This is a genomic window from Pelatocladus sp. (assembly GCF_059505505.1).
This window is the reverse complement of record NZ_JCACKS010000251.1, coordinates 1-57,671: the sequence shown is the minus strand read 5'-3', so window position 1 is coordinate 57,671 and position 57,671 is coordinate 1. Positions and strand designations below refer to the sequence as shown.

Sequence of the window (57,671 nt, the reverse complement as noted above, 5' to 3'; positions counted from 1 at the left end):
CTGAAAATTTCGATCTTTTTAGATGTCACGCCTTAATAAAGGCAACTGCCAAAGATTACATCAAAGAAACTCATATTCGCCTCATCCTCCAACCATTGATTAATGAACTACTCGCTGTCTTTAGAAGCAAAAGAGGTATTGAAAAACAATTAACTCAAATTTTAGCAAGACTACGAGAAGAATCACCCCAAGAACCAGGCTATAGTGCTGGAAATATCCTCAATTTGTTTAGTCAACTACAGACAGATTTAAATGGCTATGATTTTTCTGATCTCGCTGTTTGGCAAGCTGACCTACGCAGTGTAAGTTTGCACAATGTAAATTTTGCTCACGCTGATTTAGCTAACTGCGTTTTTGCTGAAACCTTTGGTGGTATTCATTCGGTGGCATTTAGCCCTGATGGTCAATTCTTAGCTATGGGAGATACTTATAATCAGGTTCACCTCTATCAAGTTGCAGACGGCAAACAACAGCTTGTTTGTATTGGACACACTGATTGGGTGTGGTCAGTTAGCTTTAGTCCTGATGGAAAAATCCTCGCAAGTGGTGGTAAGGATCAAACAATCAAACTGTGGGATGTGAATACCGGAGAGTGTCTGGCAACTTTACAGGGACATAGTAACGGAATTGCGTCAGTTGCCTTTTCTCCTAAAGGTAATATACTAGCCAGTGCAAGTGAAGACCAAACTGTGAAACTGTGGAATGCTAATACTGGTGAATGTCTGAAAACTTTGTGTGGTCATAATGGCAGAGTCTCATCAGTTGCTTTTAGTCCAAATGGTCAAATTTTAGCTAGTGGTTGTCATGACCAAACGGTGAAATTATGGGATGTCACCACTGACAAATGCCTCAAAACTTTACAAGGACATCATGGTGGAGTCTGGTCAGTTAGCTTCAGTCCAGATGGTCAAACTTTAGCCAGTGGCAGCCATGATCGAACAGTGAGATTGTGGAATGTTGAAACTGGTCTACATACCAATACTTTACAGGGTCATACTGATTGTGTAAATTCATTAGTCTTTAGTTTAGATGGTTATATACTCGCAAGTGGAGCAGATGATCGAACGGTAAAACTGTGGGATGTCAACACTGGTGAATATCTTAGAACTTTACAGGGACATAGCAGTAGGGTATGGTCAATTGCTTTGAGTCCAGATAGTTGCACACTTGTGAGTGGCAGTAGTGACCAAACAGTAAGGTTATGGGATATTAGCACTGGTCAATGCCTCAAAACTTTGCAGGGTTACAGTAGCGGAATCTGGGAAGTGACATTCAGTGCCAATGGTGACATGCTTGTGAGTGGAAGTGGTGATCAAATGGTGAAGTTCTGGGATATTAATACTGGTAAGTGTCTCAAAACTTTGCGAGGACATAAAAATCGGGTGACGTCGGTTACTGTGGGTTCAAATGCCCAGATCGTGGCCAGTGGTAGTGAAGATCAAAGTGTGAAGCTCTGGGATGTCAACACTGGTGAATGTCTTAGAACTTTTAGTGGACATGCAAATTGGCTCACATCGGTTGCTATCAGCCCAAGCTGTCAAATGCTTGCAAGTGGCAGTGATGATCACACAGCAAGGTTGTGGGATGTTAACACTGGTCAATGCATTCATATACTAGAAGGGCATACTGATCGGATATGGTCTGTTGCCTTCAATCCAAATGGTCAAATCGTTGCTACTGGTTCTCACGATAAAACAGTGAAGTTATGGAATGTTACGACGGGGGAATGCATCCGGACACTTTTTGGACATAATAATTGGATCTGGTGGATAACTTACAGTTGTGATGGCCACATACTAGCTAGCAGCAGTACCGACCAAACGATAAAGCTGTGGAATGTCAAAATTGGAGAATGTGTTCAAACTTTGAAGGGTCATACCAGTTCTGTATACTCAGTAGCCTTTAGTCCAGATGGCTTCATGCTAGCGAGTAGTAGTCAAGATCAAACTGTGAAGCTTTGGGATCTCCGCACAAATCAATGTATCAAAACTTTAGAGGGACATACACAATTAGTTTGGTCTGTTACCTTTAGTCCCAATGGTCAAACAGTAGTAAGTGGTAGTCAAGATGACACTATTAAATTTTGGGACGTTAACACCGGGGAGTGCCTCAAAACATTAAGGAATGAGAGACCATATGAAGGTGCGAATATTTCCAATATTATTGGTCTGACAGATGCTCAGAAAGCTTCTTTGAAAGCTTTAGGAGCAATTACATAAATAAACCGACCCGACTACCCTATAGTATTATCGTCCTTTACCTTTTAGTAGAGAAACTATACCTAAAGCACCAAACGTTAACACCCCCAACACAGGAGAAGGTTCAGGAACAGGCACTTTTTCTTTCTTAAGTGTTGAAAATGCTAATTCTCCAATTGTCTTATGAGTAGCAGTCGTTGGATGAAGTTGATCCCAAAACACAAAGGTATCTGGAGTACAGTTAACTGGCTGTGTAGGAGGATTTATCGGTACAACTGATAAGTCTCCTGCAATGCAAGAATCAGTTGCATTGGTAAAACCAAATTCCTGGGGATCTGCAATTATCCGATTAAATAAGGAATTTACATCAAGACCAATAATATTTATATCTGGACTTAATTGCTGATCCCATAAATAGATGCTTGCAGTCAAATTAGAGTTATGTGTACTGATCAAATTGCTAAGTGCATCAGAAGTTTGATTATTCCCGCCTGTAATCGGGAATTTTCCTAAGTCAGGCTGGTTAACCACCATAATATCTTTAGCGCCGACAGCAATTAGTGATTCTACCGCAGTTGATATATTTGTGACTGTCTCGTTTGGATCGGGAACATCACCAAAAAAATACTTTATGTAATCATTCGTACTAGCCCAGACAATGTAAAGAGCATTCGGATCAGCAGACGCATTTGCTGTTGTAAAGCTATTAATTTGTTGCTGTAATCCTGGTAAACCTGCCAAGCCAATGTTATCAAAGCCTGTGGTTGCACCGCCAAAAGCAAAGTTGGTCTGCGGATTAAAATTTATTCCTAAATCAGAGGCGAGATATTCCACCCAAACTGAACCGTTGGAAAAACGCTCATTAACATATGGACTGGGCGGGATAGCTCCACCTGTGGCATTGAATACATTACCTGTATCAGAGAAGCTATCACCAAAGACATAAATTTCATCATAACTCTTTGCTAAGACTTTGAGTGGAAACGCAACAGACAACAGAAAAAGTCCTGCTGCTAAAAATTTTCTTTGCACAGTGGATTTTTAGATATGTTTTCGGTATTATACCGATTATCTAAATAAAAAATACAGATATATTCGTAGTAAGCACTTAAGTGCTTACTACAAACCAAGAGTATTTTTAATCAACAAGATACATACCTACTGTCTTCAGAAACTTTCACTGTTGAGTCTGTTCCCCTAAAAGGATCAGGACTTAGAGCCACATTTCCCCAACGCATTACACTCGCAGAAGCAGCACCTGCTACACCGAATCCATAGATCAGAACCAAGTCATTTTCATGAATTTTACCCAACTGTGCAGCGTGGTACATATTGGCTAATGAGAGTACCGATCCAATATTTGCATATTGCGGATGAATGTTGATTGTCCGTTCTGGTTCAATTCCGAGTACACGTGTGCAAAAGCTCGCAAACCAAGCTGTAGGTGTATTGAAAAGAAAAAAGTCAATTTGCTCTAGGGTTACACCAGCTGCACTGGCAGCAGCTTCACAACAAGTACGAAGAAAATCCGTAACTGTTTCTCGGAATAGCTTGCTTGACTCTTTGCTAAACTGCATACGAACTAGTGGATGACCCTGTTCATCCTCTGAAATAGTAGAGAATAAAGTGTTACACAATACTCTTGTATTAATTGTTTTTGTACCTAGAACTCCCTGATTTTGTTCGAGCGTATCGACAACAAAAGCCCCAGCACCATCACTAATACACCAGAATATAGTATCTTGTTCATCGAAAAAGCGAGAGTATGTACATGAGACAACTACAAGCACTTTTTTATACTCTCCTCCTCGCACCAAAGCACAAGCAGTCTGAAGTGCAACTGGTGTTACTCCACACGCTGCATCTAGATTCCAAGCAGCACCCTGAAAGTCAAGTTGCTGGGCAAGAAAAGCAGCATTGCCAAATCCAATTTGTTCAGGCCAGACTGAAGCAACAAGTATGAGATCTATGTCGTCAACAGAAAGCTTGGCTGCTTCAAGAGCTTTTATTGCCGCATCATATTCTAGTGTCAGGGAAGACTCCCCTGGCCCCAGCAATCGCTGCTCAACTGTTCCACGAAAGGGATCAGACAAATAAGGCATCATCTCTATATCAAACTCATTACTAGGAGTAGAGCCACTTAGTGAAAATAGCTTTGCCAAGCTTTTTTGCTCCGATTGAGCAACTAAATCTGGGTATTTTTCTATGTAATAATCTCTTGTACGTTTGATGCTTGGCAAACTAATAGCGAGCGAACGAATACCTACTGGAGAATACACCATAGTTGAATTGCCTTATTAAACAAATTTAAATAATTGATTTAATAATTTGTAGCACCTTGTGAAATCAGACTTTGATTACGACCTTCAGAAAGTGGTATTTGGGTAGGGTCGATAAGTACATCAACTACAAATGGACCAGCTGCTGCGATCGCTTTCTCTAATGCTGCCTGAACTTCAAATTCCCTTGCAACACGAATACCATCAGCCCCCATCCCTTGGGCAATTTTGACAAAATCTGCTTGTGGAATTGTTGCATCTACGCCCTTAAAACCTAAATACGTCATTCCCTGTTCGCATATGTTGTAGCGCCCATCATTGAGTACAATCCAGATAGCAGGAATTTGATATTTTACAGCCGTACTCACCTCGTTGTTCATGAGCATGGCGCCATCTCCAACAATGGCTATTGCCTTACCTTGACGTGCTAAAGCTGTACCCACGACGCCTGTAACAAAATGTCCCATAGAGGCAAAGCCAGTACTGACACGGAAGCGACCTGGTTTGTCAAATTGCAGCATTGGATTTACCCAAGCCAGGGAGTTAGCAGACTCTGCCATTACTATGATCTCTGTACTATCAACAATTACCCGTTGAATCATATCTATCAGAAACTGCGGTCGCACCAAACCTTCTGCTTGTGGTTCAATTAAATCACGTTTAGGATTAGGCAAAGCGATCGCTAATGAGGAACCAATATTTTCTGGGAAGTATTTCAGCAGTCCTCTTATAAACATTCCAACATCAGACTGGATAGCGAATGTCTCAGCAGATGGATAAGCTGTTCCTGGAACCTCTGCGTTCAGATCAACATGTACAAATCCTCGTGTGGGGATCATCACGGGATTCCAGAAAGAGGTAAGTTCACCAAGGCGTGTTCCGAGTACAAGCGTACGCAAAGGACGCTGTTCTTGCATATAAGTTAAGACTGATCCATGTCCACCAAAGCCTGTAACGCCCACAAATTGAGGATGATTTTCGGGAAAAATACCCTTACTACGGGGTGAACACATGACAGCAGCCCCTGTCATTTCAGCAAGTTGGCGAATTTCCTCTGTTGCACCTCGCGCACCAAAGCCAACCCAGATTGCAAAAGGTCCTTCAGACAGCAATCGCGCACATTCTGCCATTGTTTTCTCACTGGCAGTTGGCAAAGCGTAAGACAGAGGTGCTTTTGGTAACGAGCTTTTGACTGAGCTTGTCTGGATGTTTTTAGGGATACTCAGATGAGCAACAAATCCTTCTGGTCTTGCGAAGCCAAGAGCAAGCCTTCGTGCAACTTCTGAAACTTCATCACTAGATTCGAGAGTAATTGCGTAATGAAATATTGTCCCTGAAGTCAAAAGACCTGTGCTAGGCATGGTATAAGTGCTGGTTTCCTGAAGGGCCCAGCGTCCACGTCGTGTTGACGGTGTTGCACCTGACAGTAGAATAACCTTAGCACCTTCCCAACGGGCAGCTAATAGTCCTGTCAAAGCATTCGTGATTCCTGGTCCTGTGGTAGTGAATATTACTACTGGGCGATCGCTAGCAAAATATGCTTCTGTTGCTGCAAACGCTGCTCCTGCTTCATGCCGAAAGTGGAGTACTTGCAGAGAACTATTATGCAATGCACCCCAAAGTGGTGCGATCGCACCTCCGGAAACACCAAACGCATATACTACTCCTAGATCTTCCAATATCTTAGCCACGGCCTCTGCTACTGACAAAGGTGCAGATGACTCACTATGAGATATATTTTCTAGGGAACTGAACTCTCTAGCCTTGTTAGCTTTCATATCTTTGCTATTTATTTAGCGTCCATCTTAGGCAGACTAAATGCACAATGCACAAAACAGAATTTAATCACGCTAAAACCCTTACAGTGTCTAAATCATATCATAATAACAACTTCATTTGTGCCGCTTATCATCTAGATGTCTTTATGATTACCAGACAGTGTACTTGAAATTGATTAGTGTCAAGACTAATATCTTCTTAGTCCAGATGCGAACGCCTATATATCTTATTAAGAATGAATTATAAGGAAGTGAGAAGGGCGTTTATCTATAAAATTTTACACCTCATTATTGAGAATAATATCAACAAATTATTATTTGACCATTAGCTTTTGAGTAAGGAGATGCGATCGCCAAATTATCTAAAATATTCTTTTATCACTCTGCTGATAATCTGGATATGTGCTTACAGGAAACTTAAGTATAATCATTGTTTCAGCGATCATGAGCTTTGATTGTTGTAATGATTTTAAGATTTAGACAAGCCAAAATCAGGAAGTTAATAAATAATTTAATGAACTATTGTAAATTTTGTTTAAGCTATAGAATTCTTAATCTTACAGCTATTCAAAAAAAGTACACCTGTGGGAACTCATATGACTTTAACTACTTGACAAAATTATAAAATCTAATGTGTTGCTGGTACGTGTATTGAATAATGTATCTTATAATACTTACTAAAATATTTAAAAAACTTTTTCTAACAGGATTTGTACAGATAGTTTTATGTTCAAATTGCTTTCAGTAATTTTTATTTTTCTGGTGATTATTCTTTACAAGGATTAATATATGGGAATCCAATTTGAATCTTGCTAAGTATACTGAAAAACAAAGCTTTGTGTAGCAAGCTTCTAGCCAGCTTGTTTTTTTCAAAAATCAAATAGGAATCCTATAGTAACAATGAAAAAGCTTAAGTTAAACCTCAAAACCTAGATTTTCACTGGTAAAGATGGTTCTGGATTGGCAATACTAAAAAAACTTAGGCAGTTTTAGTATAAAAACAATGAACAAAACCGCAGCAGATGTATTTCCGATTTTTGCAGCATCTGGTAAAGAACCATCAGTGAAACAAATAATCCTTGAATTGACACCAGATGAAGTTAGCAAACTTGAACAACATTGTGACTGGACGGGAAAAGAGGCAATCGATATAATTCGAGAACTCATTCAAGAGTTACCCATAACCTAACTTTTCACGCCAGCTTGTGAAACTCCAGTCTTTGTAAGAATTATGCTACTGTATACGACTTGGGTAATCTGAGTTCAGAAAATATTCAGTAAAATAGCAAGATATTTCCTTAAATGTTATCTAGGAAACATACAATTAATCAGTGTGGAGTAAAATTGCGTTGTAGAGTATCCTTAGTCTATTAGCTGACTAAGGAACCTCTATCCTATTAATTACTGGCTAGTGCGCTTGCAAAAGGCTGAGAGTATTGCTTGACTGGAAAAATAGTTTGCCAAAATTATCATCACTCTCAAGAATAAACCTGGTTCTAATGTTGCTCAGGTCTAGTCATCGGTAACGCTCGAATGAGTTCCCTAATCACATCCGTTGCTGCTCTACCTGTCTGATCACAATATTTTTCAAGCTTACTGGCTTCATTTGATGCCAAGTTTACAGTAATCCGCTTAACAGCCCATTTCTTGTTCATAGTTGAAATCTAGTTGCTTACCACAAATTTGTCAAAGCTACAAAAGTCTGTATTCATTAAATCTGGTTACGAAGCAAATTCAAGTGTTTGCTCAAGAAAGTTGACAAAAAGACATTTTAGGCTTTTTGTAACTTATTGAATTTGTCCCTCGCGAATGGTGTTCATAATTTAATTCTTCTTTCAAAATTCCTTGTGTAGTTTTGAATAAAGTCAAATACCATCCTTAAACTGACCAATTTTTGAATGAACAGGTGATTTTGCTTGCTAATAAGATGATATTTTATCAAGCACCTGCGTTAGTTGCTCAAGCTAACTGCAAATTATCGAGATACTTTTTCCCTAAATAGCTGTATTACTCGTAAAATAGCGAAGACTGCATTTACATTTACGGACTGTAGGTTCAGCATGTTCTGGGGTCGCTCTGTAAATGATCATTGGTTAGTAGAATTTGGTAAATTTTACAACGTTTCTTCCCTAAAAGGTTAATTAACCTGAGTCTAGAATCTCCCCACAAATAGCTTTATTCAGAAAGACTCGTAATTACAAATATTTAGGCTCAATACTATTTTGAAGTTTGTTGGCTAGTCAGGTCAAGACTTAGATAGTATTTTTTTGGTTATTAAACGACAGATAATATCGGGTGCTTTCCTTGTTACTCCTTAAACTCGACATGTATTGTATAACTTTCACATTGTCAAATAATTGATTATGTGCATTCAGTCCAAGCTTGAACTTTAGTTTTGTCAGGATACATGAGTTTTTTTCATCAGCACCTTCTGTTTAAAATATGTATAAAAAATATGGAAATAATAAGGTTTGTTTGAATCTTTTTGAGAAGAATCATTAATTTTCCAGTGCATTCAAGGTATATTATCCTCTATTTGTACAGTATTTGTATAAAAATATTGTATAAATAGCAACAAATAGTATGAGGATAAGCGTATCTTGGTAAATATTCAAGTCTAAATTTGAGGTATTTGGCATCGTGCTACCATTTCTGCTCGTGCGGATACATTGAGCTTACGAAATACTCGCTTCAAAGTTTGCTTGACTGTATTTTGGCTAATCCAAAGTTCGGCAGCAATTTCTGCATTCGTTAAACCTTTTGCAACCAAAGAAGCAATTTGTAATTCTCGTTGAGTTAAACAAGCCACCTGATTTAGCTCTTGTTTTGCTCGCAGAAAAGCTAATTTTGCAGAAATATGAGTGCAAAGCGCACTCAAACGCATCAAATCTTGTGAATTGAAGGCAGATGTTCTATTGGTTCGGGCGAAATGAACTGTGCCAATCAGTTTTCCTTGCCCAACAATAGGTCCCGTCATGATGTGTTCGTGGTCATATATCTTGCCACAGCCACTCTGATATAATTGGCTCTGCTTCCAACTTGTTTCAGTAAAAATAACTTGCTCATGGGCGGGAACGTGATGTTCAATAACATAATCCATAACTGGATCAATCGCCGCACCAACATTTTCGTAGTAGTCGAAAAAGCTATCTGGTAATCCTTTGATATCGATGGTGGCACGTTGTCCTGTAGTGTCATGCAAGTAAATACTCCAATGTTGGCAAACAAATAGTTCCCCTGCTGCATCCATATAATCTAGGCGCAGTTGTAATTCATCACGAGCGATCGCTATTTTTTGAACCAGTGCTTGAAAGCTACCAGACATAGCAAAAATGTACTCAACTGGGTAATTGGCAACCAATATATTCAACTCTAGGATAGCTGTATTCATTGCACAGTTTGAAATTTGCAGTATGAATAATCAGTTTCAAAAGACTATTGGTTTAGTCATTTATCCAGATATGTTTCAGCTAGATATCACTGCTCCACACCAAGTTTTTTCTTTAATGCCTAACACTTCCGTTTTACTGTTGTGGAAGTCACTCGAACCTGTAGTCAGCAATGGTGGGTTAACTATTTTACCAAATACTACCTTTGATGAGTGTCCCCAACTTGATGTGTTGTGTGTACCTGGAGGATCTTTTGGTGCAGTACAAATCATGGAAGATATCGAAGTCTTAGCTTTTTTGCAAAAACATGGAAACACAACCAAGTACATCACTGCTGTTTGTACAGGTTCGCTCATTCTAGCAGCAGCTGGATTGCTGCGAGGATATCAAGCTACTTCCCACTGGGCGTTTCGAGAGCAATTGGAACTGATGGGAGCAAAAGTCAGTACAGAAAGAGTAGTTATAGATCGTAACCGAATCACTGGGGGAGGTGTGACAGCAGGGATTGATTTTGCCTTGACGATTGCAGCAATGCTTTGTGGTGAAGAAACTGCCAAGTTGATTGAATTGATGTTGGAGTACAATCCTTCACCCCCATTTGGAGTGGGTTCACCAGAAAAAGCAGGTGCGGAACTAGTACAAGCTGTTAAAAATTTTGGAATATCGTTGATAGCAGCATCATATGATGCTAGTAGAAAAGCAACTTCTAAAGAAAATTGATTGGCTGATTTAACAATGCCCCAACTTTAATCAGTAAATCATTTATTTTCCCTGCGTCTAAATCCCGACTATGATAACGTCAACACTAATCCCTGATAAAAGTTAACAGTTAACTTATTTTAACTTTTTGCTTAGAAACAACAGTTGATTCAATTGCTGAACCATGGGTAATCATTGTGTAAAACAAAGATTCATAGTGATTTAAAGCTTGGTCAAAAGAATATTGCTCAACAGCAAATTGGCGACTGTTATAGCCGAGAGTTTTAACTTTTTCAGGGTGTTCGTACAAATCCAAAATTGCCTTGGCTAGAGTGTCGGGATCTTCTGGAGGGACGACAACACCACCGCCGCTTTGTCTAATTGATCTTGCAGCAGTACCGTTATCAGGTACAGATGCAACTAATGCTTTACCACTGGCAAGCAAAACTTGAATTTTGGATGGCATGTTGAAGGATATTACATTTTTCTTTTGCACTACCAAACCAACATCAGCAGCAGCCAACATCTCTGGTAACTGTTCACGGGGTTGAAAAGGTAGCAGTAAAACGTTATCTGCACCGCAGTTTTGGCATTCTTGCTGCAATCTTTGTAGACCTTTTGCTTCTCCTACAATCACAAATTTAATATCTGGAATATGTTGCAATATAGAGGCAGCTTTTACTACTGTTTCCAAGCCTTGAGTCAGGGCAATGTTACCAGAATATAAAACTAAAAATTTCTCATTTAGTTGATGCTTGCTGCGGAAAGAGTTATTTTCTTTTGGTAAAGGACGAATAAAATTGACATCAACCCAGTTGGGAATTTGTATAATTTTATTCGCTTTTACATCTTTCTCTATTAAGTTTTCTACAAATCCATCAGCAATGACACTAATTTTAGTTGCAGTGTGGTAGGCAAATTTTTCTAATACTGTGAAGGCTTTAACAAGTAATTGATTTTTGATCAAGCCAACATGAATTGCTGCTTCTGGCAAGATATCTTGAAGGTTTAATACCACAGGGCAATTTTGTAACCATCCCAATAAAGCTGTTGGTATACATACAGGTAAAGATGGCGAAGTCGCAAGAATTACATCTGGACGCCAACCCCTCAATGCTGGTAGAAAACTTGTAACAACAAAGCTTGCATCTAGTAACACCCGATCTAGTAGGTTCGGTTGAGGACGAATCCAAACATAGCTACGTTGAATTTGAACGCCATTTTTATATTCGGTCAGATACAACTTTTTTTTATACGCATCATAGATTCGACGTTCTGGGTAGTTTGGCATAGCAGTTACTACACGTACTTGGTGTCCTCGTTTAACCAGTCCTTCTGCTAATTCAGTCATTAGAGGAGCTATACCTATTGGTTCTGGATAGTAGTTATAAGAGTAAATTAAAATCTGCATAACAAATCAGTCAAAACAACCCTGGTTTTCGTTTAATTCAGCAAATTTTTCCTGAAAATTATTCCAGGTAGAGATTGCACTTCTATCTGAATTTTCTCCTTGGATTGTCTGAATGTCAGTGCTTTGCAAGTAAATATTAAGTAAAGTTTTACACTTACACTCAAGTATCTACTAATATAAATTTTTACACCTCTATAGTAAAAAAAGAAATGTATTTAAGTAGTATTATTTAAGTAAAAACTCTAGGTATACAGTAAAAATTAAAGAAAATAAGGTATGTGAAAATATATTCAGATAAGCCCACAATCATTTGTAGAGACGATTCAAACAGGGCTTCAGACCCAATACTACTCGGATAAAACAAATAAATTGACATTTTAATTCTGTAGAGACGTTGCATCTGCTAGTCTCTACAAGGGTTATGGATGACACATAATTAATTTTCACCAGGTGTCTATTGGGTTATGGTGAGAATGAAATAGTCGTGGTTATTCCTGATAATTATATTCAAAGTTTGCATCAACCTATTACAAGGTGTGAAGAAGTTCAAAACTAGAACCAGATAAAACTTTCGGTCATTAATTTTTTCTCCTTACTCAAAACCTACAGATTGACACAAACTCTGTTAAATCATCTGTTACTTACTAACAAAGAAAAACTTTTCAGCTTAATTGTTAACGGTAACATCATTGGGAATTAAAAGATTCTGATACTGACTAGAATCCAGAAAATCACGGGAATCAGGATTAACAGATGTCCCTAATCCTTGTTGACGTGGTCTGATGTATTCACTAAAAAGATTCTGACTAGAAAGCTTAGATTGATCCGTATTTTGGTTCATATCTATCACGCCATTTGTAGAATTAGAATCTGGAATTATGTTATCCTCTGCTGATATATTTGGATAGATAAATCCATCGCTAACCCTTCCATCTGTCAGTTGATTATAACTATAATCACCAATCAAAATGTCGTTACTGTTATAACCAATCAACTGAGGATTGTTGTTGCTTCCGGTTAATACATCGTTACCTTCAACATCGTTAGTAATGTTGTTTTGGTAATTGCTATTTTGCTGATTTTGTGGTGAAGTTGTGCCACTAAGTAAAGGATCTTCTTGACTAGATTGAGGAGATGCAGTGACAACCATCTCAAATGCTCCAATGTCAGGTTGATTATCTCTGCTGCTCCCTAATTGGTCAGTAGTGGGTACACCGCTTACTGTGACACCACTGTTAATGGCAGGACTACCTGATAAAAGGGGATGTACTAAAACTCCTCCAATATCTTGTAAAGGCCCAAGCAGAGGATCAACAATTTGACTACCTGCGACAACTTGATTACCGATCTCTGGTGCTGGAAATTCAATATTGCCGCCGCCATCCTGTAGTTGATATCCAACCTGTTGTTGTGAGGGATCGCTAGCAGTATTGTAAGCAACAATCGAATTAGTGAGGGTGACTGGCTGTGTCGGACTGTAGATCCAAAATGCCCCATTTGCTCGTCCGGCTTCGTTATAGACAATAGTAGAATTTGTAATGTTGACGGGGACAGATTCGTCAGTGTTAACAAACATCGCTCCGCCAGCATCTTCAATTGCCTTATTTTCAGAAAAGGTGGTGTTGGTGATGTTGACTGGCGAATGACCGTCTAGCCATATAGCTCCGCCTTGCTTTGCAGCTGTATTTTCAGCAAAGGTGACGTTGTTAATTGTGAGTGCGCTGTTAGCTCGCAGTCCACCTCCTCGACCTATACCATTAGCATTAAAGTCTGCTGTATTGCCAATTACGGTGCTGTCTTCGAGAATAATCGTGTCTGGTCCGTAACCATAGAGAAAAAGTGCGCCGCCTTCTCCTTTAGTATGATTGTTTTCAAACTGACAACCATGGATAGCAATTGTACCTCCGACAGTAGAACCGGGACCTACTGGGTTTGCTCCATCGGTAAAAATTGCGCCGCCACCAATATCACCTTCTGAGCTATTGTTAATAAAAACTGAGTTTTCTACAGTTAATTCACCTAATAGGCTATAAATTGCTCCGCCATTTACACCTTTGTTATTTGTGAATTCGCTGTCTTTAACAACTAGCACACCGGAACCATAGGTAGCGATCGCCCCACCGCTAAATCCAGAATTCCCAAGAGTACCATCGTTGCTGTCAAAACTACTGCCAAGTACCGTGGCTTTACTGCCGTAACCAACATAAACAGCTCCACCCTGGTAAGAGCTATTGTTGTTAAAGTTACAGTTTTCTACCTGAAGGGTGCTGTAGTCCCAGGCTGCGATCGCACCACCTCTTCCGTCTGTTCCTGTCACCATACCGTTGGTGAGGGTTAGGTTCTTGACTGTAGCATTGACATAACTGCTTACAGAAAATACCCGTGTAGAATTATTGCCGTTAATCGTTAAATTTTCTGCCCCTGCACCATCAATCGTTACGTCTTTTGTAATGGGAAGTTCCCCACTAGTAAGTGTGATAGTCTGGTTGGCAAGGCTAGGATCAAACTGGATGATGTCTCCCGCTTGAGCAGATTCGAGCGCTACTCGTAAAGAACCTTCTCCATTATCTGCATTGTTGGTAACGTTAATGATAGCCATGCTTTGAATTCCCTTAAAAATGAGTGTTTTGAGATCGACATGTTGAAGAAAATCACAATTTTTGTGATTTAGAAGCGATCGCATCATCGTTTGAAACGATGGGAATCACGAGACAGCACCCTATTTATTACCGTTACGTGGAAGTCAAAAGTCCTGATGATCTGATATTTTTGACCTATTTTTCAAATTTTGTGTCCATTTTCCACGTAATCTACTAGTTTTATTTTTCATATATATTTTTAGTAAACAGGAATGCTTTGTTTAACTAGTGATTAAATACGTGGATATACCGGAAGACATGAAAAATTTAATCCAATTAAATAGTTGGACAAAATTAAATTCATTCGTGGAGATAGGCAATAGGCAATAGGCAATAGGCAATAGAGAAATAATCTGTGTAATTAATTCTGTCTAAGTACTTTTATGAATATTTTTTTCTTTGGAAGTTCTTAATTTTGGGAATAATATTTTGATTTTGGAAAGCACCCTGGAAAAATTGAAATCCTCGAACAATCGAGTTTTTGATATTGACAACGCTTCAGAGAAATAGCACAATTTCGCTATCTCAATCAAGTTTCAGCCTCTGCGGCGGATTTTTGTGAATGTTCTGAACGCATCCAATGTGTAGGAAGCTCCAAGTGATCTGGTAAAACAGTTGTGCGATCGCCTACTGCAAATCTAATTTGGTGTGATTGCAAGTTTTTAGCTCCTGTCAGAGTGGCTCCAGCTAGTTTCACATCACACAAATTTGTGCCAAAGAAATCTACTCCCATCAGATTTGCATCACAGAGATTAGCTTCATGAAACATTGCTTTTTGCAGGTTAGTTCCCATCAAATTAGCTCCATAGAGATTGGCTTCTCTCAGGCTAGCTTCAGAGAAATTTGCAAAAAATATCTCTGTGTGTTCTAGTTTGGCTGCATTCAAATTTGCCTGTTGCAAATTTGTTCCATTCAGGTTTGCGCCTTTGAGGTTTGCACCAATTAATCCTGCTGACTGCAAGTTGGCTTTACCAAGCTTTGCTCCCTGTAAATTAGTCAGAAATAGCTTGGCATGAGAAAGATTTGCCACTTTGAGGTTACAAGATTGCAAATTAGCTTTATACAGATTTGCTTCACAAAAATTGGCTGCACGCAGACTTGCTCCAGACAAGTTTGCTGACCGCAAGTTGGCTCCAGTCAAGTTGGCTCGGTTTAAGTTGGCTCCACAGAGGTTAGCTTCTTCGAGGTTAGATGATTGTAAATCGGCTTCATACAAAACTGTGCCACAAAGTTTTGCACCTTCGAGTTTTGCCTCAAACAAGTTAGCTTTCTGGAGATTGGCTTTTGTCAAGTTTGCTCCCCGTAGATCTAAACGCTGCAAGTTGGCATTCGATAGGTCTACTCGTCTAATATCAGTATTCCTTAAATCAAGTTTCTGATTTTCTTGATCTTGTTTCCAGTTGCGTCTGCCAATTACGGTTAAGGCTGCTTGTAAATCTGTGGATATTTTTGCAACTTTTGCGATCTCTTCTACAGAATTTTCCGGTTCTGGCTTGATGCTGCTATTTTCTCGCACAAATGCACACAGAATTTCCATAATTGTCCAGTATTGTTTTGGTGAATCCTGGGCAACTTTTTCGAGGGCATAAATTGCCCCGATCCGGGTTGCTACGCGTTCATGTCCTAACTGGGTGATTGCTGCTATCAAACGCTCTGCGATCAAGCGTTCTTGAGCTAGTTCTAGATTTTGAATACCAATTTCGTTATTTTGTTCTGCTGCGATCGCACTTTTTTTCAATGCTTCGGTACGTTTGGCTGCATAATAAGCATGAATTATTACTGCTAAACCTACAAATACGCTAGCTGTTGTGTTTAATGCTTGATTTCTGCTGACTATTTTTTGTTCATTTGATAATCCTTCAACTTGTGAAACTGCAAAGAATATTACAGTTGGTGATAAGCTAAACAAAATTGCGATCACTACCAACCAACTTTTAAATCCATCTGTCTTCCTGCCAGACATATGGCTAGTAATCCTCACTACATAGAATTATTACGGACAACATTGAAAAAAAAGAGTATATCATTTGTCAATAAATTTCAATATCTATCATAAGGTGCAATAAAAATATTAATCATTGGTTTGTAATTGTCTATTGATTATTAATTGTTATGTCAATATGTGACAATTTAGCTATACATCTCACTCAATTCCTGCTAGGTATGTTGGCACAAATACAGCTAACTAGTTTTAGCAAGTGTAGGTAGTTCACTATAGAGCCATGATGCCAAGAAGTTAATTTTTGCTTTGTAATAATACTTGGCAAAAGAAAATTTCTTTAACCAAAATATTTAGCCAAATTATACCTACCAATTCTTAAAAACCAACTCTATATATGCAGCAATCTATACAGCCAATTACTAAAGATTTAGTACTAATTGGTGGTGGTCATAGCCATGCAATAGCTCTGTTAATGTTTGGGATGAAACCTTTTGATGGCATCCAATTAACTTTAATCACCGATAGAGTTGATACACCTTACTCTGGAATGCTACCAGGGTATATTGCTGGTTTTTACAGCTATGAAGAATGTCATATTGATTTGCGACAACTTACAAATTTTGCTAAAGCTCAATTATATATTGACCAAGTGATTAATCTTGACTTGGAAAATAAAAAAGTGATTTGTGCCAACCGTCCAGAAGTAGCATTTGATGTACTGTCAATAGATATTGGCAGCACTCCGGCCACGATTTCTGTTCCAGGGGCAGCAGAATATACAATTGGGGCAAAACCAGTGTCAAATTTACTGCAACACTGGCATAGACTACTTGATAAAGTAGCTGCTCATCAGCAAAAGCCGTTGAGTGTTGGAATTGTAGGAGGAGGGGCTGGTGGTGTGGAATTAGCGTTATCGATGCAAGCTCATTTGTATCAGGCGTCCAAAGTGTGTCCCCTCAGATTCTCCTCAAAAAGAGAACTTATCGATAATAATATACTAAAACAGGGAGCTTTAGAAATTCATTTATTCCAGCGTGATGCTCAACTCTTACCCAATCATCATTGGTCTGTACAACATACAGTCAAGCAGCTTGTAACCAAACGTGGGATTCAACTGCATTTAGGCGAAAGTGTATGTAAAGTTGAACCAGGTAAAATTATATGTGAATCTGGGTTGACGGTAGAGTGCGATCGCATTTTTTGGGTGACACAAGCCTCAGCACCACAGTGGTTAAAAGCAACTGGATTAACAACTGATGAGCAAGGCTTTATTTTGGTAAGTGACACATTGCAATCTTTGTCTCATCAGTACGTGTTTGCTACAGGAGATATTGCCACAATGGTAAATCATCCACGTCCGAAAGCAGGAGTATTTGCTGTTCGCCAAGGAAAACCTTTATTTGAGAACTTACAACGATTTTTATTGGACAAACCTCTCAAAAGTTACATCCCACAGAAACAATATTTAAGCTTAATAGGTACGGGTGACGGTAGAGCGATCGCCACACGTGGATGTTTGACTTTACCACCTCATCGATTACTGTGGCAGTGGAAAGATTGGATTGATCGTAGTTTTATGCAACAGTTTAGTAGGGGACAGAACAATTAAAAATTAAAAATGGGGAAGAAGGTGGACAAAGGAGATTACCTATAAACATCTGGAGGTATTTTGCCAAAAGTGTATGGTTCCAATCCAACTGGCTATATTACTTATACTCCTGAGAAGCGGATGATGGTCATCTTCTCCAAATGCGATCGCCTAGCTTTAAGCGGAGATATTAATTCGCCCTTTAGCAAAAAAATCCAATATTTACCATCACAAGAGTGTGTGCAGGCATTTTCTACATTCAATGCTTACGCTGGGATGTATACAATAGATGGCAACACAGTTACGCATCATGTCGAGGTAGCCTCTATCCCCAATCGGGTGGGTACAGACTTGATTCGTACGTTCACATTGAGAGAGAATCAAGTCACACTTAAAACGCCACCAACTAGGATTGATGATGTCGAGAAAGTCTTAGAATTGGTGTGGGAAAAAGTGGAGTCTTAATCAAGTAGGAGTGTCAATTAGATAGAAATTCAACAATTAAAGAAGCGATCGCCCAAATTAGTTAATCTAGACAATACGATTGAATCTACCACAAGTTAGATGCAAGCAACTACTTGGAAGCTTTACCTCCCTGTGGTCAAATGAATAGATTAATAGATTTAGGGAATGTTAGCACTGATGAAACAAACTATTACTCGGACAACAGCATTTTTAGCTTCTTGCACTTTCCTAATCACAGCCTGTAGTGGTAACACTGGTACAAAAACTAGTACAAATAACAATGGCACAAATACCGCTACCACTACCTCATCAACAACGGGTATATCTGGCCCCATACCCATCGGTATTGCCTTTGCCCAGACTAGCAACGTCGCATTACTCGGTCAAGAAGGAGTTGCAGGTGCAAAAATTGCTGAGAAATATTTCAATGACAAAGGAGGGGTTAACGGTACTCCGATTAAATTAGTATTTCAAGATGCGGGTGGTGATGAAGCCGGAGCAATTAACGCTTTTCAAACTTTAATTAATAAAGATAAAGTTGTTGGTATTGTCGGCCCGACTTTATCACAACAAGCTTTTAGTGCTGCTCCGATTGCGGAACGGGCAAAAGTGCCAGCAATTGGTGCATCCACTACAGCAAAAGGTGTTCCCGAAATTGGTGATTATATTGCTCGTGTATCTGCACCAGTTTCTGTTGTCGCACCTAATTCAGTCAAGGCTGCACTGAAGCAAAATCCTAATATTAAAAAAGTAGCAGTTTTTTATGCTCAAAATGATGCTTTTAACAAATCAGAAACTGAAATTTTCCAAAAAACAGTAAAAGAGCAAGGACTAGAATTAGTCACAGTTCAAAAATTTCAAACTACTGATACCGATTTTCAAGCTCAAGCTACCAATGCTCTAAATTTAAAACCAGATTTAATTATTATTTCTGGTTTGGCTGCTGATGGTGGTAACTTAGTCAGACAATTACGAGAATTAGGTTACAAAGGTGCAATTATTGGTGGTAATGGTCTAAATACATCAAATGTACTTTCAGTTTGTAAAGCATTTTGTGATGGTCTCATGATTGCTCAAGCTTACAGTCCTGAACATCCAGGAGAGATTAATGCTGTATTTCGCAAAGCATACTTAGATCAATACAAAAAAGAACCACCTCAATTTAGCGCTCAAGCTTTTGCAGCAGTACAGGTTTATGTAGAGGCTTTAAAAAGTTTAGATCAAAAAACCAAAGTGAACACCATACCTGTAGATAAACTGCGGACAGAATTAAATAAACAAATACTCACAGGTAAATACAATACACCTCTTGGTGAAATTTCATTTAGCCCAGAAGGTGAAATTGTACAAAAAGACTTTTATGTTGCCCAAATTAAGATGGAAAAAGATGGCAGTACTGGTAAATTTGCATTTATCAAATAGTTGCAATTATGGATATATCTCTATTTTTGCAGCAGTTTTTAAATGGGTTATCTATTGGTAGCGTCTACGCTATTTTTGCTTTAGGATATACCCTAGTTTACTCAATTTTGGGCATCATTAATTTAGCTCATGGTGCTATTTTTACCTTGGGTGCATATTTTACCTATGCACTGATTGGTGGGAGATTTGGATTTAATGGTTTATTGGCAAATGTAGCTTTACCTGTGCAATTACCTTTTGCTTTAGCTTTAATTTTGGGGAGTATTTTGGCAGGATTAGTCGGAGTAGCGGTAGAACGAATTGCTTTTTTACCCTTGCGTCAACGGGGTTCCGATCCTTTGCTAACAGTGGTTTCTAGCTTGGGTGTAGCAGTGGTAATTGTCAATTTAATTCAATATTTAGTGGGTGCAGAAAGTTACACTTACCCAGGAAATACTTATGGTAATTTGCCACCTGCAATTAATTTTGGTTCCCAAACCAATCCAATTCCAATCCGCACTGTGCAGGTAGTGATTTTTGTTGTTTCTATGGTATTTGTTGCCATTTTGACTTATTTTATTAGTCACACAAAATACGGTAAGGCGATGCAGGCGATCGCAGAAGATGCAACAACAGCCAGTTTATTAGGAATTAACTGCGATCGCTTTATTATCCTGACGTTTTTTATCAGCAGTTTTTTAGCAGGAGTGGCGGGAACTTTAGTCGCTTCCAGTGTTAGCATTGCTGGGCCTTATTTTGGCATAGGTTTTGGGTTACGGGGTTTAGCAGTAATTGTCTTGGGTGGTTTAGGTAGTATTCCTGGTGCAGTGTTAGGAGGTTTGGTTATTGGATTGGTGGAAGCATTTGTTCCAGGCGAATTCTCTGGCTACAAAGATGCCGTTGCTTTTGGTATTTTGTTTATTATGCTCTTAGTTAGACCACAGGGTTTGCTAGGAAAAAGATTTATTCAAAAGGTTTAAATCTATGACAACAAGCACCAAACAAAAACTTACCTTCGATCAATTTCTAGACAATTATCCAGAAGAAGGTTTTTATGAATTAGTGAATGAGGAAATTATAGAAGTACGTTCAACTAGAAATCATGATGATGTTGCTGACCCAGAATTGTCACTAACAGCAGAGCAGGTGTTAACAGCTTGAATTATCTCATTTTTTTGTTTGTAGTGAGGACTTGAGTCCTCACTACAAACTTAAAGCAATAGTTACTCTTTATGATACTAATGTTCTGTTTTACCAACTAGCTTTTGTTTTACTTCCTTGTAATATATCAGGCTTCTCCAAACTTTTCTTCTTGATGTTTTGAGAAGTCAAAAAGGCAATTACTAAAGTTTTTACTTTTTTAAATACTATTTTTATATTCATTTTATCTCTCCCTTTCAATATTTTCAAAAATTTAACTGGTTCTGTGAAAATAGACAAAGGTATGTTATTAGATATTATAGATTTAATATTATGGACTCCATAGCATAATTTCAATCCTTGATAACCAGTAGTCCATCTAAATATTTGTTCAATCCAAGCATTTTTTTGTTTCTCACCAATTGTCATATCGGTAAAACTAGGAGTTCTGTTTATAGAAACAACATCTAAGAAGATTTTGCCTATAAAGCCTGTGTGTTTAGCTAGAATAGTAAGATGAGAATCTTCACTTCTTGTACCCGGATATCTTTGAGAAATTATCACTAATAAGCTAATAAGCACATCAGTCTTTCCTAGTGTACCTCCTCCTGGCATCCATTGGTAGCCAATGTATCTACCATGAACAGCATCTAAAAAAAATTGCAGAGGAGGAATTTCCTCACTAAAGTTAGGCAAAAGAACTTTCATTCCATCTACTATACTTTTTTGGTAAACAGCAAATTTGTTTCTTGTACCAAGAATATCTATTTCGGGTTCATTCTTAAATTTATTTACCATTAACATCAAACCATTAGATTCTGGATCTATAAATGCATTATTTTGCTCCACTAAAAACTGAGATTCAGCATCAAAAGCAACTAAAATTGCAGGAGAAATCCATCCATTCTCTATACTCCTGAGTAGTAAAGAACCATATATGTCTCCCAAAACTCGGATTTTACCTGCTGTATGTTCTCCTTCTTTTTGATGGACAAAAAATATCCTATGCTGAGAATTTTGGTAATCGATATTACTTAAGTAATAAGGTTCTCCTTCACACTTTATATTATTAAAAATTTTGGCTGGAATATTGTTTCCTAACTTGTCGTCTGTATATAGATGAATGACTTGAACATGGGAAATAAAACTAAAGCGTTCAATAACAGAATGACATTCAAAGCCATTATTCAGACCGATAACTATATCAGCCATCATCCCAATTTCAGAGATTTGTGTAATAAGTTTGGGGATAGTATATGGTAAATAATTTTCGGCTCCTTTGCCCGCAGCGACAACTCCCAGTATTCTTGTGCTGTCAAAAGTATTATTACTTATGGTCTTAATCCATTCTCTGCAAGACAAAACACTCTCTACATCTGCTCTCAATCTTCTATTTTGTTTTTCACGTAATGAAACTTTTTCTTCTAAATGATTAGTTAATAAACTAGATGTAACTACTTGCTTAATATTAGTAAAAATCATTGTTTGATACTCCTTATTAGTTCATCCTCTAACAGGATTTTGGATTTTAGGTTGACCTCAGGATTTATCCGAGGGCTTGAGGATGTGTGGATTTGCTTTACAGATAAATCAGCTTGCTCTGTACCCTGCTCGAAATTATTGGTCAAATATTAAATAACTGAGAATTTTTGTCGTATTTCACTTTGCCGTATTCCAGCTTCACAATCCGATCTGCAATGTGAAAATATCGGTCATCGTGGCTGATAACGAGTACAGTTTTGCCTCTACTTTTTAGTTCTGGTAGAAGTTGTGTGTAGAATATTTCCTTAAAGATAGGATCTTGATCTGAAGCCCATTCATCAAACATATAAATAGGACGATCTTCTAGGTATGTAGTTAGTAGAGCAAGACGCTTACGCTGTCCCTGAGAAAGATTTGTTGTAGAAAAGACGCCATCTTTGACCTTAACTTTATGGTCAAGTTGTAGTTGGATAAGATAGTTTTGAGCTTGAGCATCTAAGTTGCTACTTTCTAAACCTAGTAAACGCTCAAAAAGATAAAAATCAGAAAATATTACAGAGAATTGCTGACGATACCACTCTCTATTGTGATTATCGATGAGCTTCCCATCTAGATAAATTTCTCCAGTTTCAGGAACATAAAGACCAGAAATTAATTTAGCGAGGGTAGACTTACCACTACCATTACCTCCTACGATAAAAATTAATTCTCCTGGATGGAATTTTAAGTTAATGGGACCAAGAATAAAATTTGTTTCCTCTCGCTCCTGGTAATAAGTATGGGTAACATTCATCAGTTCTAGAGACTGCCAAAAATTTTCTGAATTAAGTACTTGTTCAGAAATAGTTTCGTTTGAGCAGTTAGGTAATGAAAGACCCAGAGACTCAACTTTTTTTAATGCCACTAAGACTCTAGTTATATTGGGTAACATACCCATGATGTGTTCCAAAGGTGACATCATATAGATGATAGTTAGGGCATAGGCAAACAGAATTGTGGGATGAATTTTTGTTAGGGAAGGTAGGACGAATAAAAGCAAACCGATAGCGACAAAAAAGAGAATTTGTCCCCAACTACCAGCAGCTGCAAAAACACTCATTCCAACAAGATTATGTTGGCGGGATGATAGAGCAGCATGACGAAGGTCTTCTCTGAGAAATGATAGGCGTCGCTCACGGTGCAGCTTGAGTTCCTTTGTGCCTTGAGTTATCGCACAGAAATGGTTAAATAATTGATATTCCTGTTCGCGAGCCAATTTCAGCAAAGACATCGCTTTGATCATTGGTAGTAAATAGCTGAATATTCCTACGAATAGGAAGCAAAGACCGATAACAAATACAGTAGTAGACAGCCAACCCAAATAAATTAAGCAGGCAATCACAATGGCAATATTGATACAGAAGAAAGGAATAATTAAAACTGCGCCAGAAATTGTTCCGATATCTTCAGTCAGGGTAGCTAAAAGACGATAAGCACCAATTTGTTCTAACTGACGTAAGGGAGAAGCAAGTATACGACGGCTTATCAGCATCCGTAGGTCGAAAATAGCTTTTTCTGAAAGATTAATGAGCAAAACTTGAGAAACTAAATTAGCAATTAGTCGTATTAAACACAGAGCAACAAAGCTCCAAACTAATGTAGTAGTCGATGGTTGATTTTGGCTCAATGTGACATTAATTAGAGCAATCAGACCAGCAGCACAACCACCACTAAGAATACCAGCCAACACAGCAAGGCTGAGGAAAAGAGCGGAAGTACGTAAAAGAAGGCGCAAAAGGTTCATTGCTCATCCTCAATAGTCAAAGGATTTGAATATTTAGAGCAAACGACATTGGGTAATTAAGTTAAAAAAACGAGAAATGCTAGTTTTCAATGATTACTGTTGATGCAAATTTCAAAATCATCAAATCACGCAGATATCAAGAATGATTGCTTAAGTTCTAGGCGATCGCACTGCACAAATATTTTTTGGGGGTTACACCCTAGATTTCGTATTAGGATTAAGCTCTTTAATTAACTTGGCGTAACGAGGCATATCAACCATAAATGAGAGAAAATTAGATAATGAGTTACGCTTTTTGAGTCCCAAAGGTGTGAGTTTCCAGGTTGCAACAGATCCATTAGCCACATGCACATCTCCGGCTAACTTGGCATTTTGTTTAGCTTCTTCACCTGTAATATAAGCTGCGCTCCGGCCACCTGATAAGTGAGTATAGTTATGATTCTGGTGTATAGCTGTAACCACATCTGTGGTATCTACAATGGGAATTTCCAATTTACGTGCATAGTAAGTTATCCAATGATCCCAATGACCCCGCCCTACAGCAAAAGACGGAATTTCGGCATAGAGTGGCTTGGGAAAGACAAAATAATCCATACACACAATTGATGCTAATGTCCCTTGTTTCACAGCAAAGTTGTGAAGCTTAATGTCCCAATCAAGTGCATCAAAGTCTAATGGTTCTGTAATATTCACATCAGTACGCTGTCCAATCATCAAAAAAGAATGGAAAGATGCGACTTGCAATTTATTCACAGCGACTAAGAAATCATTTAACAGAATAATGTCACTATTTACGTAACTCAAAATAGAACCTTTAGCAAGCTCTTGAGCCTGGCGAAATATTCCATCTAACAATGGTGTACCATAATCATTGAATTGAATATTGGGTATGTGGATTACACCAAGGTGATGAGAAATTTCCTCAATACCTTCTTCTTTACCAAATAAGAGGATCTGTGGACGAGGGTTAAGTAATGTCCAACTCTTTATTGCATTCTTTTGAATGAGACCAATATGTCCTTTAAATGCTTTAGGTACAGTAAAAAGCGTAATTTCTTTTTGGTTGAAAATTGCTGTGTTTTTTGCTATTTGTGTCATCACAAATACCTTATACCTTATCTATTTTTTATCTTGAGAAAGTAATTATCAAAAGTAGGCAAAATTGCTATTTCTACCTATTTAATGGTAGTTTTGCATTGGTTCGATTCTTAGATCATTTCTATATGAAGACGCATAGAAAGAACCCCACCGCCTGCGGCACCTCACCTTACTAAGGGGAGGTTGGGAGGGGTCAAATACTGTGCAGCTTCACAGAGAATTGGTATTACTTGGTTGAAATATTAATGTCTTCGATGCACTTCATCATCTAAAACTTGTAGATACTTACGCAGAATAATTAACAAAAATAAAGTTTGTAGGGGTTGTATGAACAAGTTTGTAGGGAAGTTTTGAAAAGAAAGTTTTTATGGTTTCTGAATTATCAGCTAAACCATATGTGTAGTACTCAATTATAACAATTTTAGGCTTATGCTTTTCATAATCTAAAGTTGACCAAACTTCTAATTCAGTTCCCTCAACATCTAAATCTAAAATATCAATGGCGCCAATTTTATGTTTTTCCAAAATAGTTTCAAGTTTGAAAGAAGGTACTCGTACAGTATCTTTGAATTGAATCTGGTTTGGTTCTTTATACTCTTCTTTTGGTACAGTACTAGAATACTCAGGAGAAGAAGCCTGGAAGAATTCTATTTCTCCTTCTATCGGCGAGATAGCAGCCCACTCTACATTTGACCTGTCTTTTTTAAGTAATTCGATTTGATTAATGTCAGCATCAATACAAATTCCATTCCAACCATTTTTTTCAAAAAAATAAGTATTAGAGAGATAACTTGGATGTCCAGCCCCAACATCGACGAATACCCCTTGGCGCGACGAATTTAGTTTTTCAAAAATATATCTGTCTTCTCCAAATTGGGAATGAAATTTAGTGTATTTACATTCGTTGTCTCTTAATCGAAAAACTTCATTTTTCATATATTCTAACTCCATTAAAAAAGGAATCATGAACTTTGAAGAACTGAAAAGTTTATTAATCATTGAATTTTCTCCATTTTAATGATTGACAAAATATTTTGCTCAGACCAACTTTTCTAGATTGGTGAGTTCACTTATTATCGTATTAACACTAGACTGCAAAAGCTTTTTATACAAACTTTTAAAGCTATACATACATAGAAAATGAGGATTTTTCATGCACGTTTATATTGATTATTAGCAAAGTTTTCTGCACGCATTTGGTTAAGCTTAGTTACAGCAATCCATCGATACACAGTATCTACAAATTGTGGAGCAACTTGTCCAATACCAAACATGACTTTGGTCAAAAATTCAGTGCTAAAACTCTCGTTGATAATGACCTCTGCCTTGTTTTTCTGAATAGCTCTAATTACTGCTTTTGCTACTTCTTCAGGTTTAGATTTACCTGCTAACATGGGAATAGGTAAGCCACTATCAACAGTCATTCCGGTTTTAGAAATATATCCTGGACAGATTGCTGAAAACTTTATTCCACTATGAACTAATTCCTGTCGCAGAGAATCAGTCCACATGAGCAAACCAGCTTTACTCGCTGAATAAATACTGTTGTAAGGAACTCCCTTTTTTCCAGCCAGAGAAGAAATATTAACTATGTGACCATTACCTTGTTCTAACATACTTGGTAATAACAGACGAGTTAATTCCATTGCAGCTATTAAATTAGTTGTTAATATTGACTGGAGATCCTTGAGAGAAGAATTGGCAAAAGATTGATAAATTTCCATCCCAGTATTATTAATTAAAATATCAACTGGAGTGACTGTATTCTGAATACGTTGTACTAGCACTGATAAATTTTCCACATTTGCAAGGTCAAAGGTGAAACCAATAAATTTACCACCTATATCTTTGACTTCATCACGTGTTTTATTCAGCCCGGATTTTGAACGAGAAATGCCAATGATGGTTGCCTTCTCTTTTGCTAGAGCATGAGCAATATGTACTCCTAAACCGCGTGATGCTCCAGTCAAAATTACTGTTTTACTCGTAATAGTTGTCATGATAAATAACCTGCTAAAGTTCAAACAAAACGTCAAATTAAATTTGCAAAACAGAATATTAAATACTCCTGTTCTATCTGTTCCATAGGAAACAGATGAATTGTGTCTAAACTATTCAAACGATGCCAAGCTTTTAAGCCAAAAATGAGAATGGCTCATACTACGTTGAAAGGACTAGCTTTATTTTTTAAGTATCGTCCCATCAATTTGGATTAGTACTCATATTATGCTTATGAGATACTCAATTACAACTCATATGCAACACTTTTGCGAAACCTTGAGGTAAGGAAAAACTATTACAATAAAGCAGAAAGCCTTACCATCATCACTAAGAATGATTTGATTGATTCCTTCTGGAGATGTATATATTCATTCTAAATAATGATTTTGAAAACCTAATATTACTCAGCCTGATATATTTTGGGCATATAATAATTACTAAACCAAGTTACTAGTTATTCATTCAGGCGATCGCTTTGTGCAATAAAATCCCCTCTAGCAAAAAATAGAAGGGATAGATGTTAAAAAGTAATTTAAACTGTGTTTAGTGCTGTCACAAGTTTATTCCCAAACTTGATTTTTGACGCTGAACTCTTGACACTTGACAAATGACAAATTTAATTTTGGTTGTCGATGACGACGATTTCGCACGCAAGCAGTTACATAAATTGCTCGCAACAGTAGGCTATGAAGTAGTAGAAGCAAGTTGTGGTGAGGAAGCCTTAGCTGTCTATACTCAACAGCAACCAAAATTAGTGCTGCTAGATGCTTTGATGTCAGGGATGGATGGGTTTAGCTGCTGCGCGCAATTAAAAACACTTCCTGGTGGCGATCGCATACCCATATTAATAGTTACAGGTCTTGCTGATCAAGAATCTATAGAAAAAGCTTTTGCAGCAGGTGCAGCAGATTTTATTACCAAGCCCATTAAATGGCCAATTCTGCATCAACGAGTGCAGCGTCTTTTAGAAGCTAGTCATGCGATGCAGTCACTACGACAACAAACTCAACAGCAGATTCTAGTAGCAGAACTCAGTCAACAGGGACTAGCTGGTATAGACTTAATTTCGCTGATGCAGCAAGCTGTGACCTTTGTTGCCGAATGTCTAGAGGTAGAGTATTGTAAAGTCTTGGAACTGCTACCAAATGGCAATAACTTACTGCTACGGGCGGGAGTCGGTTGGCAATCAGGGCTTGTAGGACAAGCAATGGTCAGCGCAGGTATAAATTCTCAAGCGGGTTACACTCTAGTTTCTAACGATCCAGTCATTGTAGAAGACCTCCGTACAGAAACCCGTTTCACAGGGCCACAACTGCTAATTGACCATCAAGTAATTAGCGGTTTGTCGGTGATTATTCATGGTAAAGACCGTCCTTTCGGTGTTTTAGGCGCACACACAACAAAACATCGCACTTTTAGCAAAGATGATATTTATTTTTTGCAAGCAACTGCTAATGTTCTGGTGACGGCGATCGAACGCCAAAGAGTTGAAGACGCACTCAAGGAAAGTGAACAACGTTGGCATTTAGCTTTACGGGGTAATAATGATGGTATTTGGGATTGGAATGTCAAAACCAATGAAGTTTTCTATTCCACACGCTGGAAACAAATGCTTGGTTACGAAGAACAGGAAATTTCCAACGATTTGGATGAATGGTCAAGCAGAGTACATCCTGATGATATTGGCTGGGTGAGGCAACTTATCCAAGACCACTTGAATCAAAAAACTCCCTTTTACATTAGTGAATATCGTATTCTCTGTAAAGACGGCACTTATAAATGGATTTTGGATCGCGGTCAAGCGCTGTGGGATGAAGAAGGTCATGTTGTCCGGATGGCAGGTTCCCATAGCGATATTACCGAACGTAAGCTAGCAGAAGAAAAATTACGTCAGAGTGAGGAACGCTTTCAATTCCTGGCTCGTGCGACCACAGATGTAGTTTGGGACTGGGATTTACTCACAGACTATGTGTGGTGGAATAACAATGTCCAAACACTATTTGGTTATTTACCAGAGGAAATCGGGAAAAACGCTAATTGGTGGTATGAATGCATACACCCAGATGATAGACATAGAATTTCTACCAGTATTCAGCTTGTCATAGAAAGTAAACAACAAGCTTGGTCTGATGAATATCGCTTTTGCCGTAAAGATGGTTCTTATGCATACATTTTTGATCGCGGTTACATTGTCCACGATCGCACGGGTAATTCTGTACGGATGATCGGAGCAATGATGGATATTAGCGATCGCAAACTAGCACAAGAAGAATTACAGCGTCAAAACATGCGATCGCGTTTGTTTGCCGATATTACTCTCAAAATTCGCCAGTCATTGCAAATCGATACAATTCTCCAAACTAGTGTCACGGAGGTACAAAAACTCTTAAACGCCGACCGAGTAATCATTTTTAAGCTGCTATCTCAAGATTATGGAAGTGTAGTTAAAGAAGCAGTCGTTCCTGGCTTTCCTATAATTATCGGAGAAAACATCATTGACCCCTGCTTTAACGAAACATACATCGAGAAATACAAAAGTGGGCGGGTTGGGATGATTACCAATGTCGAAGAAGGTAATCTTGCACCCTGCTATCTAGAAATGTTGCAAAGATATGCGATCAAAGCTAACCTTGTTGTCCCAATTATCCAACACAACAAACTATGGGGGCTATTGATTGCCCATCAGTGCGCTCATCCCCGTTATTGGAATGAATGGGAAACAGAACTATTGCGACAACTAGCAGACCAAATGGGTATTGCGCTTGGTCAAGCTAAACTCTTAGAACAAGAAACGCGCCAACGCGAAGAACTTAGCCGTTCTAACAATGAACTGCAAGAATTCGCCTTTGTCGCTTCTCATGACTTGCAAGAACCACTACGGAAAATCAAAACCTTTGGCGATCGCCTCAAAGCTAACTGTAGTGATGTTCTCCCAGAACAGGGACACGACTATCTTGAGCGGATACAAAATGCAGCTCGGCGGATGCAGATTTTAATAGAAGATTTATTAAGCCTTTCACGAGTTACCACCAGAGCGCAGCCTTTTGTTCCTGTGGATCTTTTGCAGTTAACACAAGAAGTGTTATCTGATTTAGAAATCAGTATTCAGCAAACCGGAGCAAACTTAGAAATAGGTGAATTATCCACTATCAACGCCGACCCGTTGCAAATACGACAATTGTTACAAAATTTGATTGTTAATGCTCTGAAGTTTCACCGCCCAGAAGTAACGCCCATCGTTAAAATTTATAGCCAAGTCTTATCAGAACCATCAGAACATACTAGTACTGAAAAATGTCAAATCATTGTGGAAGATAACGGTATAGGGTTTAATGAGAAATACTTAGACCGGATATTTAACGTCTTTCAGCGCCTACATGGTCGTAGTGAATATGATGGCACTGGTATAGGGTTAGCAATCTGCCGAAAAATTGTTGAGCGTCATCACGGAAGCATTACTGCTAAAAGTGAGCCAGGGCAAGGAGCAAAATTTATTGTGACTTTGCCAATTCATCACCTTTCCTGATTTTTCTGTGACTCATAGTTTTATTATATCCCCATATAAAACTTTTTAATCTCCCATTTCTAGCAATTCATTTGTTTCAATTTAATAATGAATTAATCCTAATCAACATCACAAAGGAGAAAATGCAGAGTGAAGGGTCGGCAAACAACCGTCACGATCTTGATGGCTGATGATGATGAGGACGACTACATGTTAGTTCGTGAAGCATTGGCAGAAAGTCGCTTGGCTATTGATCTACGCATCGTTCGAGATGGAGAGGAGTTAATGGATTATCTGTATCGCCATGGTCGGTATGCTGATCCTAATATTTCACCTCATCCCGGTCTGATTTTGTTAGATTTAAATATGCCTAAAAAAGATGGTCGTGAGGCGCTCAGAGAAATCAAAAATGATCCAGAGCTAAGGTCAATTCCCGTTGTAGTACTAACTACCTCAAAAGCTGAGGAAGATATTTATCGTACCTATAATTTGGGAGCGAATTCATTTATTATTAAACCTGTGACATTCGCCGCCTTAGTAGAGGTGATGAAGGCTATAGGAAAATATTGGTTTGAAATTGTAGAACTGCCGCTATGAGCGTGGGAGGGAGCAATGAAAAACAACCTGATCGAAGTTCTGCTGATTGATGATGATGAAGATGACTATATATTAACTCGTGATTGGTTTGGAGAATTTCAAGTAGTTTCTTGTGCCTTGGAATGGGTAAACAGCTATCAAGCTGGTAGGGATGCCATCCTGACGGGGCAATATGATGTTTATCTTGTAGATTATCGTTTAGGCGAAGGAAACGGATTAGAACTATTACGCCAAGCGATTAATAATGGCTGTGCAGCCCCAATTATTTTTCTCACTGGTCAGGGAGACAGAGAAATAGATATTGAAGCAATGAAAGCTGGGGCCGCAGATTATTTAGAAAAAAGCCAACTAGCAGCCCCTTTACTTGAGCGTTCGATTCGTTATGCTTTAGAACGTAAACAAAATGAGAAAAAAATCCGAGAGCAAGCTGCTTTATTAGATGTGGCTACCGATGCCATTTTTGTACAGGATTTAGATAACAAAATTTTATTTTGGAATAAAGCCGCCGAACTTCTTTATAAATGGAAAAAAGAAGAAGCTATTGGTAAAAAAGCCTTGGAACTTTGGCAAGAAAAAGACTTATCAAAATTACAAGCAGCCTTCTCAATTTTGATGAAAAATCGTGCCTGGGAAGGAGAATTACAGCAAATCACAAAAATAGGTCAAGAAATCACAGTTGAAAGTCGTTGGACACTTGTAAGAGATTTTGACCATAGATCTCAATGCTTTTTAGTTGTCAATACTGATATTACTCAGAAAAAACTATTAGAATCCCAATTTTTACGCGCCCAAAGATTAGAGAGTATAGGTACTCTGGCTAGCGGTATTGCCCATGACCTTAACAATGTCCTAGCACCAATATTAATGACAGCGCAACTGTTAGAATCACAACTGGATGATGAGCGCAGTAAGCGACTTTTACCCATTTTAATTACTAATGCTAAACGGGGAGCAAATTTAGTCAAGCAAGTATTATCTTTTACTCGCGGTATGGAAGGCGATCGCACCTTGCTGCAATTTAAGCACATAGTCAGAGAAATTCAGCAAGTCATGAGAGAAACATTCCCAAAATCTATAGAAGTTTCTACGCTCATTCCAGCAAACCTCTGGACTATATATGGTGATGCTACGCAACTACATCAAGTACTAATGAATTTATGTGTTAATGCCCGTGATGCTATGCCTATTGGCGGGAGTTTAAGTATTTCTGCGGAAAACTTTTTAGTAGACGAAAATTATGCCAGAATGCATTTAGATGCGCGAATTGGTGCTTATGTAGCCATTACAGTCACCGACACAGGAGTCGGTATTGCTCCAGGAATATTAGATCGAATTTTTGAGCCATTTTATACAACCAAAGAATTTGGTAAAGGAACTGGTCTCGGTCTTTCTACGGTCCTGGGAATTATTAAAAGTCATGGCGGTTTTATCAATGTCTACAGTGAACTTGGTAAGGGTACTCAATTTAAAGTGTTTTTGCCAGCACAACAGATACCCGAAACTATAGAAGAAACAGAGAAAGAGTTACCCAGTGGTAATGGCGAATTAATTTTGGTCGTTGACGATGAAGATTCGATTCGCGACATCACCAAAACATCTTTAGAGATTCATAATTATAAAGCAATCACAGCCTGTGATGGCATTGAAGCGATCGCTCTTTATGCAGAACATCGCGACGAAATATCTGTAGTATTAACAGATATGCTTATGCCTTCTATGGATGGACTCACAACTATTCGCACCTTGAAAAAAATTAATCCCCATGTCAAAATCATCGCCGTCAGTGGACTAGCTTCCACCGAAAAGGTGAACGCCGCAACAGACATAGGTGTCAAAGCCTTTTTATCCAAACCCTACACCGCCAAGCAATTATTGCAAACCATTGGCGTGGTGAAAAGTGGAAGGTAGTTAGGGGATTGGGGAAGGTAGGGGTCCCCTCTGGGGATAAGGGGCAGGTGGGGCCCCTGGAGGGGATAAGGGGTAATGGGGATTGAGGGACAAAGGGGACATGGAGATAAACTAATGACTAATGACTAATGACTAATGACTAATAATTCTGAAATTTTAGCTGTAAATGACGCATTTTACCGTGCATTTGAAAAAAAAGATATTGAGGCTATGAGTGCAGTTTGGTCTCAAGGAACGGGTAGTGTTTGTATTCATCCGGGTTGGAATATACTCCGGGGTTGGAAAGCAATTTCTACCTCTTGGGAGAAGATATTTAAAAATACGCCTTATATTGAAATAAACACCGAGATAATTACTGTCGAGTTCCGCGATCATCTTGCTTATATTGTGTTAGTAGAAAATGTCATGCAAGTGATTAATGGTAGGAAAATTGAAGCGCGATCGCTTGCTACGAATATCTTTGAATTTCTTGGTGGAAAATGGTACTTAACACACCATCATGCTAGTCCAATTATGCGATGAGCTGCGTTAACTTAGTGATATCACTATCACTATAGCAAAGCAATGAAAAGAATCTGGGTATTGATCTGCCTGGGAACATTGGTATTTATTATGTTCTGGGGTGATTTGTTTTCTCATCCTGCTGCATCGCAACAAATAGAATCTCGCCTAAATAATCTAGAAGCAGATTTTAATCGTTTAGAATCACAAGTTAATCAACTTCAATCTCAGCTATCAAACCGTCCTTCTTCATCACGAAGAACAACTATAACTCCCTCGCCATCTTCTCGACGCAATCTCTCCCAACAAAAAGATCCAATGTTTGACAGACTGGCTACATTAGTAGTTGAAGTCAAACGACAAGTCCAAAGATTAGAAAAGCGAGTTACTCAATTAGAGTCTCGTTAGAATTAGAATAATTTAATTAAAGAATAAATTTGTACTAAAGAACTCCACTGCTCTATTCATTAGACATCTCTAGAAATTAATTATGCGTTACCTGAAATCCTTGTAGAGACGCGAAATTACCCTGGGGGATCTTGCTACGCGTCTCTACATTCTTTTTCACCAGATGTCTATTAGTCACATCTTTCTTTACAATCTTGAAACCCTGATTTTGTAAGCATCTTAGAACTTGAATTTTTAAGCATACTTGACAAAATTGCGCTTAATATTCTCGCTAAAACGGGGTTTTTATTGAGAATGAACAATGAACTAATCAGGGTTATAAAAAACGTGAGTGAATACTCTCATAAATGTTGAGAAAGATCCGGGTAATGGATAGAAGGAGGGTGAGAGGTTGGGAGGGGTTAAAATAATGTGCAGCTTTACAGAGAATTGGTATAATATCTGAGCTTTAGGAAAATCTCAATTTTCAAAACAGTCGTAAGTAACTATTTTTCAATACCTGTTCTATTGAACCCAGTTGATTGAAGTCACTAATCATCACAGACGCTCTTGTTTGTTTATTATTAAGCATATCTTTTAGTGGTGTGAGTAAATTCACGTCTGGATCTTTCCCCAGCGCAACTTCAGCAGCTTGTAAAACTTGTGAGGCGATCGCAAAAATCTCTTGATGATCAAATCCCTCTTTTGCAGAGATTTGGTGTTTTTCGGCGTCTGGAATTATTGCTCTTCCTGGTAATGATTTATCCAAAACCAGACCTTTTAATAATGCTAGTAATGCAGCATAAAGATAAAAGTCATCACAACTATCAAATGATTTGAATTCTATTCGACCTACTTCTGCTGGAATACGTGCGATTTTTGTCAGTGAGGGTGTAGACTGAATCAATTGTTCTGGTTTTTCTACAAATACAATTGCTGCGGCTCTTTTACCTGTTCTGATAAATGTCCTTATCGATAAACCTTCCCATAAATCACCATTATAAAAAGGAGAACTAAAACTAAAAGGAACAATATAAGGACTATAGTAAGTTAGCTTTTTAGCAATATCAATTAAACCTTCATAAGATAAATCAGGAAATGATAAATTTAAATCTGGACCATAGCTGACCATAAAAATATGAGCAGTTTGTTCATCAGGATTAGCCTGTAAGATACTACGTTCATATTTATTTAGTGGGGGTTCAGGCTCAAAAACAGTTTTGTAGGGATTAAAACTAATTAAAATTGGCGATAACTCAAATTGTGCAGCCACTTGACGTAGCAAGTCAAAACTTTTCGACAATTCATTAATAGTACTTTTAATATCAGGATTGATTGTGGTTCTGATTTCAATACCTTTGGGAATACAATCTATAAGTTTTTCAGTATCTTCTGCAAATCTCTCAAACCCTTCGATATACCACCTTTTTTTTCTAATACCAGCGTCTCCAATACACAATTGCATTGAGTCGTGAGGATATGTGGGTAGCTGTTCAATTATTTGATTAAAATCGGCAAATTTTGTACAAGAAAAATCTACAAACTTTCCTTCCGCATTCAGGAAAGCAACTTCATGCTCAATGCCAAAATAAAACATTATTTATACCTTTTGCTTAATCTTAATTTTATTGGAATTCAACCGAATTTAACTAAAGCCAAACGATAGCTATTTGCCAAGAGTGGGATATACGAAAACAAGAAGCGATTGATGGGGGAAAAACGCTTTAAATACTGATTTGGCAAATCACTAAACCTACAAACCTCTAAGATTTGATAGCGATTATCCCAATTTTTGATTTTATGAATATCAGAAATTCCCCAGTCAAACTTGGCTGATGTGTATTTAAGAGAATCGTGGTACTTTTGATTTTTTACTATTAAAGGAGACATAGAATCGAAACCAAACCATGAACCTGGGAACTGTTGTAAAAAATTGGCAAAAAGTTGCTGTACTTGCTTTTCATTGAGATACATCAGCACACCTTCTGCTACAAACATGCAGGGTTGCACACTCACAGCTTTTACACACTTAAACCAGTCTGTATCTAAACAAGAAGCAGTGATAAAACGGCGACGTTCTGTTTCTTGAAAAAACTGTTTCCGCAATTCCATTACATCCGGTAAATCTAAATCAAACCAACGTACTTGTCCGTTATCCACTCGTTCAAAGCGTGTATTCAATCCAGCACCAATCTCAACAACCGTACCTTGGGGATATTTTTCTAGATAATTACGTATCCAGTTGTCGAGGATCATACCTCGTAAGCAAGTCCCTGATTGCGAATTTTTAGCATTAATAAATTTATCAAAATCATAATCAATTGCTTGGAGAATCTCAACTGATTTGGGGTCTACAATAATTGGATCAGATTGCTTTGTTTCGGTAGCTCTTGCCCATAAGGTAATTAACAATGTTTCTTGTATGACACCAAGATTGACTTTTGTTTTAGTCATAAGTCTTAGTTAAGTAACATCTGTGAAATAATCTAATTATAAAAATTCTCAATAATTTTAGCACAACCAAATCACGATAGAACATACAGAGTAGTGAACTATAAAAAAATTTCAAGGCGTAAATAAAAGTACTTTTTAAAAATGATGAAAAGCTTATCATGTAAGCTTTCTAGCTTCTGCATTTTACCTACCTTGAAAAGCCACTCCGCCTCTACTGTCTCCTGCCTTCTTGTATTAGTATGGACTTGGGAAAAGCTAGAGGCGTGAGTTTATGACAAGTGCCGTTCAATCTCCCTACAGTAGTGAACAAGTAGCAGCATGGCTGCGTGGATTACTGACTATTGCTTGGGCAGATGGTGATTTTGATAACCAAGAACAAGAATTAATTGCCAGCATTACCAAAGATGAACTGGCTCCTGAGACAAACTTGGAGTCTTTAGGCGTTATTGAACCAGAGGAATTAGCTGTTTTTCTGGGTTACGGTACGCCAGCAGCAGAAAATTTCTTGCGTACAGCTGTGATGGTGGCGATCGCTGATGGTACATATTCTAAAAGCGAAGACTATCTTCTGCACCAGTTGTGCAAGGCTTTGGGAGAACCAGAAGACTTACTAGAAGCTCTGCGTCATACTTTAGAATTCCACCCAACAGAGCCATTAGAACAGCAGGTAGAGACTCCTTTAGTTCTCGCACCCACAAAGCGACAACTCGACGCATTATACCCAGTCCGTGACTGGCTCGACGGACTAGACATCCAAGATCCTAGAGTCGCCCGTTTCTTATGCAAAATGATTCCTTCCCAGTGTCCATTTGAACGTGATGTTAAGCTATTTGGACGCAAAGTAGTACACATTCCACCTTTATGTAAACTCAATCCACTGTATGAACAGCTGGTTGGCTTACGTTTCCGCGCCCTCTCCTATTTAGCAGATGATTGTGGTGAGGATATTTCGGAATATATTTAGTTAGTGGTTACTAGTCATTGGTCATTGGTCATTAGTACAAGACTTTTGACTAATGTAACTAATGACTTATACTTCTTTGATGGTACAGAGCAAGCATAAAAATCTGTGGGTCAATCCAAAATCCAAAATCGAATGACTAATGACCAATGACATAAACGCGCAAGTGGCTTCCCGCAGGGTAGGACAAATAACTAATTATGCAATTCATCGATCAAGCAAAAATTGAAGTAGCAGCAGGTAAGGGAGGCGACGGAATTGTCGCTTTCCGACGGGAAAAGTATGTACCAGCAGGTGGCCCTTCTGGTGGTAATGGGGGAAAGGGCGGTTCAGTGATTTTACGTGCTGTGGAAAACTTGCAAACCTTACTTGACTTCAGATACAACCATCTTTTTCAAGCAGAACATGGTTCTCGCGGCGGCCCAAATAATCGCACCGGAGCCAATGGCAAGGATCTGATTATTGAAGTTCCCTGTGGTACGGTAGTTTATGATGTCGAAACAGAGGAAATTATTGGGGACTTGGTGCAATCTGAGCAAGATTTGCTAGTTGCTAAAGGTGGTAAAGGTGGACTGGGAAATCAGTATTTTTTGAGTAACCGCAACCGCGCCCCTGAGTATGCTTTACCAGGATTACCAGGAGAAATCAAGCAGCTGCGTTTAGAGTTAAAACTTTTAGCAGAAGTGGGAATTATTGGTTTACCAAATGCGGGAAAATCCACTTTAATCTCTGCTTTATCAGCAGCACGTCCCAAAATTGCTGATTATCCCTTCACTACTCTTGTGCCAAATTTAGGTGTGGTACGTAAACCCAATGGTGATGGTACAGTTTTTGCCGATATTCCAGGATTAATTACAGGTGCTTCCCAAGGTGCAGGATTAGGACATGATTTCTTGCGTCACATTGAACGCACGCGAGTGCTGTTGCATTTAATTGATGCAACTAGTGAGGATGCGATCGCAGACTATAAAATCATCGAACAAGAATTGCAGGATTACGGCAGAGGTTTATCAGATCGTCCCCAAATTTTAGCTCTCAACAAAATCGATGCAGTTGATAGGGAAAGTGTAGATTTAGAATCACTAGCAACACAACTTAACCATCTTTCTCACGCCCCAGTATTCTTAATTTCAGGTGTTACTGGCGCTGGATTAGAGCCGATGCTCCAGGAAATTTGGTCACTGTTAGAGAAAATGAATCCCGTAAAATTAGTTCAATAAAACCTATTAATTTGTGACAAAGGGTCTTCTTCTTTTAAGAAGTAAAAAGTAAAAAGTAAAAAGATAATCCCCATAAATAAATTTAGGGGATTTAATAGGGACGTATTATTTCTCGCGCTGTGCGTCTGGTAGACGCGTATCCCTCACGGGACGCTTTGCGACTCAGCGGCTTCAAGGAAGAGTAATAAATGTTTTCCTGATCGATCCATAAATAAATTTAGGCGCTTAGTACCAGCACTTTTTCTTTATCAGGACTTACGCAACTGGCATATTATTTTAAGTTCGTAGTGAGGACTAAAGTCCTCACTACAAGCAAAATTTTGAAATTTTTGTGACACTTGCGTAAGTCCTGCTTTATGAGTGACTTTTGCCTTGTTCGGTCATATAGAAGAGGACTATGCAATTTTCCGTAAAAACACGGATAAATAACTCCCAATGATAGCTAAATATTTGAATAAATACTAATAAAATTTACCTGAATTAGCATATAATCCGCTCTATTCCTGTTTTTACTGATTTTAATGTCATATATTAATTGTTACATTTAATTAACTGTATTTACACCATAATATTTTACAATATATAACTGGATAGTATTAACTTATTATCAAGTTAGTACGTATATTGATTGAAAAAGAACATCTGTATGACTTTGTTAGCACAGATTTGATAGGAATCCCATTTGATTTTTGAAAAGTCAATAACTACTCAATGGGAGCATCCCAAATGTTCAAAAAACCTGCCTGCGATTGAAATCGCAGTCTCATAGTGAAGCAGACTACTTGATTTTATGAAGTCGTCTGAAGACGATTTGTGCTATTAGCTAAGGGTTTAAACCCAAGCGCAGTATATTGAAAAAATTGGGATGTTCCATACTCAACCGACTTAGATATTCCAACCAAACCGGGGTGCTGATTTCAAAAAATTCTGGAAAACTTACTTAGCCATCTACACAGTGTGATAGAGGATGTATACCCATACCAAATTTTTGAATTTCAGCGTTGATGAATATTTACAATTTGAACTGGAAAGCCGAATCCGTCACGAATATCTAGCGGGTCAAGTCTATCCAATGCGAGAAGACAGTGATCACTGTAAAGTGATCACTAGCAATATATTGCCCCGATTACGTACACATTTGTTTGGTACAGATTATCGGATTTATTCATCAGAGATGAAGATTAGGATTGATGATTTAGACATATTTTATTACCCACATATCTGTGTCACTTGCAATCCTCAAGACCGAGAAAAGTTTTACAAGCATCAACCTTGTTTGATAGTGGAAGTTTTTTCCTCAGCCACGGAACGTATTTATCGTAACGAAAAGCTGATGAATTATCGTCGATTAAAAAGTTTGCAAGAATATGTATTAGTTTGCGAATCAGAAATCAAGGTTGAAGTCTATCGTAAAAACAATCAAAACAATTGGTTTGTAGAAAAATTGCTACAAGAAGAAGATAATCTCAAATTAGCTTCTGTAGACTTAGAAATAGCGATCGCAGATATTTATGAGGATGTAAAGATGTAAAATTTATGGTATCCTTTGCCCCAACGGTGTGAAATTGTGATGTATGCGAAAACTGTTAGTTACTGGCGCTAGTGGGTTTTTAGGTTGGCATCTTTGCCAATTAGCAAATCTCAAATGGGAAGTTTATGGAACTTTCTTGACTAACTCTGTAGAAATTCCTAATACCAAAATGCTGAAAGTCAATTTAACAAACTTTCAGGAATTGAAACAGATATTTAGTGAAATTCAGCCAGCCGCAGTAATTCATACCGCCGCACAATCACAACCTAATTATTGCCAAAATCATCCTGAAGAAACTTACGCAACGAATGTAATGGTTTCTCACAACATTGCTGGTTTGTGTGCAGATCATTGTATTCCTTGCGTATTTACATCTACTGACCTTGTTTTTGATGGTTTAAATCCTCCTTACCCTGAAACAGATCCCGTATGTCCTGTAAATAAATACGGTGAACAAAAAGTGATGGCAGAAGTGGGAATGTTAGAACGCTATCCTTTAACTGCTGTGTGTAGAATGCCATTAATGTTTGGTGCAGCAACACCCACTGCGAGCAGCTTTATACAACCATTTATACAAACTCTTCAAGAAGGTAAAGAACTAAAATTATTTACAGATGAATTTCGCACACCAGTTAGTGCTAACACCGCAGCTAAAGGACTATTATTAGCATTAGAAAAAGTAAAAGGTATCATTCACTTAGGTGGTAAAGAAAGAATTTCTCGGTATGATTTTGGACGTTTGTTAGTAGAAATATTTCAATTACCCACTACCGGATTAAAAGCCTGTCTGCAACAAGATGTAAAAATGTCTGCACCTAGACCCAGCGATGTTTCTTTAGATAGTTCTCAAGCTTTTGCATTAGGATATCAACCCCTATGTTTACAATCACAATTAGAAGAATTAACCAACAAATACAGCTTAAATAAACACAGAGATATCTTTACCCTTTAAGCTTAGATTTGGAAGATTAAACAATAGTGTTTCTTGTTGAATTGAAGTCAATAACGACTGAACTAAACGCCAGCGATCGCCAATTGGCAACTGCAACCCCTGGTTTTGCATGTTATGTGGCCGCTCCACACTACGCCAATACCAAAATACTTTCCGTTTCGCTATTTTTAAATTGAATGATCGTGTCCAAATTATCTCTCAAAACTTGCATAATCTTCGATGTTGGGCTATTGCCATCTTTGCCCAAAAATCCAGATTTTTCACTTGTGATCAAAAATCATTCACATAACACCCCTTATACCCTTTCTTTCGCTGGTGGCGTAATACCGCGATCGCATAATCCTTGGGAAAGTTCATTTAAAAATTCCAAGTCTTCTCCAGGTAAAGACTCAAGAGGATTTTCTGTTTTCTCAAGAAAACTAAAAGCTTGCCGAAATTGACTTGTGGTTGCGTCAATCGGTGAATCAAGGTGACAAGGAATTATCCGCACAAAATCCCAACTCGCCACTAAGTTAGCCCATTTGATAGTTTCTTCTGGATCTCGGTTCAGAATCAGAGTTTGCAGAATTGGCGCAACAAATAAGCGTCCATCTTTGCGTAAGCGATAAAACGATTGTTGCCAATTATTCCACTTAAAAGGAAACAAACCAAAATAGGCTTTCTTGGAACGATCTGGCGCTTCCAATGCATGACGAAAAACTTGTCCCGTGCCAATAACTTCTAGCGCACTCGGTCGGAAGTAAAAAGCAAATAATACAATGCGTTGCCATCCTTTACAACGGTTAGCTTCAGTGTCAAAAACTCTGTGGAAAGTGTCGTCTTTAGCATGAAATAGCAAAGGATAAGGATCAAGTTGAACTATTGGTGGTGGTTCAGCAGGGATAGACACGACTATATCTGTAACTAGCAGTGTCCGCGATCGCTTGTGGAAAAATGCAACTTCGGCAAATCGTCCTGGTCCCAACTCGATAGGGCCAAGAATTGCATAATTAAACTCATCGCTAAAGGGTACATCACTACTATTAGCTGGCAGTACATGGGTTCGTCCTAGAGGTAAACCCAGCCAACTCAGGGGTAAATTGAGAGGAAAACTCCACTGCTTCGGGGCTACAAACACTTGTGCTTGAGGAAAGCGTCTAGCAAAAGGGCCGACAAAAACTTTATGTTCTAAACCAGAAATAGTGGGCAGGATAATATATTTAACATCCCCGTGTTCTGCAACTAATTCTTCAACCAGGCGTATACACTCTGGAGTTGGTGCGATCGGTGCATAAACCAGCAGTCCACCTGCTTCTAGTTTCACAACAGTCATGCGAATTGGCACAACAACATAGAAAATGCCTTGTATCTGGTCAAAAGTCCAGATCGTATCCTTAACTACTTCTTGGCAGAGTGTGCGTCGTTTGCCAAAAGGGTAGAGTGGTAAAATAGGCCAGAAAGCCCAAGACCAATCTTTTAAAGAAATCGCATCCTGTTGTGTTTGCATATTTTGCACTTTCATCGTGGTTATTTCCACGACTCGATCCTCCCAAATCCCCAAGACTCAGAATATTTTATCTAAATATACATATAATAAACATAGAGGTATATGAGTATATGGGTTTCAGAAGTTGGAAATCGGTGAGGGTCATTCAAAATAGAATTGCTTGAATTTTTAATTTTCAAATTTTCATTCCCGAAGGACTGTCTTCTTTTATCCAAATAGCCAGCCCTCCCCCACGTCCACGCGCCGCGATTAAATCTTCTGTGATCAAAAAGAAGCTAAAAAAGGGAAGTTTGGCAATAGCTTGATTGTAAAAATCCTCTGTTTGACTCTTTCCGCCTCGAATTTGTTGTTTGTAAACTACACGACCAAACAAGCTGATTTGCATTTGGGTAAAATCAAAAGTTAACAAGTTTTTTTTCCCTAAATATCTGGCTGGTCCTGTGAGTTTTAACAATAAGGGACCAAGTTGTACCTGATTGCCAATTTCGCCTTTACCATCAACCATATCTGTAGCGGCAAAACAAATGTGTGCTGATGCTAATTTTGGTAGATAAAAACCTCTACCTAATTCAATTCCTCCTCGCTTTTTTAGTTTACGTGTACCAGTGGTGAAATACAGTCGCCATTGACCAAGTAAAGATGTAAAAGTATATTTTATTTTTTGTTGTTTAGTAGTTTTTTCTGCTTGTAATAAGGCATTTACGACTGCTGTAGCCCTGGGGCGATCGCCTGTTTCTTGGCGATATGCAAACACAGCTTGATGAAGTACGGTTGCAAAATCTGCTGAAGTTGGTGATGTTAAGTCAGGCGATCGCATTGAGTCAATCTTTGTTATGCGCGACAAATGGTTGGAAGGCTTTAAATCCCGTGAGAATAATTTCACGTTATGCGTGAACCCACAATTAATTATATTGCTCTAGCAATATTTCTATACTCGCATTGTAATCTAAAAAAGAAAACAAATGCTTATAACGAAGCCTACCTTGTTGATCTAAAACAAATTGTGCTGGTAAAGGCGCTCCCAAAGCTTGCCCAACATTATAAGTGCGAAACACTCGGCAGGTAGGATCACTCAGCAACGGCATTTTCAAGCCTAAATCTTTGACAACTATTTGACTTTGTCGTTCATCGGTACTAGTAATCATCAAAACTTCTATACCCTGATTTTGAAACTTTTCGTAGTTTTCATTCAAGGCTTTAATGTGTGGATAGCAAAAGGGACAATATTGTTTTTCTGTAAAAATCCGAGTAAAAGCAAGTAATACTGGTTGCTTATTTCTGTAATTTGATAATTTGAGCAAAGTATTGTTGGTGATATCTGGCAGTTGAAAATCTGGTGTTAAAAATCCTAATGGTATTTCATTAGCTGCTGGAATGGGTAAAAAATTCCGAAAAAAGCGCTCATTAAATAAACCGCTAAAATCAGTTGTAACTAACATAATTTATCCTCAATAAAAATATCAAAGCTATTACATAAACAAACCACAGAAAAAATATAAAATGCCACCGATTAATTTATATCTGTGTGCATAATATATCTCTGTGGTTAATTTAACTTATTAGACAGATTTGACATCTTGCGTTAGAGAGATTGGCTAGGCGATAAGCCTAACGCCAATCTAAGCTGGAATATACCAAGCCTCTGGGCAAGGTAGAAATTAAACAGCAGAGAAGTAAACTTTAGACTTGACAGGATCAGGAACCATGGTCTTGTCACCAGGCTGCCAACCAGCAGGACAAACTTCATCGGGGTGAGACTGCACGTACTGAATAGCTTGCAATGTCCGCAGAGTTTCATCTACGTTACGACCAAAGGCGAGGTTGTTGATGGTCGCGTGTTGGATGACACCATCTTTGTCGATGATGAATAAACCACGCAAGGCTATACCAGCTGCTGGGTCAAGGACATTGTAAGCGCTGCTAATCTCTTTCTTGATATCAGACACAAGGGGATAGTTGAGATCACCAACACCTCCAGACTTGCGATCAGTCTGAATCCATGCTAGGTGTGAAAATTCGCTATCAACAGACACACCTAGTATTTCTGTGTTAATCTTTTTAAAATCTTCGTAGCGATCGCTAAAAGCTGTGATTTCTGTAGGACAGACAAAAGTAAAGTCTAGGGGATAGAAAAACAGAACAACATACTTACCGCGATAATCGGAAAGTTTTATTGTTTTAAATTCTTGATCTACCACAGCAGTTGCTGTAAAGTCGGGAGCTGATTGACCAACACGGAGGCATCCTTCTGTAGACATATACTAATTCTCCTTGGAAATTATTTTCGTCTAGTAGTCCGCCAAAGTTTCTTTGGCGGTTTGGAAAAGAACATAGTATCAGGGGCTTATTTACCCTCTAATCCACGCAATTCTTTCCCAACCAATACCCTGAATTTTGGGTTGGCTAAGTACTAACTGCCCACTCATATTGGGTGTATAGGTAACGCTTACCTATTTATGCCCTGACAGCTTAATTACGAACTGTTACAACTATATCATACTCATAACGATTTTGAGTAGCAAATGGTCGATTTAGATACAAGAGAATGGTTGCTCACAAATGGCTTGGGAAGTTTTGCCAGTGGTACGGTTTCTGATGTCCGCACTCGCACTTATCATGGTTGGTTATTTGCTGCGACTAATTCGCCTTCTGGACGAACTCTACTGTTTTCGCATCTAGAAGCTAGTTTGGAACTACCAAAGCAAGTTATAGCATTGGGGACAAATTTTTGGGGTGGTGGTCAGATTGATCCGACAGGTTACGAACTGTTACATCATTTTGATATTAATCCAGTTCCCAAATGGGTTTGGGGTCAAGATGACTGGCAGCTAACTAGGCAGTTGATAATGCCTCACGCTTGGGGAGAGAGGGAAGAAGGGGGACAAGGGAGCAGGGACAAAGGAGCAGAAAGACGCGGGGACGTGGAGAATAACCAATGCTTAATATCCAATGCCCAATTCCGATTGTGTCATCGCCTTTTAATTCAATATCGTTATGACGGTAGGGATGAGGCGATTTTGAGGTTACGACTACTAATCAGCGATCGCGATTTTCATAACCAGCAAAAAGCTACTCCACAGTTACAGTTTTCACAATTGCTAGGACAAAGACAAGTCTGTTTTCAAGGGATTAACTCAGGAGAGTTTGGCACACCTTGGCACTTACGCTGGACACAAGGCAGTTACCAACCAGATGGATTTTGGTATTGGAATTACCATTTACCAGAGGAGACAAGGCGAGGATTGAGCGATCGCGAAGACCTCTACAGTCCTGGTTATTTAACAGTTACACTTGCACCAGGGGATATAGTCACTTTAGAAGCAAAGGTGGGTTTTCCCGATCTTCTACAAAGTTCTCTGACGGACGAGACTTTTGGAGAAGTTGTTGAAGACGAACAAGAACGGCTATCTTTAGTATTTGGATGGGATAAAAAAGGGGCTAGTGATAGGGGATTAAGAACTAGGGACTTGGTGAACTTGAACAATTATTTTCCTACTAACCAATACCCAGTACCCAATACTCAGTATCCTATTTGGCAGCAATTACTAAAAGCCAGCGATCAGTTTGTCATTTTGCGAACCTCTAATCATGAACCTACTTTCATAGCTGGTTATCATTGGTTCAATGATCGCGGACGTGATACCTTGATTGCTTTACCAGGTATAGCGTTGCTGAGGGGGCGATTTGATTTGGCAAAAGGACTGATACAGAGTCTTGGACGTTACTGTCGCCACGGTCTGATCCCAAATTTGTTTCCGTGTCTGGAAAGTGAACCTGTTTACAATAGTATTGATACGGCTTTATGGTGGATTGAAAGCTTAGGACTATATTTAGAAGCAACTCAAGACTGGTTGTTTCTAGCAGAGCAATACTCAGTAGTACAACAAATTTATAAAGCCTTTATTGGTGGTACGCGCTATAACATTCAAGTTGATGCTACCGATGGACTAATTGGTTGGGATGCTCGTGGTGTAGCCTTAACTTGGATGGATGCAGTAGTTGATGGACAAGCAGTTACACCTCGTTGTGGTAAGCCAGTAGAAATCAACGCTTTGTGGTACTCAGCTTTATGCTGGGCTTCTCGGTGGGCAGAAATTTTGAGTGAGCAAGAATCGGTCGCCGAAACAAGTCGTTTGGCAAAACAGGCTCGACGTTATAGTCAGCAAGCCCAACAAGTCAAAGACTCACTCCAAAAGTTCTGGAATTCCCCGTTGGGCTATTTATACGACACTATAGAGCCAGATGATCGTCGTAATTCTCAGGTTCGCCCAAATGCTGTGATTGCGCTTTCCCTGGCCCATTGTGCGTTTTCTATTCAACAGGGGCGTCAGATATTACAGTTGGCTACTGAACGCTTACTCACGCCCTATGGTCTTCGTACCCTTGATCCAAGTGATCGAGAATTTATCGGTAAATATGCGGGTCATCCACAACAGCGCGATCGCTCTTACCATCAAGGTACTGTTTGGTGCTGGCTAATTGGCCCTTTTATTCGAGCTTGGAAACGTTTTTATGGCACAGAACAGTTACCTTTTGAGTGGGAACCTCTGTTAGAGCATTTTCTTGCTGACGGCTGTCTTGGCTCAATTTCGGAAATTTTTGATGGTGACGCGCCACACACACCTAGAGGAGCGATCGCTCAAGCTTCGTCAGTTGCTGAGGTACTCCGTCACCTTCGCAGTTAAAATCACAAAAAAATTTATTTTTTTAGTGGCTCAGGTGTGATTCGAACACACGACCTAGGGCTTATGAGTCCCCCGCTCTAACCTACTGAGCTACTGAGCCAAACTTTTATCACCGATTTTTAAATATAGCATACTAGTTTTGTAATTGCTAGTCTTACATACCTAGAATTTTTGATTTTTTTGTTGGTTATCGATGAGAATTTGTAAATCCCACACTGTACTTGGTATTCCAAGCCAGTGTGGGTGATTTACTAGCAGAGAGAAACTATATACGTTGTTGTGGTGGCAAGAAGGCCATAGGATTGACTGCACCTTTACCAGATGGATGGATTTCAAAGTGGCTATGTGGGCCTGTGCTAAAGCCAGTGCTACCCATTTCAGCAATCATTTCACCTTGGTTTATTTGTTGACCTGTTCGCACCAAAACTTTGCTGTTGTGACCGTAACGAGTCAAACTGCCATCAGCATGACGGATATCCACAACGTTACCGTAACCACCGTTATTCCAACCGGCTTTTTCTACAACACCACCAGAGGAAGCATAGATCGGTGTACCAGTACCGTTAGCGATGTCGATTCCTTTGTGCATCCGTCCCCAACGCCAACCATAACCAGAGGTGAGAACTCCTTTAGCGGGCCAAATATAGCCTTTAGATGTAGGCGTAATTTCTTCAATTGGTTTGGGCAGGTATGTATCAACTGCCGCTAATGGTGGTAATTCTGGAGAAACTTGAGTTCCTCGCTTGGCATTAAAAGACTGAGGTAGATCTCCACCTAAACCAGGTGTTGCTACCTTTTTATTTTGATTGGCAACAAATTCTGGATTAACTGGCTCATTATTCTGTCTATTAGAGCGGAATGAGGGATTAGTCGGCTGCACACTGTAGGTTGATCCCTTTGGTTGAGGAACAGGGATTGACACTGGTAGTGAATTAGGTTTAATAGCTGAGGTAGGTACTACTACATTGATAGTAGGTCTGGATACTTTAATAGGTATAGCAACATTATTTGGTTGTGTAACTGGAATTTGTACAGCATCACTATTATTGCTGACTTCCTCTGCTACAACTGTGCTACCAGACTGTTGAGCGCGGTATTTTGCTCGTAATCTCTCAATTTCTGCTTTTAAGCTGTTTAGACGTGAATTTGTATTTTTGCCATTCTTTGATTTGGTAGTATCTTGTCTTCTAGCCAACTGCATTTCGGTAACAGCAGTGGGTATGGGGCTATCACCACCCATGCCATAAGCATTTTCTGTGGTAGCTGTATTTGCTGTCGAATCTGTAGAATTATTATTGGCTGGAATTTGATTGTTTAAAGATAATGACTCTATTGCAGAAGTGCTGGAATCAGCAATTTCTGAATTAGGGCTTGTATTGGTAACTTTGGAATTATGACTCAATTCAAAAGCACTCTCGTTAATCGCTACTGATGTTGGGATGGTAGCTTTGCTTGCTTCAGTGGAAGGAATATTGAGTTTTTGATTAATTTGTAGTTGATTGGGATTATTAAGACGATTTGCCTTAACTAATTCTGATATTGATGTACCATGAGCGCGTGCGATCGCTGCTAATGTATCTCCTGGCTTGACTTCATAGCCAGCGCTAGCCAATTGAGGGACAACTTTCGCTGCTGTAACGGTAGGTGTGATAACTGGGGTTGCAGGTGTTGGTGTCACAGCTGTTGGTGTGGCTGTATTCACCGCATTTTTTTGCTGCTTCAATCTAGACACGAGACTAGCTTGGCTTGCATCACTTTTAGTTTGGGACTGTAGTGTAAAAGTGTTGCTTGTGTCTTGTGAAATTGGCTTAGTAACTACTGTCGTTGACTGAGCTTGATTTACAGCAACTTTGGGTAATTCCGTAGTTCTCTGAGATCTGATTTGTGCCAGACTGGCTCTTAATCGGTCTGATTTTTCCTGCAAGCGGTAGAGTGCAAATTCTTGCTGCGCTTTCAGTTGGGCATTTACTTCGCTGCTAACTGCATTGTTTATTACCACTGTTTGCGGTTGAGCAGCAAAGGATAAAGATGTGGTTTGATTTTGGATTACTCCATAACCATTTGATAATGTTCTAACAGTATCAAGTTGCTTTGTGGCTGTATGTGTATTATTTTTGTCACTTGGAGCACCCAGCCTGTTTGCCTTGGTTGGTACCACAACTGGTGTATGAACTGGCACAGATATTCCTTTTGTGACAACTTGCCATTTTGCTCTCAGCCCAGGCACTTGTGAAATTGCTGTTGGTTCAACTAAAACAGGATTTTCAGGCTGGCTCACCAATGATCTAGTCTCGGACTTGAAATGATTTGTACGAGCAATTTTTAATTCCGCATCGGCCGCAGCAGGAAGGGTTGAGGCTGTATTTTGATTGCCTACTGGTTCCGCCGCCAACGCTTGATCGCTTTGTCGAGTCACCAAAAGGCTAGTCGCTCCCATTGAGATTGCCAAGCCAATCATCGCGGCTTTTGTTGGTACTAGACGGTGAATACGTGAATTAACTGGATTCTGCTGTTCCACCGGTACTTCCTCGCTTTGGGTGTTTTCTAACACAGCCTTATCTCTCTTTTTCAATGCTCGTTTCAAAGACGACCTCCTATGAACACTAGCGCTTAACTGAACCTCGATATTATAGTCGGGTACTAGTCAATGATTCAGATCACATCAAACAACAAAGCAAGACCACATTGGACAGAGATACTTAGGCAAGATTAACTTGCTTCTTTAATTTAGACAAGTTTACTTTTTGAAAATTTTGTAAAAAATTTATTTTTGGTTTACTTGTCTGATCACTGCTCATAACATTACAACGTCTTGCTCTTTTATAGTTGTCTCAAAACTTACTGTCAGGACTGCTTGGAAGAGAAAATTACCGTTTATAGATATTTTTCAATAATCTTCAAAGGTTTTTTGCTCAATCCGTCATCTAAACATGAGACTGTAAGTTGATTCTTCCCCAAAACACAACCGTATCAACTCATAGGCATATTTACACTCCTTTACGTTCCAATAACTTAATGAATGGGTTACAAAGTAGCTCAAATGGTTGATATGACATAGTTTATTGATTTTTGTTCCTCATGCTAGAAAAAATAGAGTTTACAAAAATCTATCGTTAGATTCACCAATTCTGTCTTTTGCCATATACAAATTTCTTATATATGATTAGTATTTTTCTTAAGTATTATTACTTGAGATTTGCGAACTTTGGAACAATAAAGTATATTATACTACCTATAAATAACTCAACTACAGGAGAATTGTATCTATATATTTACTAGATAGATTAAGATTTTATTTATCTAAAAGTATATTCACTTAAACTGTAAATTTATATACCCCTTGTATTCTGTGATTCATTCTAAATAACCCAACTGGCGATACGCTTCAAACAAGCCCACAGCGACACTCACAGAAAGATTTAAACTGCGAACTTGAGATTGACTCATGGGAATGTAGAGAGTGGAATCACAAGTCTTAATCACTTCTGGTGGTAAACCTGTAGTTTCACTACCAAACAGCAGCCAATCATCTGCTTGAAATTGAAATTTGGCATAGTTATAACTACCACGTACACTGAATCCTAGCCATCTTCCTCCTCTTTGCTGATGTAAGATTTTCAAGGCTTCTAAAGACTCGTGATAATGCAGCTTGACATGGGGCCAGTAATCTAAACCAGCTCTTTTAAGATAGCGATCGCTAATTTCAAATCCTAAAGGCCCAACCAAGTGTAGTTCTGTACCTGTGGCAGCACAAGTACGAGCAATATTACCTGTATTCGGCGGTATAAGGGGATTAACTAGAACTACCTGAGGCATTTTTTCCCAGCTTCACAGTATCTTTAAACATAAAGTATAAAATTTTTCAAATCTATCTCTTGATAGAGGCTTCTTATAGTTTTTGTTAATGAATATCAACCTATCATAATTGATTAGAAATTTAAAACAAAACAAAGAAATCCCTCAGATTTTTCTCTGAGAGTGGTTAAAATACTATTTTCCTAAAAGATGATTTTCTATACCCCAAGGTAGATGATTACATCTCTGGAGAGTTTATCAACTTCCTAGAGATTAGGGGTGAGGTGTCAACCCCCTCTTAGGACTGTGGGTTTTTTCCGACAAGTCGTGGAAGGGGGACAAGGAGGACAAAGGAGACAAGGGAAGGGAGAGAAAACTATTCAAAATACCCTGCGAGGACACCAAGGGCGTATAAATTTCAAAATTAAGAATCTTTTTGGCTCAAAATCTAAAATCTAAAGACTTGTTACGCCATTGAGGAGACACATAATTTATCTTCTAATTCTGCTTCACGTTCTTGTGTAGCGCGAATAGCTTGAATAATTGTGGTTTTAGCGCTAAAACCAACAGCATGAAGTTGTAACCATTGTTGAGCTTCATTTCCTTCCCGGAGAATTTTCTGTAAAGGTGAAAGGAAACAACTGAAGCCATTTTGTTTAGCTACTGGCCACACTTGTTGATAAAGTTCAGCAATCCAATTTCTAGCAGTAATAGTTCTGCCATCTTGCCAATGTAGCAGTTGGGCATCAAGACTAGAAGTAGCTGCTGCTATTTCGTTGGTAGCAGTTAAAGAGATCAGTTCCTCTGGAGAAAAAGTACTTTGAGTTAAAGGATCAAGGTGGGGATTGTCGATTAGTTGTAATAGACGTGCTTCTAGCAAAGCAGTAATTGCTAATAAGGAAATAGGGTCTGTAACTAAATCGCAAATTCGCAATTCTAGCCGATTTAAATCATAAGGACGGCGATCGCCATTTGGTCGTACCGACACCCACAAATGACGAACATTTTGCATTGTTCCGGCTGCTAGTTGCTGTTCTACCCATCGGATATGATCGTTATGACTACTAAATAACGGTACATGAGCGGGTGTTTGTGGGAATACACCCCAACGAGTAGAATGATAATTGGTTGCTTTGCTATCTAAAAAAGGAGAAGAAGCACTCAAAGCCAGAAATAAAGGTGCTTCTAGCCGAATCAACCGACAAGCACGCATAAGTAGTTCTGGGTCATTGATGCCAATATTAATATGGACACTAGCCGTAACTACTTTTGTGCCGTAGGTTTGCTCAATAAAAGTATGATAAGGATTTGTAGGGTCAGAACGAAAAAAGCGATCGCTACTACCCAAAGACAAAGTGCTGCCTGGAATGAGAGTATAATTGCCTAACTCTTGGAGATACTCTCGCAGTCTCAGCCGAGGACGTAAGATGGCGCACAATAACTGGTCATAATTATGATTGGGTGCAGTAATATACTCTACATTCCTGCTATCTGGCTCTCTTACATATCCATCCAAAGATGCAGTAATCTTATCAGAGAGACCGACGATTTCACCACTAGCCGTGCCAGTGTACATCTCTATCTCAAAGCCTTTTAATAGCACTTTAATCTTTCTCCTCGGCTCTCCTTACTTCTAAATTGTATCCAAATAGACGATTTTCTGCATTGTTCCCGTAGGAAGAGTTGTTAGTTAATAGTTCAAACACAAACATAGAGCAAAAAACAAGGATGCACCTTACCATCCTTGTTTTTTGCTCTATGTTTATGCTTGTAGACTCAAATTTACTTGTGACGACCACCTAACCACTTAGCAGCAGCAAGTCCTACAATAGCTCCCACAACAGGATTGCTGAGAAAGTTGATAATAGCTGGCTGTTCTGCTAATACTTCTTTGAAAATGTCAGGATGATTGTGATATGCAAATGAGGCGAGTCTGCTAACATCATCTGCACTCATGCGGTTGGGATGGCGAGTAGAAAGACCTAACTGTTGCTCAAGATGGCGATCATCCAATCCTCTTTGCTTGAAGTGTTTGAAAAAAGCGCGTGCTACATCATCTCTTTCATTAGGTTTAATATTAGCGATCGCCTTTTGTAATTCTGGCTCCATTTGGCTAGGAGGAATGCTGTTTGTATTAAAAGAGCGTTCAAACATTTGGCGACGTTCAGACGTTGTTGTACGTTGAGCAAAATCATCAAAGCTTTGATAATCTTGTGATGGATCACCACTAGGAGCATCACCAAGAGACTCAACATCACCCTGAGCCAAATCTCTCATAATTTGGCGCTTATACTCTTCACTGCTACTCACTGTACTAATCTCCTTTTCTTATTCTTGTTGTTAGTTAAGACACTAAACAACACATAACAACCAACAATTTCTAACTGTATTGAACTTGATTGGTTTGAGTATCATACTTAGCTGTCAAAATCAGCTGCTTGTCTGGTGCATATACCAAAACAGTTAAATCTTGACTAGGGAAATTTTTCCGAAAACCTTCAACTAAAGATCTTGCTAAGGAACGTACTTCGTTAGGACGAACTTGTGGGGAAATAACTACACCTAACTTATTGTTATCGCGCACGTAAGCATCTTTGACTAATCCCCGCGAAGTTTGTACAACCCAGTTACCAAAACTTTGTCCAGATGCAGTATTTCCTCGCTCTAATTGTGTATAAGCTACATCTCGACCAACGACTGGCGGATTTGTGGTACGGTCAACTTGGGCTACATTACCACCACAAGCAGTAGTGATAGTTAAAACCAAAATCAAGACAACAGCCGTAATCATTTTACGGCTCTGCTGTAGCAGACTCATTTTTGCTATCTCCTCAAAAATTGCTATTGGAAACAAACAAAACTTTTATTGATGTTTATTATTTGAGCGAGCTTACTATTTAATAAACGTTGAAAAAATGATAGTCACTTTTGATTTGTTTCGTTTAGCTTTGTTTTTTATAAATTAGCTTATGATTTCAAATTTAGCCTTCTTTCCATAGACATATTAGTTACTCTATATAAAGAGAGAGGATAAATATATTAGTTATTAGCTAGGGAGCAATGAATAAATATTAGTAATCAATTAAAAACTCATCATCAGCAAAAAAACATTTCATAAAAACTCCAACTCTTAAGTTATAAAACTATCCCAAATAAGCTTTTTTCACTCGTTCATCCATCATTAATTCCGATGCTGCACCTGTGATAGTAATACAACCAGCTTCTAATACATATCCTCGATCTGCAATTTGTAATGCTAAATTGGCGTTTTGTTCGACTAACAAAATTGTCACACCTGTCGCCCGTAAATTCTCAATAATACTAAATATTTCTTTAACTATCGCTGGTGCTAAACCTAAACTTGGTTCATCTAATAATAAAAGTTTTGGTCTACTCATCAAAGCACGAGCGATCGCTAACATTTGTTGTTCACCACCACTCAGGGTTCCCGCTAGTTGATTGCGTCTTTGTGCTAAACGTGGAAATAGCTGAAATTGCTGCTGAATATCATTCTTTATCTCTGCTTGCTGAGAACGAATATATGCACCTAAAAGCAAATTATCATAAACAGTTTGTCGCGTTAATACTCTGCGTCCTTCTGGACAATGGGCCATACCCAATTGTACAACTTCGTGGGGTTGACGACGGCTGATATTGCGTCCACTGTAGGTAATTTCGCCGCTTTTAGGATTGATAATTTTAGATATAGCCCGCAGAGTAGTAGTTTTACCTGCACCGTTGGCACCGATGAGAGTGACTACTTCACTGTTATTGACAACTAAATTAATATTTTTGAGGGCCTTAATACCCCCATAATTAACATATAGGTTTTTAATTTCTAAAATTGGGTAGCTTTTCTGCTTCTCTGTGTTCATCTGTGTGCATCTTTGGTTTATCAAACATTCAGTATGTTTTTTAGTGTCTTAGTGCCTTGGTGGTTAAAATAAAGTTTTTATAAAATACTAAGACACTAAGATAATTATTAATTATTCATTACCCAAATACGCCTCTATAACAGCTGGATTATTTTTAACCATAGTCGGTTCTCCCAAGGCAATTAAATTACCAAAATCTAAAACCGCAATGCGATCGCACAAACCCATGACTAAGGGTACATTATGTTCAATGAGGATAATCGTTAAATTAAAGCGATCGCGTAAATTGCGAATAAATTCACTGAGTTGCTGCTTCTCGCTGGGGTTCATTCCAGCTGCGGGTTCATCAAGAAGTAAAATTTGTGGTTCTAAGGCTAAAGCACGAGCAATTTCTAGCCGTCGTTGATCACCATAGGCAAAATTCTTAGCTTTTTCCTCAGCGCGTTTTTGCAAACCAACTAATTCTAATAATTCCAAAGCTTTTTGCTTACTTTTACGTTCTTCTGCTGGTGCTGGTGGAACTCCCATCATACCTGTAAGTATATTGCTATGAATATGCAAATGTCGGGCAATGATTGTATTTTCTAGTGCTGAAAGTTCACCAAATAAGCGAATATTTTGGAAAGTCCTAGCGATACCTAAAGCAGCGATTTGGTGGGGATGTAGTTGAGAAATTTCTTGATTTTGATAAGTTAATTGTCCACTAGAAGGTGGAATTAAACCTGTAATTAAATTAAATAATGTCGTTTTCCCAGCACCATTGGGGCCGATTAATCCAAAAATTTCATGTTTTTTAACAATAAAAGATATGTTATTTACTGCTACTAAACCGCCAAAGCGGCGAGTTAAGGATTTTGCTTCTAAAAGAATATCATTTGTCATTTGTTATTGATCGTCTTTTAAAAATATCTGGGGTGACGAGTCCTTGGGGGAAAAAGATGGTTCCCAAAACTATTAGTAAACCAAAAATAATTAATCTGCCATCTCTTAAAAATTGCGCTAGCCAAGTTGGTAAACCGCCTGTGTCAGCGATGCTTCTTAAGACTTCTGGTAAGGCTGTAAATAACATACCTCCGACTACAGCACCTAAAAAAGTTCTCGAACCACCAATTAAGACAAAAGTTAGATAAATAATACTGGCATCAAATGTACCTTGTCGAGCATTCCAAGTATTAAGAAAATGAGCGCTGATTGCACCAACCATTCCAGCTAAAACTGCTCCTAGTGTAAAAGCTAAAACTTTGTAGTAAGTGGGGTTAATTCCCATAGCACTTGCTGCTAACTCATCCTCACGAATTGCGATTAAAGCCCTACCAACACGAATACGTTCTAAACGATAAATCAATATCATACTAATTATTAATAATGGTAGGGCAATCCATAAATATTCAATTTGTGTTGAGAAAGGTTGAGGAATACCAAAAATTCCCACAGCACCACCTGTGATATCCAAATTGAGGGAGAGAACCCGCAAAACTTCGACAAAAGCAATCGTGGCGATCGCTAAATAAATTCCCCGTAACCGCAAAGCTGGAATTCCTACCGCTACACCTAACAATCCTGAAATTACACCAGCAATTAACATTTCCAACAACAGTAATGGAATCGGAAAAGAATCACCACTAGAAGTAAAAACTGTTGTTGATAGAATTGCTGCGATATATCCACCCAAAGCATAAAATCCAGGGCTAGCTAAAGATAATTGTCCAGCCATTAATGGTAAATACAACGATAGTCCTAGCAAAGCTCCCAATACCATAGAGACAATTAAAGCACCATAGATAGCAATAAAATCAGCCATTTGTGTTTAACCTTTACCCCTTTACCTTTCTCCTTTTAATAAATTGTTCCATCTTTATGAGCAAAAATTATAGATTTGCCATCAGGACTAGCTTTTGTGATTAAATCATCATCGGGATAGCTAGCTTGATCATTAGGAGTGCGATCGCCTACTTCCAAATAAACTGCAAGTGTTGATGTCCGATTTACCAAATGATGTCCGTTGGCTTCACCTGCTGGAAATCCCGCCGCCATTCCTGGTTTGAGTACTTCTGCGCCCGCATCTGTAATTAATGTCAACTCGCCTTCTAAAACATAAATAAATTCATCTTGACAAGAATGCCAATGTCGTAAAGCAGAAGAACTTCCAGGTTCTAATTTCACTAAATTTACCCCAAAGTTTTTCAATCCGGCAAAATTGCCTAAGCGTTGCCGAATTCTTCCTGCTACTTTAGGTTTAAATTCATCGGGATAATTGGAACGTGCTTCAGTAGGTACTTTTTCTGGATCAATAATCATTTAATTAACTCTGTAGTGAACAAGTCCTTCAGGAATTGGTTTAATCTGAAATACCCGCCAGAAAAACGCATTTGCTGCATGTTGAGCGCCAGGGAAATTAATAGCTTCGGCAATGCGTCCGTTCTCAATACGAAATAATAATGCCCAAAGCTGATCAATATTCTCGCCTTTTCCTTAATTTTGGACTTTGGACAAGAAGGATGGTTCGCGTAAATTATTTGCG

The 57,671-nt window shown here is 38.6% G+C and carries 46 protein-coding genes, 1 tRNA gene and 1 pseudogene (1 of these 48 running past the window's edge); 18 read left to right on the top strand and 30 right to left on the bottom strand.

From position 1 onward, the window contains the following. On the top strand, positions 1-2,219 hold the 3' portion of the coding sequence (locus AC5JMK_RS25935; protein ID WP_495911303.1) for a WD40 domain-containing protein. 1,297 nt of this gene lie to the left of the window's left edge; 2,219 of the gene's 3,516 nt are visible here — the last part of the coding sequence; its start codon lies off the left edge, out of view; it ends in the stop codon at positions 2,217-2,219. 27 nt (positions 2,220-2,246) lie between these two features. Here AC5JMK_RS25935 and AC5JMK_RS25930 read toward each other — a convergent pair whose 3' ends face one another. From AC5JMK_RS25930 to AC5JMK_RS25920, 3 genes are all read right to left on the bottom strand, one after another. Next, positions 2,247-3,230 (bottom strand): SGNH/GDSL hydrolase family protein, encoded by a 984-nt coding sequence (locus AC5JMK_RS25930; RefSeq protein WP_495911302.1) that lies wholly within the window; start codon positions 3,228-3,230, stop codon positions 2,247-2,249. A 110-nt stretch (positions 3,231-3,340) separates the two neighbouring features. After that, a complete protein-coding gene (locus AC5JMK_RS25925; protein ID WP_096678340.1) occupies positions 3,341-4,480 on the bottom strand; it encodes a 3-oxoacyl-ACP synthase III family protein in 1,140 nt (379 codons plus the stop codon). A gap of 38 nt (positions 4,481-4,518) precedes the next feature. Beyond that, on the bottom strand, positions 4,519-6,255 hold the full coding sequence (locus AC5JMK_RS25920; RefSeq protein WP_096678342.1) for a thiamine pyrophosphate-binding protein: 1,737 nt from the start codon (positions 6,253-6,255) through the stop codon (positions 4,519-4,521). 1,003 nt (positions 6,256-7,258) lie between these two features. Between AC5JMK_RS25920 and AC5JMK_RS25915 the strand changes: the two genes are divergently transcribed. Next, positions 7,259-7,444: a CopG family transcriptional regulator gene (locus tag AC5JMK_RS25915; protein WP_096678344.1), complete on the top strand. Its 186-nt coding sequence runs from the start codon at positions 7,259-7,261 to the stop codon at positions 7,442-7,444. 307 nt (positions 7,445-7,751) lie between these two features. Here AC5JMK_RS25915 and AC5JMK_RS25910 read toward each other — a convergent pair whose 3' ends face one another. Both AC5JMK_RS25910 and AC5JMK_RS25905 read right to left on the bottom strand, forming a co-directional pair. Further along, positions 7,752-7,910: a ribbon-helix-helix domain-containing protein gene (locus tag AC5JMK_RS25910; RefSeq protein WP_035121087.1), complete on the bottom strand. Its 159-nt coding sequence runs from the start codon at positions 7,908-7,910 to the stop codon at positions 7,752-7,754. 962 nt (positions 7,911-8,872) lie between these two features. Beyond that, the gene (locus AC5JMK_RS25905; protein ID WP_495911301.1) at positions 8,873-9,646 is read right to left on the bottom strand and encodes a LuxR C-terminal-related transcriptional regulator; all 774 of its coding nucleotides are present in this window, start codon (positions 9,644-9,646) and stop codon (positions 8,873-8,875) included. Positions 9,647-9,668: 22 nt separating this feature from the next. Here AC5JMK_RS25905 and AC5JMK_RS25900 point away from each other — a divergent pair, with 22 nt between their 5' ends. Beyond that, positions 9,669-10,364, top strand: a complete 696-nt coding sequence (locus AC5JMK_RS25900) for a DJ-1/PfpI family protein (RefSeq protein ID WP_096678346.1) — start codon at positions 9,669-9,671, stop codon at positions 10,362-10,364. A 109-nt stretch (positions 10,365-10,473) separates the two neighbouring features. On the opposite strand, the gene AC5JMK_RS25895 is transcribed toward AC5JMK_RS25900, so the two are convergent. The 3 genes from AC5JMK_RS25895 to AC5JMK_RS25885 form a co-directional block, all read right to left on the bottom strand. Beyond that, positions 10,474-11,754 (bottom strand): glycosyltransferase family 4 protein, encoded by a 1,281-nt coding sequence (locus AC5JMK_RS25895; RefSeq protein WP_096678348.1) that lies wholly within the window; start codon positions 11,752-11,754, stop codon positions 10,474-10,476. Between the two features lie 667 nt (positions 11,755-12,421). Continuing rightward, a complete protein-coding gene (locus AC5JMK_RS25890; RefSeq protein ID WP_495911300.1) occupies positions 12,422-14,353 on the bottom strand; it encodes a choice-of-anchor Q domain-containing protein in 1,932 nt (643 codons plus the stop codon). A 569-nt stretch (positions 14,354-14,922) separates the two neighbouring features. Continuing rightward, the gene (locus AC5JMK_RS25885) at positions 14,923-16,356 is read right to left on the bottom strand and encodes a pentapeptide repeat-containing protein (protein WP_495911299.1); all 1,434 of its coding nucleotides are present in this window, start codon (positions 16,354-16,356) and stop codon (positions 14,923-14,925) included. A 373-nt stretch (positions 16,357-16,729) separates the two neighbouring features. On the opposite strand from AC5JMK_RS25885, the gene AC5JMK_RS25880 reads away from it, so the two are divergent. The 5 genes and pseudogenes from AC5JMK_RS25880 to AC5JMK_RS25860 form a co-directional block, all read left to right on the top strand. Then, positions 16,730-17,944, top strand: coding sequence for an FAD-dependent oxidoreductase (locus AC5JMK_RS25880; RefSeq protein ID WP_495911298.1), 1,215 nt, complete (start codon positions 16,730-16,732; stop codon positions 17,942-17,944). A gap of 69 nt (positions 17,945-18,013) precedes the next feature. Further along, a complete protein-coding gene (locus AC5JMK_RS25875) occupies positions 18,014-18,388 on the top strand; it encodes a lipocalin-like domain-containing protein (protein WP_495911317.1) in 375 nt (124 codons plus the stop codon). 177 nt (positions 18,389-18,565) lie between these two features. After that, complete coding sequence (locus tag AC5JMK_RS25870) at positions 18,566-19,810, top strand: ABC transporter substrate-binding protein (RefSeq protein ID WP_495911297.1); 1,245 nt, start codon at positions 18,566-18,568, stop codon at positions 19,808-19,810. 8 nt (positions 19,811-19,818) lie between these two features. Then, positions 19,819-20,769, top strand: coding sequence for a branched-chain amino acid ABC transporter permease (locus tag AC5JMK_RS25865; protein ID WP_495911296.1), 951 nt, complete (start codon positions 19,819-19,821; stop codon positions 20,767-20,769). A 4-nt stretch (positions 20,770-20,773) separates the two neighbouring features. After that, positions 20,774-20,908: pseudogene (locus AC5JMK_RS25860) on the top strand (Uma2 family endonuclease); the annotation flags it as partial. A gap of 132 nt (positions 20,909-21,040) precedes the next feature. On the opposite strand, the gene AC5JMK_RS25855 reads toward AC5JMK_RS25860, so the two are convergent. The 5 genes from AC5JMK_RS25855 to AC5JMK_RS25835 all read right to left on the bottom strand — a co-directional run bounded on the left by AC5JMK_RS25855 (position 21,041) and on the right by AC5JMK_RS25835 (position 27,292). Further along, a complete protein-coding gene (locus AC5JMK_RS25855) occupies positions 21,041-22,411 on the bottom strand; it encodes a hypothetical protein (protein ID WP_096678357.1) in 1,371 nt (456 codons plus the stop codon). A 142-nt stretch (positions 22,412-22,553) separates the two neighbouring features. Continuing rightward, complete coding sequence (locus AC5JMK_RS25850; protein WP_096678359.1) at positions 22,554-24,194, bottom strand: cyclic peptide export ABC transporter; 1,641 nt, start codon at positions 24,192-24,194, stop codon at positions 22,554-22,556. A gap of 192 nt (positions 24,195-24,386) precedes the next feature. Beyond that, positions 24,387-25,292 carry a hypothetical protein gene (locus tag AC5JMK_RS25845; RefSeq protein ID WP_096678361.1) on the bottom strand — a complete coding sequence of 302 codons (906 nt, stop codon included), beginning with the start codon at positions 25,290-25,292 and terminating at the stop codon, positions 24,387-24,389. A gap of 285 nt (positions 25,293-25,577) precedes the next feature. Further along, positions 25,578-26,291 carry an FkbM family methyltransferase gene (locus AC5JMK_RS25840; protein WP_495911295.1) on the bottom strand — a complete coding sequence of 238 codons (714 nt, stop codon included), beginning with the start codon at positions 26,289-26,291 and terminating at the stop codon, positions 25,578-25,580. Positions 26,292-26,443: 152 nt separating this feature from the next. After that, positions 26,444-27,292, bottom strand: coding sequence for an SDR family NAD(P)-dependent oxidoreductase (locus AC5JMK_RS25835; RefSeq protein ID WP_495911294.1), 849 nt, complete (start codon positions 27,290-27,292; stop codon positions 26,444-26,446). A 608-nt stretch (positions 27,293-27,900) separates the two neighbouring features. On the opposite strand from AC5JMK_RS25835, the gene AC5JMK_RS25830 reads away from it, so the two are divergent. The 5 genes from AC5JMK_RS25830 to AC5JMK_RS25810 all read left to right on the top strand — a co-directional run bounded on the left by AC5JMK_RS25830 (position 27,901) and on the right by AC5JMK_RS25810 (position 34,212). After that, positions 27,901-30,819 carry a PAS domain-containing protein gene (locus AC5JMK_RS25830; RefSeq protein ID WP_096678367.1) on the top strand — a complete coding sequence of 973 codons (2,919 nt, stop codon included), beginning with the start codon at positions 27,901-27,903 and terminating at the stop codon, positions 30,817-30,819. 129 nt (positions 30,820-30,948) lie between these two features. Next, the gene (locus tag AC5JMK_RS25825) at positions 30,949-31,395 is read left to right on the top strand and encodes a response regulator (protein ID WP_495911293.1); all 447 of its coding nucleotides are present in this window, start codon (positions 30,949-30,951) and stop codon (positions 31,393-31,395) included. A gap of 15 nt (positions 31,396-31,410) precedes the next feature. Further along, complete coding sequence (locus tag AC5JMK_RS25820; protein WP_495911292.1) at positions 31,411-33,303, top strand: hybrid sensor histidine kinase/response regulator; 1,893 nt, start codon at positions 31,411-31,413, stop codon at positions 33,301-33,303. Between the two features lie 135 nt (positions 33,304-33,438). Continuing rightward, the gene (locus AC5JMK_RS25815; RefSeq protein WP_096678373.1) at positions 33,439-33,825 is read left to right on the top strand and encodes a nuclear transport factor 2 family protein; all 387 of its coding nucleotides are present in this window, start codon (positions 33,439-33,441) and stop codon (positions 33,823-33,825) included. Between the two features lie 42 nt (positions 33,826-33,867). After that, entirely contained in the window at positions 33,868-34,212 is a 345-nt protein-coding gene (locus AC5JMK_RS25810; protein WP_096678375.1) for a hypothetical protein, read from the top strand. Positions 34,213-34,678: 466 nt separating this feature from the next. Here the strand turns inward: AC5JMK_RS25810 and AC5JMK_RS25805 are convergent, their stop codons facing one another. Beyond that, a complete protein-coding gene (locus AC5JMK_RS25805) occupies positions 34,679-35,788 on the bottom strand; it encodes a glutamate--cysteine ligase (RefSeq protein ID WP_096678377.1) in 1,110 nt (369 codons plus the stop codon). A 38-nt stretch (positions 35,789-35,826) separates the two neighbouring features. After that, positions 35,827-36,645 (bottom strand): class I SAM-dependent methyltransferase, encoded by an 819-nt coding sequence (locus tag AC5JMK_RS25800; RefSeq protein WP_096678379.1) that lies wholly within the window; start codon positions 36,643-36,645, stop codon positions 35,827-35,829. Between the two features lie 271 nt (positions 36,646-36,916). On the opposite strand from AC5JMK_RS25800, the gene AC5JMK_RS25795 reads away from it, so the two are divergent. The 4 genes from AC5JMK_RS25795 to AC5JMK_RS25780 all read left to right on the top strand — a co-directional run bounded on the left by AC5JMK_RS25795 (position 36,917) and on the right by AC5JMK_RS25780 (position 41,309). Next, a complete protein-coding gene (locus tag AC5JMK_RS25795) occupies positions 36,917-37,609 on the top strand; it encodes a Mo-dependent nitrogenase C-terminal domain-containing protein (RefSeq protein WP_096678381.1) in 693 nt (230 codons plus the stop codon). Between the two features lie 197 nt (positions 37,610-37,806). Then, positions 37,807-38,826 carry a GTPase ObgE gene (gene obgE / locus AC5JMK_RS25790; RefSeq protein ID WP_096678383.1) on the top strand — a complete coding sequence of 340 codons (1,020 nt, stop codon included), beginning with the start codon at positions 37,807-37,809 and terminating at the stop codon, positions 38,824-38,826. A gap of 967 nt (positions 38,827-39,793) precedes the next feature. Beyond that, positions 39,794-40,357: a Uma2 family endonuclease gene (locus AC5JMK_RS25785; RefSeq protein ID WP_096678385.1), complete on the top strand. Its 564-nt coding sequence runs from the start codon at positions 39,794-39,796 to the stop codon at positions 40,355-40,357. A gap of 43 nt (positions 40,358-40,400) precedes the next feature. Further along, positions 40,401-41,309, top strand: coding sequence for an SDR family oxidoreductase (locus tag AC5JMK_RS25780; protein WP_096678387.1), 909 nt, complete (start codon positions 40,401-40,403; stop codon positions 41,307-41,309). A gap of 295 nt (positions 41,310-41,604) precedes the next feature. On the opposite strand, the gene AC5JMK_RS25775 is transcribed toward AC5JMK_RS25780, so the two are convergent. The 4 genes from AC5JMK_RS25775 to AC5JMK_RS25760 form a co-directional block, all read right to left on the bottom strand. Beyond that, entirely contained in the window at positions 41,605-42,810 is a 1,206-nt protein-coding gene (locus tag AC5JMK_RS25775) for a DUF4336 domain-containing protein (protein ID WP_495911291.1), read from the bottom strand. Positions 42,811-42,970: 160 nt separating this feature from the next. Further along, positions 42,971-43,612: a hypothetical protein gene (locus tag AC5JMK_RS25770; protein WP_096678391.1), complete on the bottom strand. Its 642-nt coding sequence runs from the start codon at positions 43,610-43,612 to the stop codon at positions 42,971-42,973. Between the two features lie 85 nt (positions 43,613-43,697). Continuing rightward, positions 43,698-44,234: a peroxiredoxin family protein gene (locus AC5JMK_RS25765; protein ID WP_096678393.1), complete on the bottom strand. Its 537-nt coding sequence runs from the start codon at positions 44,232-44,234 to the stop codon at positions 43,698-43,700. Positions 44,235-44,453: 219 nt separating this feature from the next. Continuing rightward, complete coding sequence (locus tag AC5JMK_RS25760; protein ID WP_096678395.1) at positions 44,454-45,053, bottom strand: peroxiredoxin; 600 nt, start codon at positions 45,051-45,053, stop codon at positions 44,454-44,456. 264 nt (positions 45,054-45,317) lie between these two features. Between AC5JMK_RS25760 and AC5JMK_RS25755 the strand changes: the two genes are divergently transcribed. Continuing rightward, positions 45,318-47,480, top strand: a complete 2,163-nt coding sequence (locus AC5JMK_RS25755) for an amylo-alpha-1,6-glucosidase (RefSeq protein WP_096678397.1) — start codon at positions 45,318-45,320, stop codon at positions 47,478-47,480. A gap of 26 nt (positions 47,481-47,506) precedes the next feature. On the opposite strand, the gene AC5JMK_RS25750 is transcribed toward AC5JMK_RS25755, so the two are convergent. The 11 genes from AC5JMK_RS25750 to AC5JMK_RS25700 all read right to left on the bottom strand — a co-directional run. Continuing rightward, positions 47,507-47,580: transfer RNA gene (locus AC5JMK_RS25750), tRNA-Met, on the bottom strand. A 165-nt stretch (positions 47,581-47,745) separates the two neighbouring features. Then, positions 47,746-50,064 carry a peptidoglycan DD-metalloendopeptidase family protein gene (locus AC5JMK_RS25745; RefSeq protein WP_096678399.1) on the bottom strand — a complete coding sequence of 773 codons (2,319 nt, stop codon included), beginning with the start codon at positions 50,062-50,064 and terminating at the stop codon, positions 47,746-47,748. Positions 50,065-50,834: 770 nt separating this feature from the next. Continuing rightward, a complete protein-coding gene (locus AC5JMK_RS25740) occupies positions 50,835-51,296 on the bottom strand; it encodes a tRNA (cytidine(34)-2'-O)-methyltransferase (RefSeq protein ID WP_096678401.1) in 462 nt (153 codons plus the stop codon). Positions 51,297-51,741: 445 nt separating this feature from the next. Next, positions 51,742-52,878: a glutamate--cysteine ligase gene (gshA, locus tag AC5JMK_RS25735; protein WP_096678403.1), complete on the bottom strand. Its 1,137-nt coding sequence runs from the start codon at positions 52,876-52,878 to the stop codon at positions 51,742-51,744. A gap of 179 nt (positions 52,879-53,057) precedes the next feature. After that, entirely contained in the window at positions 53,058-53,585 is a 528-nt protein-coding gene (locus tag AC5JMK_RS25730; protein WP_096678405.1) for a hypothetical protein, read from the bottom strand. A 70-nt stretch (positions 53,586-53,655) separates the two neighbouring features. Further along, entirely contained in the window at positions 53,656-54,093 is a 438-nt protein-coding gene (locus tag AC5JMK_RS25725; protein WP_096678407.1) for a hypothetical protein, read from the bottom strand. A gap of 325 nt (positions 54,094-54,418) precedes the next feature. Then, positions 54,419-55,150 carry an ABC transporter ATP-binding protein gene (locus tag AC5JMK_RS25720; protein ID WP_096678409.1) on the bottom strand — a complete coding sequence of 244 codons (732 nt, stop codon included), beginning with the start codon at positions 55,148-55,150 and terminating at the stop codon, positions 54,419-54,421. A gap of 111 nt (positions 55,151-55,261) precedes the next feature. Continuing rightward, positions 55,262-56,032 carry an ABC transporter ATP-binding protein gene (locus AC5JMK_RS25715; protein WP_096678411.1) on the bottom strand — a complete coding sequence of 257 codons (771 nt, stop codon included), beginning with the start codon at positions 56,030-56,032 and terminating at the stop codon, positions 55,262-55,264. Next, positions 56,022-56,951, bottom strand: coding sequence for a branched-chain amino acid ABC transporter permease (locus AC5JMK_RS25710; RefSeq protein ID WP_096678413.1), 930 nt, complete (start codon positions 56,949-56,951; stop codon positions 56,022-56,024). The genes AC5JMK_RS25715 and AC5JMK_RS25710 overlap by 11 nt, the downstream gene beginning before the upstream one ends. 35 nt (positions 56,952-56,986) lie before the next feature. Further along, a complete protein-coding gene (locus tag AC5JMK_RS25705) occupies positions 56,987-57,448 on the bottom strand; it encodes a cupin domain-containing protein (protein ID WP_096678415.1) in 462 nt (153 codons plus the stop codon). Further along, a partial coding sequence (locus AC5JMK_RS25700; RefSeq protein WP_495911290.1) for a hypothetical protein occupies positions 57,445-57,671 on the bottom strand: 227 nt, incomplete at its 5' end. The genes AC5JMK_RS25700 and AC5JMK_RS25705, both read right to left, overlap by 4 nt.

Bases quoted from the DNA above. Each gene is read 5' to 3' on its own strand.
- AC5JMK_RS25815 (WP_096678373.1), top strand. From the start codon at position 33,439: ATGACTAATAATTCTGAAATTTTAGCTGTAAATGACGCATTTTACCGT.
- AC5JMK_RS25795 (WP_096678381.1), top strand. From the start codon at position 36,917: ATGACAAGTGCCGTTCAATCTCCCTACAGTAGTGAACAAGTAGCAGCA.
- AC5JMK_RS25835 (WP_495911294.1), bottom strand. From the start codon at position 27,292: ATGACAACTATTACGAGTAAAACAGTAATTTTGACTGGAGCATCACGC.
- AC5JMK_RS25705 (WP_096678415.1), bottom strand. From the start codon at position 57,448: ATGATTATTGATCCAGAAAAAGTACCTACTGAAGCACGTTCCAATTAT.
- AC5JMK_RS25755 (WP_096678397.1), top strand. From the start codon at position 45,318: ATGGTCGATTTAGATACAAGAGAATGGTTGCTCACAAATGGCTTGGGA.
- AC5JMK_RS25915 (WP_096678344.1), top strand. From the start codon at position 7,259: ATGAACAAAACCGCAGCAGATGTATTTCCGATTTTTGCAGCATCTGGT.
- AC5JMK_RS25855 (WP_096678357.1), bottom strand. From the start codon at position 22,411: ATGATTTTTACTAATATTAAGCAAGTAGTTACATCTAGTTTATTAACT.
- AC5JMK_RS25820 (WP_495911292.1), top strand. From the start codon at position 31,411: ATGAAAAACAACCTGATCGAAGTTCTGCTGATTGATGATGATGAAGAT.
- AC5JMK_RS25775 (WP_495911291.1), bottom strand. From the start codon at position 42,810: ATGAAAGTGCAAAATATGCAAACACAACAGGATGCGATTTCTTTAAAA.
- AC5JMK_RS25895 (WP_096678348.1), bottom strand. From the start codon at position 11,754: ATGCAGATTTTAATTTACTCTTATAACTACTATCCAGAACCAATAGGT.
- AC5JMK_RS25920 (WP_096678342.1), bottom strand. From the start codon at position 6,255: ATGAAAGCTAACAAGGCTAGAGAGTTCAGTTCCCTAGAAAATATATCT.
- AC5JMK_RS25845 (WP_096678361.1), bottom strand. From the start codon at position 25,292: ATGACACAAATAGCAAAAAACACAGCAATTTTCAACCAAAAAGAAATT.
- AC5JMK_RS25900 (WP_096678346.1), top strand. From the start codon at position 9,669: ATGAATAATCAGTTTCAAAAGACTATTGGTTTAGTCATTTATCCAGAT.
- AC5JMK_RS25725 (WP_096678407.1), bottom strand. From the start codon at position 54,093: ATGAGTCTGCTACAGCAGAGCCGTAAAATGATTACGGCTGTTGTCTTG.
- AC5JMK_RS25850 (WP_096678359.1), bottom strand. From the start codon at position 24,194: ATGAACCTTTTGCGCCTTCTTTTACGTACTTCCGCTCTTTTCCTCAGC.
- AC5JMK_RS25840 (WP_495911295.1), bottom strand. From the start codon at position 26,291: ATGATTAATAAACTTTTCAGTTCTTCAAAGTTCATGATTCCTTTTTTA.
- AC5JMK_RS25910 (WP_035121087.1), bottom strand. From the start codon at position 7,910: ATGAACAAGAAATGGGCTGTTAAGCGGATTACTGTAAACTTGGCATCA.
- AC5JMK_RS25760 (WP_096678395.1), bottom strand. From the start codon at position 45,053: ATGTCTACAGAAGGATGCCTCCGTGTTGGTCAATCAGCTCCCGACTTT.
- AC5JMK_RS25740 (WP_096678401.1), bottom strand. From the start codon at position 51,296: ATGCCTCAGGTAGTTCTAGTTAATCCCCTTATACCGCCGAATACAGGT.
- AC5JMK_RS25780 (WP_096678387.1), top strand. From the start codon at position 40,401: ATGCGAAAACTGTTAGTTACTGGCGCTAGTGGGTTTTTAGGTTGGCAT.
- AC5JMK_RS25830 (WP_096678367.1), top strand. From the start codon at position 27,901: ATGACAAATTTAATTTTGGTTGTCGATGACGACGATTTCGCACGCAAG.
- AC5JMK_RS25905 (WP_495911301.1), bottom strand. From the start codon at position 9,646: ATGAATACAGCTATCCTAGAGTTGAATATATTGGTTGCCAATTACCCA.
- AC5JMK_RS25800 (WP_096678379.1), bottom strand. From the start codon at position 36,645: ATGACTAAAACAAAAGTCAATCTTGGTGTCATACAAGAAACATTGTTA.
- AC5JMK_RS25880 (WP_495911298.1), top strand. From the start codon at position 16,730: ATGCAGCAATCTATACAGCCAATTACTAAAGATTTAGTACTAATTGGT.
- AC5JMK_RS25890 (WP_495911300.1), bottom strand. From the start codon at position 14,353: ATGGCTATCATTAACGTTACCAACAATGCAGATAATGGAGAAGGTTCT.
- AC5JMK_RS25770 (WP_096678391.1), bottom strand. From the start codon at position 43,612: ATGCGATCGCCTGACTTAACATCACCAACTTCAGCAGATTTTGCAACC.
- AC5JMK_RS25870 (WP_495911297.1), top strand. From the start codon at position 18,566: ATGAAACAAACTATTACTCGGACAACAGCATTTTTAGCTTCTTGCACT.
- AC5JMK_RS25720 (WP_096678409.1), bottom strand. From the start codon at position 55,150: ATGAACACAGAGAAGCAGAAAAGCTACCCAATTTTAGAAATTAAAAAC.
- AC5JMK_RS25710 (WP_096678413.1), bottom strand. From the start codon at position 56,951: ATGGCTGATTTTATTGCTATCTATGGTGCTTTAATTGTCTCTATGGTA.
- AC5JMK_RS25865 (WP_495911296.1), top strand. From the start codon at position 19,819: ATGGATATATCTCTATTTTTGCAGCAGTTTTTAAATGGGTTATCTATT.
- AC5JMK_RS25805 (WP_096678377.1), bottom strand. From the start codon at position 35,788: ATGTTTTATTTTGGCATTGAGCATGAAGTTGCTTTCCTGAATGCGGAA.
- AC5JMK_RS25925 (WP_096678340.1), bottom strand. From the start codon at position 4,480: ATGGTGTATTCTCCAGTAGGTATTCGTTCGCTCGCTATTAGTTTGCCA.
- AC5JMK_RS25810 (WP_096678375.1), top strand. From the start codon at position 33,868: ATGAAAAGAATCTGGGTATTGATCTGCCTGGGAACATTGGTATTTATT.
- AC5JMK_RS25785 (WP_096678385.1), top strand. From the start codon at position 39,794: ATGTATACCCATACCAAATTTTTGAATTTCAGCGTTGATGAATATTTA.
- AC5JMK_RS25715 (WP_096678411.1), bottom strand. From the start codon at position 56,032: ATGACAAATGATATTCTTTTAGAAGCAAAATCCTTAACTCGCCGCTTT.
- obgE (WP_096678383.1), top strand. From the start codon at position 37,807: ATGCAATTCATCGATCAAGCAAAAATTGAAGTAGCAGCAGGTAAGGGA.
- AC5JMK_RS25885 (WP_495911299.1), bottom strand. From the start codon at position 16,356: ATGTCTGGCAGGAAGACAGATGGATTTAAAAGTTGGTTGGTAGTGATC.
- AC5JMK_RS25765 (WP_096678393.1), bottom strand. From the start codon at position 44,234: ATGTTAGTTACAACTGATTTTAGCGGTTTATTTAATGAGCGCTTTTTT.